Source organism: Cupriavidus sp. 01T418 (assembly GCF_056398885.1).
The window spans coordinates 1-57,388 of the sequence record NZ_JBFTQG010000039.1 but is presented as its reverse complement, the minus strand read 5'-3'; the positions used below and the strand labels follow the sequence as shown (position 1 = coordinate 57,388).

Here is a 57,388-nt window from a genome sequence, read left to right as displayed (position 1 = left end):
GAGCCCGACACCGTTTAGCGCGGCATCGACGACCGTGTCGGATTCGTTCGCACTCATTGAGCCAGGCACGTCGAGTTCGAGCGCCTGCGGGCCATGGCCGAGTTCCCACCGATACAGCGAGTTGTCGCCGATGCGCATCCGGATGCACGAGTGGCACATCAGGTCGTCTGGCTTGCCTGGCCGTCCGCGCCGCGCCAGGTATGCTGGAGATCCCACTACCACCCAGCGCAACGGTGGCGTCAGAGGCACTGCGATCATGTCACCTGCGACCGTGTCGCCGTAGCGGATGCCGGCATCGAAGCCGTCGGCAATGATGTCGATCAGGCGATCGTCGACCGTGATGTCGAGCTGGATGTCAGGATACGCATCGAGGAATGCTGGCAGGATCGGGCCGATCAGCAGACGTGAGCCATCGCGCGGCACATTGATTCGCAATCGGCCGACCGGCGATGTGCGGTAGCGTTCGAGATGATCGATTGCTGCTCCGATAGTCTCAAAGCCCTTTTCGAGCTGTTCTGCCAGTGCGCTGCCGGCCGCAGTCGGCAGCACCGAGCGACTGGTTCGGTTGAGCAGCTTCACGCCGAGCCTGGTTTCGAGTTTGCGCATCGTGTGGCTCAGCGCCGACGTCGACACACCCAATTCGACAGCCGATTGCCGGAAGCTGCGCCGGCGGCAGATGGTGAGGAAAACATTCAGATCCGCAAGTTCGGAACGCGTGAAAGCTGGCATGGGAGACCGGAGTGGGGAAGGGGCAAGAGGGAAGGGGGCGGGGCCGCTTATGTCAATGGAGCGTTGAATTCAACTCAACGAGATATGAGTTAGATTCTACGCGTGCAGGGCGGCGGGAGATGGCAGGCCGACGCCCCGGAGCCAACCACCGAATGGAGTGATTGAACATGAACGTCGAGACGACACATATTGAAGGCATCCCGATCCCGGTATCGCGCATCGGATTGGGCACCTGGGCGATAGGCGGCTGGATGTGGGGCGGAACTGACGACGATGCGTCCGTGGCGACGATCCGCAACGCGCTCGATCAGGGCATCAATTTGATCGACACCGCACCGGTCTATGGCTTCGGCCATTCCGAAGAGGTGGTTGGCAAGGCGCTGACCGGCATGCGCGAGCGTGCGGTGATCGCGACCAAGGTTGCGCTCGAATGGGGCGATGGCGGGGTGCGGCGCAACGCGACACCGGCGCGTATCCGACGGGAAATAGAGGATTCATTGCGCCGGTTGCGCACCGACTACATTGACCTGTATCAGGTGCACTGGCCGGACACACTGGTGCCATTCGCGGAAACCGCGGCCGAACTGGAAAAACTCCGCGCCGAAGGCAAGATACTCGCCATCGGCGTCAGCAACTATTCGCCCCGGCAGATGGACGCGTTTTCGGCGGCCACGCCGCTCGCGGCAGTCCAGCCTCCATACAACCTGTTCGAGCGCGCGATCGAAGCTGACGTACTGCCGTATGCGCGCGAGCATGGACTTGCCGTGCTGGCTTATGGTGCGCTTTGCCGTGGCCTGCTGTCCGGGCGAATGAACCCGTCCACAACGTTCGACGGCGATGACCTGCGCAAGGTGGACCCGAAGTTCCACCAGCCGCGTTTCGCGCAGTACCTGGCGGCCGTCGATGCGCTCGCAGTGCTGGCTCGCGAGCGCCATGGCAAATCGGTGCTGGCGTTGGCGATCCGCTGGATTCTCGACCAGGGACCGACCATTGCGCTGTGGGGTGCGCGTCGTCCGGACCAGTTGCGCGGCATCGACGACGCGTTTGGATGGGTATTGAGCGCGCAGGACAAGGCCGATATCGATGCGTTGCTCGCACAGCATGTGACGGATCCAGTCGGTCCGGATTTCATGGCACCGCCCGCACGGCGACTTGAAACCTGAAGTCAACCACCAAATCCATCGGGCAGCGGTCTGAGCGCTGCCTTGTCAGCCTGGTTCATCATTCGGAGTTTCATCATGCAGATTGGTTTCATAGGGCTTGGCTCAATGGGCGGCGCGATTGCCATGAACCTTGTCGAGGACGGGCACGAGGTGCACGTTTTCAACCGCAGCCTTGCACGTACCGAACCGCTTCGCAAGGCTGGTGCCACGGTCGCGGAAAGTCCCGCGCAGGCTGCGTATCTGGCAGACGTCGTGTTTTCAATGGTAGCCGACGATGCCGCATTCACCTCGGTTACGTTTGGCGAGAGGGGGATCCTCGCGGGCTTGAAACCGGGCGCGCTGCACATCTCGCTGAGCACGATTGGCGTGGCCACCGCACAGGATTTCACCGTGCTGCATCGGGAAGCCGGGTTGGGATTCGTTTCGGCGCCGGTGTTTGGCCGGCCCGACGCAGCGGCGGCGCGCAAACTCTTCATCATGGCCGCGGGCACGGACGAACATCTGAGCGTTGCGGTGCCACTACTTCAACAGTTGGGGCAGTCCGTCGGTATCGTTGGTGCCGATCCGTCGCAGGCGAACCTTGTGAAGCTGATCGGCAATTTCATGCTGTCCGTCATCATCGAGACGCTGGGCGAAGCATGCGCGGTGGCGGCCAAGGCCGGAATCGACCCGACGGGCTTCGTTGACCTGCTGACGAACTCAATCTTCAACGTGCCGCCGTACAAGATCTATGGGCCGATGATCGCGTCGCAGCGGTTCCAGCCGGCGGGCTTTGCACTCCCTCTCGGCCAGAAGGACAATCGCCTGATGCTGGCGGCCGCCGAAGCGCTTGGCGTTCCGCTGCCGCTCGCGAGCCTCGTTCACGATCGCTTCCTTGCTGTGCGCTCACAAGGCATTGGCGCCGAGCACGACTGGTCTGCACTTGCGCTTTGCGCATTGACCGAAGCAGGGCTGCGCAAGCAGGTTTAGCGTTCCATCGAAGCGTAGCTTCGTCAGGCGAGGTGCTGCCCGCTCGCGCAGCGCTTCATTGAGGAGGCACAACGATGCATCCGGTCGCTGCTCAGGCGCGCGCACGGCGGACAGCGCTGGCCGCGAGCAGCGCCGTCAGTCCCGCCGCGAACAGCGGTCCCTCCGCCTCGGCAGCGACAGCATGCATTGCTCCGATTTCCCACGCTGCCAGCACCCAGAGGACCACGCCGATCGCAAGCCAGCCGTCGTCCACGAAGAGTCCCACCAGTTCCCCGGCTACTTTCGCGAGTCGGCCTTGAGCGGGCGGACGAGCCGAGGCTGCCGCGCTTGGCAATGCAGGGGACGTGTTACGCAAATGCCTGCAGAGGCGAACCATGCCCAGCGCGCCGACGAGGAAGGCGCCGATAAGCGCCAGGATTGCCCAATCTTCGCCCGGCCACGACACGTTGATGCCCTCGCCCACCCAGAAGGTCCCGAAAGCGGCGAGCATGACCCCAACGCCAAACTTGAGGGCATTTTCCGGAACCTTGGCCAGCGGCCGATGCAGCCAGAACCCGAGCGCCACAACGAACAGCAAGGCAAGGCCAGCGCCAATCGACGCAGGCAGGATCATTCGCCCGCTCGCACCAATCGCAATGACGATGAAGACCACCTCGATCCCTTCCAGCATCACGATCTTGAATGCGGTCGCGAACGCCACCGCATCGATCGCCCTGCCGGATGGCCTGCCTTGCCGCCGCAAGGCTTCGGTTTCCCGGGCGAACGCCTGCGCTTCGTCGTGCAGCGGCAAGATGCCTGCTGCCCGCAGCACTGCCTTGCGTAGCCAGCGCAGACCGAAGAGCAGCAGCATGGTGCCGACGACCAGTTGGGCCACCGGCAGCGGAATCCTGGCGAGCGCGGGGCCTAGTGCTACGACCAATAGCGTCAGAGCGGCTAGCGAGGCTGCTGTTCCCAGCAGCGCCGAACGCCAGCCGCGGACGACGCCGATTGCCAGCACGATGGTGAGCGCCTCCACGAACTCGACCATGGAGGCCATGAACGCCGCGAGTATCGAAGGGCCTGCCGAAGTCCATTGCATCATGTTCCTCTCCTATCTTTCGGGGAACCACGGCAGTGGATTCTAGTGAGCGCAGGGCCCGGAAACGCTGTCAATTCAATTACGGATTTGTCATCCAAGGCAACCGTGGCCGGGACTATCATCCACGGCCTTCCCGGTTGTCAGCCGATCTGGCGCACCGTTCGCCCCGGAACGCCCATCCCGCCTTCAACGCACCGCAATCCGCTCACTCGTTCCGTCAAACATTAACAACTGTTAACCAATCCCCAACCCGGCTTTAACTCGCGCACGTGCAAAGTGCAACTGCCGCTCTTCACAAACTGAGGTTCGAGTCATGTCTCTTCGCAAAACACATCGGCGCTGCGCCTGTCTTGCTGCCACGCTGGCAGGGCTCTCGCTCGCGGGTTGCGGTCCCGCAAAGCGCGCGAGTTCGGTGCCACCGGCTCCGGAAGTCACCGTGGTCACCGTCAAGCGGACCAGCGTTCCGGTCTCGGTGGAACTCCCGGGCCGCACCTCCGCCTACCTCATTGCGCAGGTCCGTGCGCGCGTTGATGGCATCGTACAAAAGCGTAGCTTCCAGGAAGGCACTGACGTCAAGGCGAACCAACCGCTGTACCAGATCGATCCGGCACCGTATCGCGCGGCTTTGGATAGCGCGGAGGCGACGCTGCAAAAGGCGGAAGCGAATCTCGCCATGACGACGGCGCAGGCGGACCGTTACAAGGTCCTTATTGCCGGCAACGCCGTCAGCAAACAGGCTTACGACAATGCGGTCGCTGCCCAGAGCCAGGCCGCCGCCGATGTCGCGGGCGGCAAGGCGGCAGTTACGCTCGCAAAGCTCAACCTGGGATACACCGACGTCGTATCGCCGATTGCGGGTCGCAGTGGCATTTCGCAGGTCACCCAGGGCGCCTACGTGCAAGCAAGCGCGGCAACGTTGCTGACCACCGTGCAGCAGATCGATCCGATCTATGTCGACCTGAACCAGGCAAGCGTCGCCGGGTTGCAGCTTCGTCGCGACGTGAACAGTGGCCAGGTAAAGCTGAACGGCCTGGACCAGCCCAAGGTAACGCTCACGATGGAGGACGGCACGCAGTACCCGATCAGCGGTACGCTCCAGTTCAGCGGCATTACCGTCGACCCGGCCACCGGCTCGGTGACAGTACGCGCGCTCTTCCCGAATCCAAATCATGTCCTTCTGCCGGGCATGTTCGTGCGCGCCCGCGTCGAGCAGGGCGTGAATGATAACGCGCTTCTCGTCCCCGTTCCCGGCGTTGGCCACAACCCGCAGGGCCAGGCCACCACCCTTGTGGTCGGTCCCGACAGCAAGGTCGTGCAACGCACGATTCAGACGCAGACCATGCTGGGCGACAAGTGGGTAGTCACCGGCGGTTTGAACGAGGGCGATCGGATCATCGTGGCCGGCGGCCGGAACGCGCAGCCCGGGAAGCTGGTGCACGCGGTAGAGGCGCCGAGCCGCACGGCGCAGGCCGTTGCAGGTGCGGACACGGGTGGCGCTTCAGCGACGCCGCAAGCGCCTCGGCTTGCGCAAGCAAAATAAGGGCGGGCTTCGCAATGGCAAAATTCTTCATTGACCGGCCGATCTTCGCGATCGTCCTCTCCATCCTCATCATGCTGGCAGGCGCATTGGCGCTCCAGGCGCTGCCGATCGAGCAGTTTCCCCCGGTTGCGCCGCCTTCGGTACAGATCAGTACCACGTATCCGGGCGCCTCGGCGACGACAGTGCAGAACACCGTGGTCCAGGTGATCGAACAGCAGATGAGCGGGATCGACAACTTGCTTTACATGTCATCGACCAGCGACGATACCGGCCAGTCGACCACCACGCTCACGTTCGCCAGCGGAACAGACCCGAACATCGCACAGGTCCAGGTGCAGAACAAGCTGCAGCTGGCGGTGCCATTGCTGCCGGCTCAGGTCCAGCAGTCGGGGGTCCGCGTCACCAAGTCTACTAACGCGTTCCTGATGGTGATCGGCTTTGTGTCGGCCGACAATAGCATGAACAAGTTCGACATCGCGAACTATGTCGTCTCCAATGTGCAGGATCCGATCAGCCGAATCAATGGCGTCGGTAACATGAACGTCTTCGGCACGCAGTACGCGATGCGGATCTGGCTCGATCCGACCAAGCTCAATAGCTACTCGCTTACCCCGATCGACGTCACTACGGCGCTGCAAAGCCAGAACGTGCAGATCTCCGCCGGCCAGCTCGGCGGTACGCCGGCCGTGCAGAATCAGCAGTTGAGCGCAACGATTACGGAATCAACGCTGCTGAGCACGAGCGAGGATTTTGGCAACGTCCTGCTCAAGGTCCTGCCGGACGGTTCCCAGGTACGGTTGCGGGATGTCGCGCGCATCAATCTCGGCGCGGAGAGCTTTAACGTCGACAACAAGTACAGTGGCCAGCCGGCATCCGGCATTGGTATCCAGCTGGCGCCAGGGGGAAACGCGCTGGTCACGGCCGCCGCGATACGAGCACGCATCAAGGAACTGGAGCCGTATTTCCCGCACGGGCTGACGGTGGTCTACCCGAACGACGTCACGCCTTTTGTCAAGGTCTCCATCGATGATGTTGTCAAGACCCTGCTGGAAGGCATCGCCCTGGTCTTCCTGGTGATGTACTTGTTCCTGCAGAATATCCGCGCCACGTTGATTCCGTCGATCACCGTGCCGGTGGTGTTGCTGGGCACGTTTGGCGTGATGTCGGCACTTGGCTTCACGATCAATACGCTGTCGATGTTCGGCATGGTGCTTGCAATCGGCCTGTTGGTGGACGATGCCATCGTGGTGGTGGAAAACGTCGAGCGCGTGATGCACGAGGAAGGGCTGTCCCCCCTGGAGGCAACCCGCAAGGCGATGGGACAGATCAGCGGTGCGCTGATCGGCGTGGCCATGGTGCTGTGCGCGGTGTTCGTGCCGGTAGCGTTCTCCAGCGGCACGGTCGGCGGGATTTACCGCGAGTTCTCGCTCACCATCGTTTCATCGATGCTCCTGTCGGTGTTCGTCGCGCTTTCGCTCACGCCCGCATTGTGCGCAATGCTCCTGAAGCCGCCGCGCGAGGACCATGGCGAGAAGAAAGGATTCTTCGGGTGGTTCAACCGCACCTTCGACAAGGGGCGGGACCAGTATGTGCATGGTGTGCGCCATGTCGCCGCCCGGTCCGGACGTTGGCTGCTCATCTACGCGGCGGTGGTGGGGGCCGTGGGCGTGATGTTCGTCCGCCTGCCTACGTCGTTCCTGCCGAACGAGGATCAGGGCTTTATGTTCGTCCAGGTCCAGACGCCGCCAGGCGCCACGCAGGCGCGCACCGGTGCGGTACTCGACGAGGTGAGCAACTATCTGCTGAAGGACGAAGCGGCCATGGTCGAGGCTACGTTCATGGTGAACGGCTTCAACAACGCAGGACGCGGTCAGAGCCAAGGTCAGTTGTTCGTACGCTTCAAGGACTGGAGCCAGCGGACCAGTCCCGACCTGACCGCCAATGCGCTCTCCGAGCGCATCATCAAGCGTTACGCCTCGAACAAGGATGCCACCATCTTTCCCGTCAGCCCACCGCCGATCCGAGGCTTGGGCGTGGCTGCCGGCTTTGATTTTGAGCTGGAAGACCGCGGCGGCCTTGGTCACGCCGCGCTGGTCAAGGCCCGAGACCGGCTCCTTGCCCTGGCGAATCAGGATCCGGACCTCGCACAGGTACGCTTTAGCGGGCAAGATGACAATCCCACATTCAAGGTCAAAATCGATCGTGAGAAAGCCGCCGCCCTCGGCGTCAGCGTAAGCGACGTCGATCAGACCTTCTCGACGGCCTGGGGCTCGCGCTATGTCAACAACTTCCTCGATACCGACGGCCGCATCAAGAAGGTGTACGTGCAAGCCGACGCCCCTTATCGGATGAACCCGGACGACCTGAACCTGCTCTATGTGCGCAACAGCGGCGGTACCATGGTTCCGTTCTCCACTTTCGCCACGTCGGCATGGACATACGGCCCGCCTATCCTGCAGCGCTACAACGGCGTCGAAGCCATGGAGATCCAGGGCCAGGCAGCACCGGGAAAAAGCTCCGGGCAGGCAATGCTGGCCATGGAACGGCTGGCGAAGCAACTGCCCCCGGGCGTCGGCTTCGAGTGGACGGGTACCTCATTGCAGCAACAGCAGACAAGCTCGCAAGCGCCGCTTCTGTACGGCCTATCGATCCTCGTGGTGTTCCTGAGCCTCGCCGCCTTGTATGAAAGCTGGACGATTCCGGTCTCCGTCATCATGGTGGTGCCGTTCGGGATCCTGGGCGCGCTCGGTGCCACCTCATGGATGGGTTTGTCCAACGACGTGTACTTCCAGGTTGGCCTGCTCACCACAATCGGTTTGTCGGCAAAGAATGCGATCCTGGTCGTCGAGTTTGCGCGTGAGCGTCATGCGCAAGGGCTCACCGCGCTCCAGGCGGCAATCGAAGCGGCACACATGCGGATGAGGCCGATCGTGATGACCTCGATGGCCTTCGTGCTGGGCGTGCTGCCACTTGCGCTGGCGCACGGTGCAGGCTCGGCCAGCCAGAACGCGATCGGCACCGGCGTGATAGGCGGGATGTTGACCGCCACGTTCGTGGCGACGTTCATGATCCCGATGTTCTATGTCGTGATCAGCAACAAGCTGGCCAGGAAGAAGCAACCGTCCGCGCCGGCAGCGCCCTCGACGGCCACCCCCGACCCTACCGCGGGAGGACATTGAAATGAAGCTATACAGATGTGCCGCCGGTGCGGTACTCATGACCCTTGCGGCCGGCTGCTCGCTGCAGCCGGTATACCAGCGGCCGGCAGCCCCGGTGGCTACGGCGTTTCCCGCGGGCGCGGCCTACAAGGCCCCGTCGGTCGGTGCGGGCAGCACAACGCTGCCGGCCGCGGATATCGGCTGGCGCAATTTCCTCCCTGATCCTCGCCTGCAGCGGCTGGTCGAACTCGCACTGGTGAACAACCGCGACTTGCGCGTCGCGGTGCTGAACGTGGAAAAAGTCCAGGCGCAATACCGGATCGAGCGCGCGGCATTGTATCCACAGGTAAGCGCCGGCGCGAGCGCTTCGACCAGGAGCGCGTCAACAGGCGGCTCGACCGGCAATGCGAATGGCTCTGCCAACTATTCGGTGGGTCTCTCCGCCTCCTGGGAGATTGACTTCTTCGGCCGCCTTCGAAGCCTGACGGATGCGGCGCTCGAACAGTACCTGGCGAGCGCGCACGCGCGTCAGGCTGCGGAGATCCTGCTGGTGTCCCAGATCGCCGACCAGTACCTCACCACGCTGGCGTATGACGAGCAACTCGCGGTGACGCAGAGTACCTTGACGACCGCGCAGGCGGCATACAAGATCGTCAAACTGCAGTTCGACACAGGCACCGCCTCGGAGCTTGATTTACGCCTGTCGCAGACTACCGTGGAACAGGCGCAGGCCAACTACGCCGCCCAGATCCGGTTGCGCGCGCAGGCCGAGAATGCGCTGGTATTGCTGGTCGGCGAGCCGTTGCCGCCCGACCTGCCTCCTCCCGTAAGGCTGGACGTCCAGCCGATCCTCGCCGACATACCGGCCGGACTGCCTTCGGACCTGCTGGAGCGCCGTCCGGACATCCTGGAGGCCGAAGCCGTCCTGCGTTCAGAAAATGCGGACATCGGCGCTGCACGTGCGGCATTCTTTCCGCGCATCTCATTAACAGGGGCTCTCGGCACGGCGAGTGCGACACTCGGCGGCTTGTTCGCAGCGGGATCCAGTGCATGGTCCTTCATCCCGTCGCTGGTCATGCCGATCTTCACCGCTGGCGCGAATCAAGCCAACCTGGATGTCGCGACGCTGCAGAAGGACATCGGCATCGCGCAATACGAGAAGGCGGTCCAGACCGCCTTCCGCGAGGTTTCCGACGGGCTTGCGGCGCGCGGGACCTACAACGATCAGTTGGCAGCGCAACAGCGCTATACCGATGTCCAGCAGCGTCGGCTGGAACTGGCAAACATGCTGTATACGAGCGGGACCGACAGCTATCTGAGCGTACTGACCGCGCAGACCGACTTGTACAACGCACAGCTGGCGTTGGTCACGACACGCCTGAACCGCCTGACCAGTCTGGTCGACCTGTACCGCTCGCTCGGCGGCGGCTGGATCCAGCGCACCGGCGACGAGCCACGGCCGGCCGACACCGCGACGGCAAGCGCAACGGCGGGTTCACCGTCCCCGACTGTGCTTTGACATGGGCCACCATCGAAACGATGCGCAGCGCATCAGCGTCCGCGGCACGGCGAAAGTGCTGCTCTGTCCCCTCCTGGGCGACGATTTGCGTCTGGATGGCCGCGTGCTGGCAACGGAATGGCGCTGTGGCTAATATTTCCCCAGACAATGCGTGGATAGGGGATGCCGCGCGAGAGCGGCTTCTCGCAATCCAACTGTTGAGCCGGATTCATCATGAAACTATTGATTGTCGAGGACAACGAGCGTGTCGCCCAATATCTGAAGAAGGGACTGGGTGAAGCGGGGCATACGGTGGATCACGCCGACAACGGGCGCGACGGCATGTTCCTCGCTGCGAGCGAGCCTTACGATGCGATCATCATGGATCGCATGCTCCCCGGCGGTATCGACGGCCTCGGGATCATCGAGGCGTTGCGCAGGACCGGCAGCAAGGTACCGATCCTGATCCTCAGCGCCCTTTCCGATGTCGATGATCGCATTCGTGGTCTCAAGAGCGGCGGTGACGACTATCTTGTCAAGCCATTTGCCTTCGGCGAGCTCCTGGCACGGCTCGACGCGCTCCTGCGGCGTTCGCAGGACGGTCGCGCGGAGACAACGCTGACGCTGGATGACCTGTCCATGGATCTGCTGTCCCACAAGGTAACGCGCGCGGGCAAGACCGTCGCGCTGCAACCGCGCGAATTCAAGCTGCTCGAATACCTGATGCGCCATGCCAACCAGGTGGTGACGCGGACCATGCTGCTTGAGAACGTATGGGACTATCATTTCGACCCACAGACGAATGTCGTTGACGTCCACGTCAGCAAACTACGCCAGAAGATCGATGTCGGCAGCGCGCGGCAATTGCTGCGGACCATTCGCAATGCCGGCTACATGCTGACGGCCGATGAGTAAGCTTCTGCGTTTTTCAGCGCTCAATCTGGCGCTCGGCTATGTCGCGGTGAGCCTGGTTGCGCTCGCCCTGTTCGCCACACCGCTCTGGTATGCCTGGAGCAACACGATCGAGCAAAGCAGAACCGAGGCGCTGCAGGCGGAAGCGCGGAACATGATGGATCTTTTTGCCAGGGATGGCGCCGTTGCCCTTGCAGCAGCAATCGAAACACGGGTGGACGGGCAACTCGAAGACGTGGAGAACACGATCATCCTGTTCGCTGATCCGACATGGGCGAAGCGTGCCGGCAATCTACCCGCATGGCCGCGCGAGGTTTCCGCATCGACAGGGACGCAGGTAGCGTCAATTGATGTAGGAGGACATGTGGTCAGAACCGTGCTGTTGCATCAGGCCCTTCCCGGTGGCTATCACCTGTTGTTGGGGCGCGACGTCAGTCGGTTTGAGAAACTCGAAATGTTGTTCCTGTATGGACTGGTGGGCGCTGCCAGCATCGTTTTGCTGCTTGGCGTAGCAGGGGGAGCGCTGGTTCGTCGCACGATACTTTCCAAGGTCCACGCCATCAACCAGACGGCTTCCGCCATCATGCATGGAAATCTCACGCACCGTTTGCCGGCTTATGGCGGTGAGAACGAGCTCAACACGCTCGTGGAGACCGAAAACCGCATGCTGGATCAAATCGAGCACCTGTTCGAGGGCATCCGCAACGTGTCCAATGCTATCGCGCATGACCTGCGCACACCGTTGGCGGAGCTGCGTTACCGCCTGGAGGAACTGTCGGTGACCCGGCCTCGCCCGGAACAGACCTTCGCCGAGATCGAAGGCGCAATCGCGGACGTAGACCGCGTTATTGCCATCTTCAATGCCCTCCTGCGCCTGGCGGAGATCGACTCCGGCATGCGCCGCTCCGGCTTCATAGAAGTGGATGCAACGACGGTAGCAGGCGAAGCCGCCGAGTTCTACCAACCCGTGGCAGAACTGAAGGGGGTCGCGCTTTCTTTCGCGTCCTCCGGGCCACTGGCGCTGTCCGGCGATCCCCTGCTGCTGGCGCAGGCGGTCGGGAACCTGATCGACAACGCGCTGAAGTATGCTCAGGAAAATGGGACGGTCACCGTCGAGACGTCGCGCCGCCCGGACGGGGCAATCGTGATTGCCGTGTCGGACGACGGGCCCGGCATCCCCGACGAAGAGAAGCCGAAAGTCCTCGAACGCTTCTACCGCGGCGACGCAAGCCGCAGTACGCCGGGTGTGGGATTGGGGCTGAGTCTCGTGGCCGCCGTCGCCAGGCAGCACGGCGGCGCGCTCGAATTGACCGACAATCATCCTGGGTTGAGGGCGACGCTGATCCTGTTTTCGTAGGGCGGCCGGCCACTTGGTTGGCTCTGGCGTTTGGCAGCGCGTGGTCGATTCAAGACGGTTTTTCTCTCGTTTCGCACCTTTCCTGGCGCGCTTTGCGCGCTCAGGATGGTGCTGCCGCCTGCTGCAGCGCACGGGAAGCCGATCACCCGCGGCAGGGTGCGGCGCGCTCGCCGGGAGTATGCGCTTCAACGTCTCTCGATCAATCCCTCGTTCAACCCGAACAGCCGCAACTCCGAAAGCGCGTATGTTTCGTACACGCCCTGGGCGAGGTACGGGTCCTCTGATACCAGCGCCATCGCTTCGTCTTTCGACTGCGCCTGATAAATGAGCAGCGCGCCCGAGTCGTCTGCGAAAGGACCAGCCATGATTAGCGCGCCTTTCGCCCTGATTGACTGTGTATACGACCGGTGCGCCGGCCTCACCCGCAAGACGTGCGAGTGGTCGGAAACATATTTCGCGTAATTGACATAAATTCGCGCGGCGTGCGCGTCCGGTTCGACTGGCGTGGCGCCGGATGCACGCGGTGCTTTGGGCGGAGCACGCCGATCCGCCGGGACGAGCGAGGCAGCAAGCGACTTGACGTTGATGTTGCGGCTGAGCACGGCCCACTCCGTCAGGCGATAGTCCGCAATCGCACCTTGCCGAACAAACGGATCGCTTTGCACTAACGTCTCGGCTTCCTGTTTCGACTTAACCTGATAAATGAGCAGGACGCCGCGGACCCGCCCGTCGTCGTCGAGCAGCGGACCGCCCATCACTAGCCGGTCGTGGTCGCGAAGCGCATCCGCATAAGCAAAATGTTCGGCTCGGGACGCGTTCACTCTGTCCTGGTCCTTGACGTACATCGCATAGTTCACGATTTTTATTGAGCCAGGATCTCCTGAGAGGACTTCGGAAAGCGAAGGAAGCGTAGATGCCGGCCCTTGCACGGCAGCGTCTTTGGAGGGCGAGGACTCTGCCATGGCCGAGGGCATGTCGGCAAGCGCGAGGCTTGCGACGCCTGCGGCGGCGGATACGAGGAAGCGGCGGCGTGACTGATCTTGTGACACGTTGTGTTGTCCTTGAGTTGGCGTACGGGTATGGCTCCTGCTGTCTCTCCGTCGCTCATGCTGTTCTCACGAAACCGATTGAAGCGGTGTCAGTATAAAACCTATTGAACTGGTGTCAAGTCGCTGTCGCCTGGACGCGTCAGAAGCGGGGCGTGTCCTTGCCCGCCGAGAAATTGCGAGGTGTGGCACGCGGTCGATAAGCGTCGCAGCCATGACTTCATGGCCGAACACACGAACACATAGCCCCATGCGGCCGATGACGTCGATGACGCTTATGCGATCGTGAACGCGAACTCGCCAATGTTCTCGATCCACTGCTTGACGACATCGCCCGGCTTCAGGAAGTCCATGTTCGGCATGCCGACTCCGGCCGGCGTACCCGTCTGGACAACGTCGCCCGGCAGGAGCGTGACGCGCGAGGACAGATGGGAGAGCTGGTCGGCGATGTCGAACAGCATCTGCCTGGTGTTGGAATCCTGCTTGAGCCTGCCGTTGACCCACAGTTTCATGCTCAGGTTCATCGGGTCGTCGATGAATTGCGCAGGTGTGATGGCCGGGCCCATCGGGCAGGAGCCGTCGAATGACTTCTGGCCGATCCAGTCATAGCGGAAAGGCGAGGTCTCTGCCACTTCGGGGCGGAAGATGTGGTCGCGAGCGGACAGGTCGTTGGCGACGGTATAGCCAGCTACATGGTCAAGCGCTTTGTCCCGCGACACATCCTTTGCAGGCTTGCGGACCGCGTCGCCGACTTCCACGCACACAATGTGGAAGCGCATGCCCAGGCGAACCGACATCGACGGTTTGGCGTGACGGCGGCACTCCAGGCCGAGGAACTCCTCGCAGGCACATTCGCGGGAAGGAAGCGGAATTTGTCACGTTTGCGGGCGTTCCAGCGCCGGTGACGAGGGCGACGCACCCTTCGAGATTCCGACGTTGGTCTTGCAGGTTCATTACCGCACGGGTTGTAAGATTTCCATTGCCGCGGCTCGCTGCTTGCATAAGGCGCGCGCGGCGAGTGCGAAGAACAGCGCTGAGCTGATCGCAAGCACGTCGCTGGCGATCAGGACGTTGCCCAGGGGGGCGGCGACCCCCGTCGTGGAAAAGTAGTCGGCGGCCATACCCACGACCACATTGCCAATGGCGATTGCGAACACATTGATCGACAGCATCGTGAAGCCGGAGATCGTCGAACGCATCTTCTGCGGCGTCATGTTCGCGATAGCCGCATTGGCCGGTMCATACAGCGCCAGCGGCAGGAAGAATCCGGCGCACATGCCGATGTAGAACAACGGCGAATGCGGCGCCACCAACCGGTAAGCGATCATCGGCGGCGCGCAGACGGCAATGAGCAGGACCATCACGGTCGCGTGGCCGCCCGGCAGCCTGCCGGCAAGGCGATCGCCGATCACGCCGCCTGCTATCGAGCCAAGCGTGCCAAATACCAGTTGCAGCACGCCGATCCTGGTGGCGATGCCGGCCGCGTCCATGCCGCGCTCGTTGACGAGCCACAACTGGGTGAAGGCCAGGCTGGCGAAAACCAGGTGTGCCAGGACAAAGCCGACGATCGTGAAGCGCAGCGCGCGATTGCCCCCCACGATGCGCAGGACCGCAAGCACCTGCGGCAGGAAGGCGGCGCCGCGTTCCTGCGGTGCGAGCCGGCTGCGATCTTCCTTTAGCATCGCCAGCGGCAAGGCGATGGCGACGCCCACGGTGCCCAGTACATAGAACGTGGTCCGCCAGCTCTGCGTGGCGCCCAGGGTGCCGGCCAGCAGGAAGCTGCAGCCGATTCCCATCGGGATGCCCATGAAGAACAGCCCCATAGCCGTGCCCCGCCTCTTCTCGGAGAAGAGTTCAGCCAGCAGGGCCACCGCGGCAGGCACCAGCGCGGCCTCGCCGCTGGCGACGAAAAAGCGCGCGACGACCATCTGCTCGAAGCTCTGGGCGTGCCCGGAGGCCCAGGTGCAGAGACTCCAGATCAGTACGCCGGCCGCGACGACGCGGGTACGGCTGAAGCGGTCCGCCAGGGTTCCCATGAACAAGGCCATGAAGCCGAAGCTCAGGACCCAGACCGCGCCAACAAGGAATCCGTATTGCGCATTGCTGATCGCCAGATCCTTGATGATCTGCGGCGAGAATCCCATCAGCATGTTGCGGTCGACGTGCGCCAGCAGATGGATCACCAGCAGGGACGCCAGAACGGCGGAGGGGCTTTTTTTCCAGAACATCATCTGTCTCCAGGACTGGGGGGCTTGCGTCGCAAGCGAGACGGAATGCAGTACGCTGCCGCGTTCCGCCTCGTGACGCTCTATCAGGCAGCCTTACGTACCGCCGCGTCGCGCTGGACGGGCGTCCGGTTCGGCACCATGCCCAGGTGCTTCAGCGTCTCGTCGACCGAACCCCATTGGGTGCCGATCCGATAGATGCGGTGGGCATCTTCGCCGCTGGCGATATCGCGGTTGAGTTCGCGCGCAATGCGGACCATCTTCTCGATCTGTTGTTCCGAGGTCGCGCGTTCGCCGTCCGGGCCGAACAGCGTGTCCTCGATGCCGACGCGCACATGCATGCCCAGCGCGATGGCCATGGTGTTCATCGGGACCACGTTGCGGTTCAGTGTTTCCAGCGTGAGCACGGCGCCATCGGGCGTGCGGCGCGCGAACTCCAGCATGTCGGCCGGATGCAGGCCGGCCGCGCCGCCGCCGATCGCCACGTAGTTGAGGATCAGCGGGCCAGTGTAGACACCGCGGCGGATCAGGCGCTGGACCGTTTCCAGTTGCGTGAGGTTGCCCAGCATGAAGTGCGGCTGGATGCCGTTGGCGACCAGGCGCCTGATGTGCTCGACGTGCCACGAGGGGTTGGACGGCACGACCATGTCGCGGTAAGCAGCCTGCAGCGCCGGATTGGTCAGCGAGGTGCCGGCGATATCGGCTTCGGTGATCAACTCCATCACGTTCATCTGGTTGGTGTTGATCGCGACGGTCACCTGATCAGGCCGCGGATTCAGTTCGGCCAACATGTGGCGCATGTCGTCATTGAGCCACTTGGCGGCCTGGCCCTCGTCTTCCGGCGCGAATGAAATCGAGCCGCCGACCTGCAGAATCATCTTCGGCACGGCTTCGCGCAGAAGGGAAAGCATCTCGTTGAACTTGGACAGGCGCTTGCTGCCCTTGCCATCTTCCTCGCGGACATGCACGTGCAGTACGGTCGCGCCTGCGTTGTAGCAGTCGACGGCTTTCTGGATTTGCTCGTCCATCGTGACCGGGATATCGTCCGAATCGCCAGGGATCCATTGCGGCCCGTAGGGCGCGACCTGGATCACGAGTTTTTCCTGGTTTTCAGGCAGCAGGGAATCGTCTAGGAAATGCATTTTTGTCTTCCTCTTTGATGGAGTTGGTGGAGTTGGTGGCGGTGGGGCTGGGCTGGTTGATCACGCGACAGCCTGGGCGCCGGCCGTTTTCGCCCGCTCGATGGCCGCCAGTTCTTCAAGCAGGATCGGCGCGCCGAGGCTGCTTGAGTGAATGCCGAGGACGCTCACCGCTTGCAGGACCGCCGCAATTTCCTCCTTGGTAGCGCCCAGTTCGAGCGCCTTGCGGATGTGGCGGCGTGTGCCGGGCGCATACATGTGGGTGCAGGATGCATCGACCGCTATCGCGAGGAATTCCAGGGTCTTGGGCTCAAGCACACCCGACACCACGGGGTGCATGCCCATCACCATGAATTTCTCGGCCCAGGCGGGGTCGAGTGCGGCACAAGCGTCCCAGGCGGGATTCCAGTTCCCGCTAGCCCGCAACTGATCGCAGACAGGTGTAGCACTGCGCTCGATCTCGCTGCTCTTCTCACTACTCATGATTGGTCTCCTTCGAATCGTTGCGTCGCTTTACGCGCGTGGGCCATACCAATGCCACGCCTGAAGTATCGCGCGTTGGCTGGACGCTATTTGACCGAATACGACATACGATTTACTATTTACGACAGCAGGAGAAATGCCGATGCCCTATCTGTTGCGCAGCGCCAGCCTCACCAACTATGTCGAAGTCGCGCGCTTCGCGGGCCTGGATGCGCATCGGCAATTGCGTGCGGCCCGGATTAGCCAATCCGCATTGCTAGACCCCGACATCAGGATTCCCGCAGAGGCAGTCAGTCGCCTGCTGGAAGCATCGGCGCATGCGGCAGGTGTCGAAGATTTTGGTTTGCGAATGGCCGAGACGCGCCAGCTTTCCAACCTGGGGCCACTGGCATTGGCAATGCAACAGGAATCCACGTTGCGCTGCGCGCTCGAATCCATGGCACGCTACCTGCGTCTGCAGAACGAGGCGATTGCCATGCGTATCGAGGAAATGGACGGCTTCGTCTTGATCAGGCAGGAGGCACTGATCGGGCTTGCCGGATCACTGCGCCAATCGACCGAGCTCGTGGTTGGCGTCCTGTACCGTGTGCTGACACGCGTTCTCGGCCAGAGATGGAAGCCTCGCAGCATCTGCTTCACGCATGCCGCGCCGGCAAGCACGGCAACGCACCGGCGCGTATTTGGCATGCCGGTACTCTTCAACCAGGAGTTCGACGGCATTATCTGCCTGGCATCGGATCTGGAAGCCCCGTTGCCCTCCTACGATCCGGCCATGGCGCGGCAGGCGCGGCAATACCTCGACACGATGCTTGTCCAGTCAGACGCCACCATGCCCGACAAGGTAAGGAAGCTGGTCATCGCCCTCCTGCCATCGGGCACCTGCTCGATTGAGCGGGTAGCGCAACATCTGGGCATGGACGTCCGCACCGTGCAACGCCACCTCGCCCTGCACGATGAAGGCTACACCGGGATCGTCAACGCCGTGCGAGTCGACCTGGTGGGGCGGTATATCGAGAATCGTGAACGCCCGCTTTCGGAAGTTGCAACGCTGCTCGGTTTCGCGTCCCTGAGCGCCTTCTCGCGCTGGTTCTCTGGTCACTTTGGCTGCAGCGTTTCAAAGTGGAGAGCTGGCAAGGGAGCCCCCCATATCGCCGAATTCGCCGAAAGCCCAAAGAACAGGGTCTCCAAGGGAGCACTCCCCTGAGACTCGCCAAGTGACGAGGGGTATGGCAGCAAGTCGGCGTTCACGCGCATGCCGCGAACGTTCAACAGCTACCGCCACCAGGCGCCATTAGCTTCGCGTTTTCCCTAGCAGCCCCGAAATGTCAATTGAGCGCCCCGGATTATCAAAGCGCTCCACATCATTGCCGGATACTTATTGCATGCGAGCGCGTTTCCCTGGAGCCGTGGCTCCGCGGAGGAAGCCGCAAGACTTCCCGCAGGACTGCGTCCTGCACATACGCAAATCTTTGGCGCTGCGGCGTCCGGAGCGGCAGCACATCGCGGCTAGCCGTGGCCCGTCCCACAAGGCGCGCACGGCTTTGAAAGCTGGCGCGGATTCGCAAGGAGAAGACAATGGAATTGAAGGACAAGGTTGCAATCATTACCGGCGCCGGCCAAGGTGGCGGAGAAGGCATCGCACATGTGCTGGCGCGAGAAGGGGCGAAGGTCGCTGTGGTAGACCTGAACCTTGACGCTGCCAGGCGCGTCGCTGCCAGCATCGATCCGGAGGGCAGGCGTGCCATTGCCATCCGCGCCGACGTGGCCAGGAAAGCCGACACGGAAGCCATGGCCAGCCAGGTCCTGGAGGCGTTCGGCGCCATCGACATTCTGGTCAATAACGCCGGCGTCGGCGGGATGTCCGCACGCGTGCGGGACGTCACCGAGGAGAACTGGGACCGCGTCATGGGGGTGAACGCAAAGGGCATTCTCTTCTGCTGCCAGGCAGTTATCCCGGCGATGAACGCGCAGGGCAAAGGAAAGATCGTCAATATCGACTCGATCGCCGGCATACGCATGGCGTACTTCAGCAGCGTGGATTACACCGCGTCAAAGCACGCTGTCACGGGACTGACGCAGCATCTCGCATGGGAGCTGGCGGACCAGCGCATCAACGTCAATGCGGTGTGCCCCGGCGGCATCCTGACGCCCGCGATTGAAGCGTACGCATCACCCGAGAAGCGCGAGGCGTTGATCAAGCGCACGGTACCCCTGGGCAGGTTCTGCACGCCTGCGGAGATCGGTGAGGCGGTATCCTTCCTCGCCAGCGAGCGGGCGGACATGATCACCGGCCAGATGCTGGCGGTGGACGGAGGGACGCTCACCGGTTACGGCGAGGACCTGCGCGCGGTGCTGCGCCAGCGGCTCGAGGAGGAACGGGGCCGCTGAGTGCCGGGGCCCCGGGGCAATCTGCCACGGGGCCATCAGGACGCCGCTTGCGTCGCGGCCGTTGGACGCCAACTGCCGCAGTGCGACGCTGTTGGCGGCGGTTCACGGTGAGGTCAATAGTTGATGGAGCCGGGGATTCCCCCGCCGACCGGGATGGCATCCCCATTGATTGCCACGCTCAGCGGCGACGCGAGGAAGGTCACCACCCAGGCCACCTCCCTGGCATCGACAATGCGACCGAGGGTAGTCCTGGTAGCCGCCCACGCCTCGGTTGCCGCGTCGGTCTGCTCGGTGCGCGTCGCGCCGGGATGGACTGCCGTGACATTGATGCCCTTCGGGCCTAGTTCGTCAGCCAGGTTCTTGGTGATCGCCGCAACGCCCACGTTGCGTAGCGTGGCGACGGGCCGGCCCGTGCGGTAGATCGCCAGGCCGCCGATATTGATGATTCTGCCCCAGCCGTTTGCGACCAGATGCGGTGCCAGCGCCCGCGCGGTGCGAAGATAGCCGATGACCTTGATGTCGATGTCTTCCAGCGCTTGCGCATCCACGATCTGGTCCAGCTGCGTGGCTGGCGAGATGCCGCCTGGCAAGGCCGCGGCGTTGACCAGGATATCGATGCCACCCATCGCTTCAATGGCTTGCTCCACCATGGCGTCAACGGATGCCTTGCTGGCGGTATCGACCGTCAGCGGCACAATGCGGCGGCCGGTCAGTGCTACAAGTTCGGCGGCCGTCGCTTCCAATGCTTCCCGCCCGCGCGCTGCGAGCACCACGTCGACGCCCGCCTGTGCGAGTTGGAGCGCAATCGCCTTGCCGATGCCGCGGCTGCCGCCTGTCACGATCGCGCGCTTGCCCTTTAACCCCAGGTCCATGATTTCTCCGATTTCTTGCCATGCATCCGGGCGACCGTGCCGTGAAAACGGCGCCACGTGATTGTCTGTACTACGTCCTTGCGCGCGGGCGGTGATCTCACCCCCCGCGCGGCGGGCCGCAGGCATTATGGCACTAGTACAGTGGCTCCGCTGGTCTGCCTGGATTCCAGGGCGCGGTGCGCCTGCGCGGCCTCGGCAAGGGAGAAGGTCTGCTTCGGCTCGCTCGTGATCCTGCCGGCCAGTACCATGTCAAACAGTTCGCTGGCCATGGCGAGCATGTGCGAACGCGGGGTGGCGTAGTGCACCATTGCCGGACGCGTGACCCACAGCGACCCCTTGGCCGCGAGTGTGCGGCTGTCGATCTCCACCGGCCCGGAGGTGGTGCCGTTGCTGACGAGGGTGCCACGCACCTGCAGGCAGGACAGCGAGGCATCAAGCGTCGATTTGCCGACCGAGTCGAAGACGACCGGTACCTTCTTTCCGTCGGTGATCTCCATCACGCGCTCGACGATATTCTCGCGCGAAGTCACGATGGTGTGCGCGCAGCCGTTGGCCTTTGCGATTTCCGCCTTTTCGTCGGTGCTGACGGTGCCGATCATGGTCACGCCCAGGGCACGCGCCCACTGGCAGGCAATCAGGCCGACGCCACCGGCCGCGGCGTGATACAGGATGGTCTCTCCGCCCTTGAGCGGGTAGACCTGACGGAACAGGTATTGCGCGGTCATGCCCTTCATGATGAGCGTGGACGCGGTGCGGTCGGAAACGCCGTCGGGCAGGGGAATCAGTACCTCGGCAGGCATGACGCGCACGTCCGAGTATGCGCCCTGCGGGCCCAGCAGATAGCCGACGCGGTCACCGGCGCGGATGTCGGTCACGCCGGGGCCGACGGCCTCGACAATGCCCACGGCGTCGGAGCCCAGGCCGTTCGGCAGGGCCAGGGGATAGTGGCCGGTGCGGAAGTAAATATCGATGAAGTTGACGGCGATATAGGTGTGCCTGACGCGAGCCTGGCCGGGGCCGGGCTCGCCGACCTCCACCGACTCGAGCTTGAGGACATCGGCGTCGCCGGTCTCGTAGAAGCGAATTGCTTTTGCCATTGCGGTCTCCTGGCAGAAAATGCCATGCTTGGCTGGTGAAAGGATCACGGGCTACCGGCGAACTGCCCGGCTTGCCCCGCGGGGTCAATCATCTTGCCGCCAGGCCTTGTCTCGGTGCCTGGACTGCGCAAGTCATGGCTGAATGTGGTAGGCCTTGACGATGCCGGCATTGCGATCGAATTCGGTACGCAGAGCCTGACTGAGCTCAGGCAGAGTCTGGGCTGGCACCGGCTCCAGGCCGAGCGCCATGAACCGTTCCTGCACATGGGGTTTTGCGGCTGCCTTGTAAACCGCGGCCTGGATCTTCTGGCTCACGTCTGCCGGCACCTTGGAGGATACGAAGACACCGCCCCAGTTGCTGAAATCAATATCCGGGTAGCCCAGTTCGGCGAAGGTCGGAACCTGCGGCAGCAGCGGCGAACGCTGCCTGGCTGCCAGGGCATAGGGCCGCAGCTTGCCTGCCTTGATCATCGGCAGCGAGGTCACCATGCTGTCGTACATGACGGCAATCTGTCCGCCCATGACCTGGGTCAGGGCCGGCGGCGAGCCGGCAAACGGCACGTGCTGCAGATCCATGCCCGCCTTCTGGTTCATGATCATGCCGGCATAGTGGGCGACGGTGCCTGTACTGGGCGAAGCAAAGCTCAGTTTGCCGGGATTGGCCTTCACATAGCGGATCAGGCCAGGCAGATCCTTGGCCGGCAGGTCGGACGCGCCGACGAGCACCATGGTCACCTTGGTCACGGCGGCCACGGGCTTCACATCCTTGATCGGATCAAAGGAGACCTTCATCACATGGGGAATTTCCGTGAAGACATTGGTGAGGGTGACCAGGACGGTCTGGCCGTCAGGCGGGGCCGCCAGCAGGGTGTTGATTGCAATGCCACCACCGGCGCCCGGCTTGTTGTCGACCACCACGGGCTGGCCCAGGTCTGCCGTGAGCTGGTCGGCCAGCACGCGGGCGATGATGTCCATGGTGCCGCCAGCCGGGGCCGGCACCAGCATATGGATGGGCTTGTTGGTCCACGCCATGGCAGCGGGCATCGTTGCGGCCAGGATGACGGCAACCGCAACCTTGCGGATTTGGAAGAAGGCAGGGCGATGTGGCATATGTGACACCGATAAGAATGGGAAGCCGGCCGCCTGGCCACAGGCGGGTCGAGTCGCCATGGCCGGGCGGCCATGCGCATCAGGCTGCGCGCAGCGGCAGGTTCTTCTGTCCCCCCTGGCGGTTGGGTGCCATGCCGTGGGCGGCCAGCGTCTCGTCGGCACTGTCGTACCATGTGCCGACGCGGTAGATTTTCCGGGCTTCCTTGCACGAGGCGATCTCGCGGCCCAGTTCGCGCGCCACGCGCACGCACTGCTCGATCTGCTGGACCGAGGACATGCGGTTGCCGTGCTGGTCGATGATGGTGTCCTCGATGCCGCAGCGCGGATGCAGGCCCATGGCCATCGCCATCATGTTGAACGGCAGCACGTTCTTCATCAGCGATTCGGCGGTCAGGGTGCAGCCATCCGGGGTGCGGTGCACGAAGTTGAAGAAATTGAACGGGTTGGGGCCGTCGAAGCCGCCGCCGATGCCGATCCACGTCAGGTTCAGCGGGCCGGTGTAGATGCCGGCACGCACCATGCGCTCCAGGGTTTCAAGGGCATGGATGCCGGTCAGCTGGAAGTGCGGCTGGATGCGGGCGGCCTGCAGGCGGCGCAGATGCTCCTCGACCCATCCCGGGCCGGCCGGGACGGTCATCTCGCGATAGGCGGCCTGGTAGGCCGGCTGCGCCAGCGACGTACCCTTCAGGTATTCGGGGTACAGCAGCTCCATGATGTTCATCTGCGTGGTGTTGATCGCCACGGTCACCTGGTCCGGCTTCGGGTCCAGTTCGGCCAGCATGTGGCGGGTGTCGTCCGACAGCCACTTGGCCGCCTGGCCATCGTCTTCCGGTGCAAAGGAAATCGAGCCGCCGACCTGGATGATCATGTCGGGTACCGCGGCGCGCACGCCGGCGATCAGTTCGTTGAACTTGGACAGGCGCTTGGAGCCCTTGCCGTCCAGCTCGCGCACGTGCAGATGGAGCACGGTGGCGCCGGCGTTGTAGCAGTCCACGGCCTTCTGCACCTGCTCTTCCATGGTCACCGGAATGTCTTCCGGGAAGTCCTGCGGCATCCACTCCGGGCCATACGGGGCCACCGTGATCACCACCTTGTCCATGTTCTCCGGGTGCAGCGAATCGTCGAGAAATTGCATGATCTCCTCCTGGTTGTGAGTGGGCGCCTTGTATCGCGCCCGTTTGGAAACGGTCTTGTTCATCAGGCACATCGTCGATGCCCGCTGTGCCTTTCCGTCTTGCGGCGACAGAGCGGGCAGTCCATCACGACGTTCAACGCATGCCGCTTCGATGCGCATGGCAGCGCCTTCAGCATGTGCTGACGCAGCCCTGCACCTGCCTGCAAACGCGCGCCACACAGTCGGCATCCGGGAGATTGGCGACGTAGGCAAGCAGCGCATCGAATGGCCGATCCTGGTTCCCGCCACCGTGCGCGCTGGCTGCCTCGCAGTACGAGGCGTTGATGTCGTCCCAGTCTCCAGCATTCAGGTACCGTTGGGCCGCCGGGAGGATGACGCCTTGCTCGCGCCCCATGAGCGCCCAGGCAAACTGCGTGTAGTGGTCCACCGTGCGCGCCAACTCGGTCAACGGGCCGCCTGTCGCATACCGCTCGACGGTCTCGGCCAGTGCGCTGGCCCATTGCGAATCGCGCTGATGCTGACGCACCAGTTCGTCGAGTTCGGCGTCGACCTTGAAGGTTCGCCGGCGCAGCCGGCCGAACAGGAACGCCTGCTTGCGCGGATGATGTCGCGCGACCGGCAATGTCTCGATAAACCGGACCATGATCCGCATCAACCGCACGTCGGGCGCGACGCCGCTGTCTTTCGCGGCCACGAGCATGTCCAGCCAGGCGCGCAATATGGCACTGAGGGCGCGCTGTTCGTCGCGAATGATCCGGATTGCCGGCGCCGGCATCGCGGGCGCCGGATACGGCAGAACGAGCACCGGGATATCGGCTTGCGCAAGCACGGCCAGGACCAGGGAACCGGGCATCGTGCCAGGATTGCCACCGTGCCCGTGAAGACCGATGAGGATCAGGTCGCAGCCGGCCTCGCGCGCCGCCGTAAGGATGGCGGCATGCGGCGCCTGGCTTGCTGTGCCAGCCGATGCACAGGGCACCCCGTGTGCCCGTGCGATCGACTCGGCCTTGCCAAGCAGTTCGCGGCTGCGGCTCAGATGGCCATGTGGCGTGGCGGCGGACGAGACGCGGGTGTCGGAGTCGACCGTGACAGGTATGTGCGGCACATGCATGAACGTAATGCAGGCGCCCGCCATGCGCGCCAGCTCGATGGCCCCGACGACGGTCGTCGTCGCGTCGTCCGTCTCGTCGACGGGGACCAGCAGATGGCGGCACGTGATTGCGCCGGCAGCGGGCATGCGCTGGCTCATGCCGGTACCCCGGCGGGCGCACGCCCCTGGGTCACTTTCACTGGAAACGTTGCCACGGCAAGCGACGGCGCAGTGTCCTTGCCGCCTGCACGCACCGCGGGCGCCGCGCCCGGCCTGACCTGCTCCAGCGCGCATACGTCCATGAATTGCATCCCATGCCTCGCATCAAGTATCGACCTTGGGCACATGGTAGGGCGCCGCCGCACCGTGCGCCCCCTCCTCGAAGCAGGGGAGCCGGTTGCCAGGCAGGGCCGTCGTGTGCCTATAATGAGGCACCCAATTCCGGGCCAGGCACGCCACCCCGTCGGCAGGGCACAGCAACGGACCGTGCACTGCATCGCGCGCAGTCCTGCAAGCACGCCGGGGCGGCGCGGCATCCAGGCCAACCGGTACCCGCCAGATGACCTCCGTAATCCGCGGCGCGTGCGCCGCGTTTTCCGAACTTGCGCTCAAGACCATGCCGCCGCGCGCGCCGCGGCATCTGCTTGCGCGTGCGCGCCTCAATCTTGACAGCGAAGCGCTGCGCGACCGGCCAGCGATTGTCGTACAGGCGCCACCGGGTTTCGGCAAGACGCTGCTGCTCGCCCAATGGCGCCGAGAGTATCTGGCGCGCGGCGCCGCCGTCGCCTGGGTTTCCGCGGACACCCACGACGATCCCCTGCGTTTCCTGCATTGCCTTGTGCTTGCCGTGCGCGTGGGCTGCGCCCGGCCCGGCTTCGGCCGCACACTGCTCGAAGGCGCGGATGTGCTGCCGGGGGGCACCGAGGGCCTGACGGCCTGGCTCGCGGAGGTGGCACAGGCTTCGCTGGACCTCGTATTGATCGTCGACGAAGCCGAACGCCTCTCGCAGGCCGGGTTCTCGGCATTGCTCTATCTGCTGCACAACGCACCGCCCAATCTGCGCATCGTGGTAGCCGCGCGCAGCGGGTTCGACGCGGCAGTCTTCGACCTGACGGCATACGGCCAATGCGCCAGCATCGGATCCGAAGCCCTGCGGTTCCGCCTCGACGAAACGATGGCCCTGGTACGCAGCCGCTTTGGCGATCGGGTGGATGCCGATAGTTGCGCGCGCCTGCATGAACTCACCGACGGATGGCCGCTGGGCCTGCAACTCGTCCTGGCGGCAATGGAACGCGGGGCCGATCCGCGCAGCATCATACTCGGCATGTCGGCCCGCCCGGCTGACGAGGGCGAGCACCTGGTCGGCGGTCTGATCGCCAAGCTGACGCCCGACGACGTAGCCTTCCTGATCCGCATCGCTGTGGTGGATCATCTTCACCCCGACCTGTGCCGTGCGCTGACAGGGCGCGAGCAGGCGCCAGAACATCTGGCGAGGCTGGTTCGCGAGACGCCCGTTTTCGTGTCCGGCGACGACAGCGACTGGTGCCGGCTGCACACGCTGGCGCGCAGTGCCCTTCAGGCACGCCTGGCCGAGCTGCCGCGCGAGGAACAGGCCGAATTGCATGCCCGCGCGATGCGCTGGCTCGCCGCGCACGGCATGACCGAGGAAGCCGCGCGCCACGCGCACGCGGCGGGCCAGCATGCGCTGGCCTTCGAGCTGGCAGGCCGCTCGCTTTACGACGCCGTGATGCAAGGACGGCTCGGGACCGTGCTCGAATGGCTGGAGCGTCTTCCCGATGCGGAACTGGACCGCCATCCCGGCCTGCGCCTGGCTGCTGCATGGGCGCTCGCGCTAGGCGAACGGCATGCCGAAGCCGAGTCGCTGGTGGCGCGCATGCTCGAAACGCCGGACGCCGACGTTGCCCTGCGCTACGAATGCGCGCTGATCCTGAGCGTTGCGGCCTACTACGCGGACCAGCCCGACCGTTGCCTCACGCTGATGGAACCGTGGCTCCAGCCACCTGGCTCCCAGGACCCGCGTCTGATCCAGATGCATGCAAACCGCCTCGCGATGGCGGCGATCCTGCAGGGGCAGCCGGCCAACGCGCGGCGCCAGCTGCAACTCGCGCCGCGCGGCGACTTCGGCAAGGAGCATTGCTACGCGGCGCGCTGGGGCGAGTTCGCGACCGGGCTAAGCTATCTGCGCGAAGGGCAGGTGGTGCTCAGCGAGGATGTCCTGCGGCCGGCCCTGACCAGCGCGGAAGCGGACCTCGGCCGCCGCCATCCGCTCGCCTGCATGTTGGCGTCCCTGCTGGCAGCGGCTGTCTACGAGCGCGATCGGGTCGACGAAGCCAGTGCGCTGCTCGCCAACCGGCTCGACGTGCTGGAGCGCTCCGGCGCGTCGGAAACGTCGTTGCTGGCTTACCTGAGCGCCGCGCGCGTGGCTGCCGCGCAGGGCGTGGAGCGCCGCGCGCTCGACCTGCTCGAAGCCATGTACGCAGCCGGCATCGCGCGACGGATGCCGCGGCTTTGCATCGCAAGCCTCGCGGACCAGGTGCGCATGCATGCCGGGCGCTTCCGTGCCGAGACGTGCCGTGCCCTGGTCGCTCGCCTTGACGAGCTCGCCGCACAGGCCGAAGCGAGCCACGGTCCGTTATGGCGCCGCGACGTGGCGCTGTTGCAGGCCATGGCGCACGCCAACGCTGCGATCGCCGCTCACGACTGGCCGTGCGCCCTCGACGCCCTGCACCGCGCGGCGCCTCTGGCGGAAGCCATGAAGCTGGGGCGCCAGCGCATCGAGATCATGGCGCTGCAAGCGTTCGCGCGCCAACGCAACGGCGAAGATGGCCGCCGGCTGATAAGGGAAGCGATGAATCTGGCGCAGACCTACGGACTTGCCCGCACCTTCGTCGACGCGCACCCGGCGCTGGCCGACTGGGCCAGGCGCGTAGCAGAGGAGGGCGCCGTGGGACCGGACGCCGGCCAGACGGTGCCGGTCGCGCGCGTACCGCGCTCCGCGGAACGTCCGGCGGCGGAGCCGCGCGCCGTTGCAAGCATGGTGCTGACCCCCAAGGAACGCGAAGTCCTCGAACTGCTCGCGCGCAATCTTTCCAACAAGGAGATCGCGCAGGCTATTGGCGTGGGCGAGGTCACGGTCAAGTGGCATGTGAAGAATCTGTTCGGCAAGCTCAGCGCCGGCACACGCAAGCATGCAGTCCGACGCGCCCAGATGCTGGGGCTGCTCGAAGGTCTCGAGTAACGCCGTCGTGTTGCGCACGTCGCGCCCCCTGCTCCGCGCAGGGGGCGCGCTTGCCCCCTTCCGCGGATAATCGGAAACATCCAGCGGCGACGATGCCGGCCCCGCAGCGTGCATGCGGGCGGCGGCGGACCTGCGCGTTGGGCATCGCCACCTTGCCGCTCGCGCGCCAACGACACGGAACCGGTCCACATGACAATGAAACGCAGGGTCTATCGCGGCCACGACGTGCGGCGCGCCCAGAACATTGCCGAACTGCGCGCGATGGCAGCCGCGCGCCTGCCCAATTTCTGCCTCGAATACCTGGAGGGCGGCGCGGACGACGAACTGACCTTGCGCCACAACCGCGCCAGCTATGACGCGATCGCCTTCGCGCCGCGCACGCTGGTCGACGTTTCGGCGCGCGATCCCGGCTGCACGCTGTTCGGCGAGCGTATCGCCATGCCTGCGGTCATTGCCCCGACCGGCTTCAACGGGCTGCTCGCGCACGAGGGCGACCTGGCGCTGGCGCAGGCCGCGCGTGATGCCGGCATCCCGATGTGCCAGAGCATGGTGTCGACGGTCTCGCTCGAACGCGTTGCCGCGACTGGCGTGCGGCACTGGATGCAGATTTACCCGTTCAAGGACCGTGCGAACCTCGCCGGCGTCGTCAGGCGTGCCGAGGCGGCGGGCTCCGAGGCCATCGTGGTGACCACGGACGTCCCCGTGCTCGGCAACCGGGAATGGGACCGGCGCAACTATCGCGCGCCGATGCAGCTTAGCCTTGCCAACCTGGTCGACGTCGCCATGCATCCCCGCTGGCTTGGGGACGTGCTGGTGCCGCACGGCATGCCGCGCTTCCGGAATCTCGGCGACATGCTTCCACCGGGCCAGGACGACGCCCGCAACGCGGCAACCTTCCTGTCGAAGCAGATGGATCCCTCGCTGAACTGGCAGGACGTGCAGTGGCTGCGCGACCTGTGGCCGCGCAAGCTCATCATCAAGGGCATCGTGCGGCCCGACGACGCGCTGCGGGCCAGGGCGCTGGGCGTCGACGCCCTGGTCATTACCAACCACGGTGGCCGCCAGCTCGACAGCTGCGTTGCGCCGATCGAGGTGCTTCGCGCGATCCGTGCCGCGATCGGCCCCGAGATGACGCTGATCGTCGATAGCGGCCTGCGACGCGGCAGCGATTTCGTCAAGGCACGCGCATTGGGGGCCGACGCTGCGATGTCGGGCCGCGCCACGCTGTATGGCCTTGCCGCCGGCGGCACGACGGGGGTCGCGCATGCGTTGGCGATTCTGCGTGCCGAGATCGACCGCACGCTCGGTCTGTTGGGCTGCCCGGCGCTGACGGACCTGGGCCCGGACTGCGTCAGCATGCCCCGGCCATAACGCGGTTCTCCTTGCCGGGCCTAGCGCGAACTTTTCGGAGCCGATTGCTGGCGGCGCCATGTCGATACACTGCAGCCGAAGCGTGTGGAGAACCACCTGGAGAAGGCACTGAGCGAAGAGAAGCCCAGCAAGATCGCTACGTCCGACAACGGCCGCTCGTTATTCCTTGCATATCTCGACACGAGGTCGACCCTGACTTCATCGACGATGGACAGATAGTTCTGCCCATAGCCAGCCAGATGGCGATACATCGTCTTCCGGTCGATCCCAAGCTTGCGGGCGACCTGCTCGGCCCCGCACCCGCCCGTTGGCAACAATGCGAATACCAGCTTCCGCACTTTGTCCGGCATGGTGGAATCGGACTGTGCCAGCTTGGTATCCAGGTATTTGCGCGCCTGGCGGGCCAGCGCCGCATCGTAGACCGGACCCGCCACGTCGAGATCTGCCGCTGACAGCAGGATGCCGTCGAAATCCTGGCGAAACCGGACCGGTACACCGAACAGGCGCCGATGCGTGGCGACGCTGGCCGGTGCGCTGTGGGTGAAATAGACGCTGCGTGGCCTCCATGCCGTCCCCGAAAGCAGTTTGAGCAGCCGGAAGCAGAGGCAAATGACGAATTCCGTCGATTGCCGCATGGATCCCGGCACACGCACCAGAAACTCAAGCCTGACGACCGCGATGTCCCCGTCTTCCTCGATGCGCAAGTCCAGCGCTTCGTTCAGCAAATGAAGATAACGCGCCATCGCTTCCATGGCGTTGCGCAGGGTGGCGCCATCGCGCATCACCATCCATAGTGGTCCGATGCTGGCCAGTTGACGTGCTTCCGCCACGCGAAGTCCAAGGTCCTCCACGTCGGCAAGCTGCGCCGAATCCTCCAGCAATTGCATGACCGACTTCGCCGGAACCCGGATATCCGGGTCCACCAGGACCGTCGGACTGATACCCGCCTGCTGCAGTTGCCGGTAGGGATCGAGGCCGATCTGGCGAGCGACATCAACAAAGTCTGTCAGGTTTGCCTGTTGCAACAGCGTCGACATGGGAGTTCCCCTAGGGTGCCCCAAAACGTAAAGTGTCTGCCCCAGAATGTCAACTGATCGCGCGCCATTTCTTCAATACTTTGCTTGCACGCCGCAACCGTTTCCGGCCTTGACGGATTCCACGGCAGGCGGCCGTCATTCGCGGGCGCACGGCGGGCCAGACTTGCGAAGATCCGGTGGCGCGCAACATCACCGTCGCTTCGACCTTTACCATTTGACGGAGTCGCCATGCGGGTTGAGCAACTTAGCTGTTCCATTGGCGCCGAACTGGTCGGCGTCAGCCTCGTCGATGCCATTCATGATGACGGCGTATTCGCCGGGATCCGTGAGGCATTGCTCAGGCACCGCGTCCTGTTCCTGCGCGGCCAGGACATCACAGCCGGCGAGCACGTGGCCTTTGCACGTCGCTTTGGCGAACTCGAGGATCATCCGGTAGCGGGCAGCGATCCCGAGCATCCGGGGCTGGTGCGCATCTACAAAAGTCCCGACCAACCCACCCCGCGTTACGAGAATGTCTGGCACACGGATGCCACCTGGCGTGAGGCGCCGCCGTTTGCAAGCATTCTGCGTTGCAGGGAATGTCCGCCTGTCGGTGGCGACACCATGTGGGCCAACATGGTGCTCGCCTACGAGAACTTGCCGCAACATGTCAAGGACCAGCTCTCCGAGCTGCGGGCACGCCACAGCATCGAGGCAAGTTTCGGCGCAGCCATGCCAATCGACAAGCGCCTTGCGCTGAAGGCTCAGTTTCCGGATGCCGAGCATCCGGTCGTGCGGACCCATCCCGAGACAGGCGAGAAAGTACTGTTTGTGAACGGCTTTACCACCCACTTTACTAATTTCCATATCCCTGAGCGCGTGCGCTTTGGGCAGGATTTCAACCAGGGGGCCTCCGACCTGCTGCGCTACCTGATCAGCCAGGCCTACATTCCCGAGCATCAGGTGCGCTGGCGCTGGACCAAGAACAGTGTGGCGATCTGGGACAATCGTTCGACCCAGCACTACGCGGTCATGGATTACCCGCCGTGCCATCGCAGGATGGACCGTGCCACGGTCGTCGGGGATCGACCATTCTGAGCAAAAGGCCGCGGCGCGGTTCCTGGCCACGACAACCCATTGCAACGTAAAAGAGAAAGAGAGAGAGAGACCGACAATGACCCATATTGATCCCGACCTGCTCAAGGACAAGGTTGCCGTCATCACGGGCGCGGGCCGTGGCATCGGGCGCACCATCGCGCTTGCCTACGCCAGCGCCGGAGCCGCGGTGATATGCAGCGCCCGCAGCGAAGCCGACATTGCAGAGACGGCCGCGCTGATCCGGGATGCGGGTGGACGAGCCATCGCCCATGCCGCCGACGTAGCAGACTACGCGGCGGTCAAGGCCCTGTTCCAGCGCGCCAGCGATGAGTTCGGCGGTGTCGATATCGTGGTCGCCAACGCCGGTGTCGCGCTCGAGCAGCGCAGGATCGCGGATGGCGATCCTGCGCTCTGGCGCAAGACCATCGATATCAACCTGACGGGTGCCTACCACACGGCCCATGCCGCCATTGCCCACCTGCGCCGGCGCGGGGCCGGCAAGATCATCATGATTGGCTCCGGCCAGCGCATGCGGCCCACCCCGGGCTTTTCGGCCTACTCGTGCTCCAAGATCGGCCTGTGGATGCTCACCCAGTCCCTCGCGACGGAACTGCAGGAGGACAACATCAGCGTCAACGAGCTGATTCCGGGGCCGGTCAAGACGGACATGACGCGCGATGTCGCAGTGCCGCCTGGCGAGTGGTTCAAGGAACCCAAGGACGTCGTCCCGCTCGCCTTGTTCTTGGCCAGCATGCCCGATCCTGGCCCCAGCGCCCAGAGCTACAGCCTGATGCGCCGCGCCTGAAGCCAGGCCTGGCAGAGACAGGACGCCAGCGGCAGCCGACGGCTGCCATGGCGTGGCAGCCGCTGCCCGCGCAAGGAGGCCTGTGAGCCGCTTGGTCCGCAGCGCGTGACCTTCAGCGGCATCCTCGCTGAGGTCCGCGCCATGCTACATGCCGGGGGTGCGTTCCAGCGCATCGAGAATGCGCGCGAATCGCTTTTCCAGGCGCGGCCGCATGCGCGTCGGTGTGAAGATGTAGAACTCGGCCGCGCGGATCGCCTCCAGCGTCCGGCTGGCCACCAGCTCCGGGGCCGTGCCTGCGGCAACGCTGGCCTTGAGCTGCTCGCTTGCCTGGCCTGAGCGCTCGGCGATGGGAGTCTTGACCGGGCCCGGGCAAAGCACCGAAACACCAATGCCGGTGCCGCGGAGTTCCTGTTCGAGGGCCTCGGACAGCGCCACCACGCTGTATTTCGTGGCCGCGTAGGCGCCCATCGGAAAGTCGCCGTTCACCCAGAAGCCGGCGCCTGAAGCCGTGTTGACGATATGGGCCGATTCGCCGTGCCGGCGCAGCAGCGGAAGGAAATGACGGATGCCGTGAATCACGCCGAACACGTTGATGCCGAAGGCGCGCTTCCAGTCTTGCTCGGCGAGCGACGCCAGTTCGCCGCTCATATCGATGCCGGCATTGTTGAAGACGAGATGGACGCCGCCCAATTCTTCCTCGAATTCCGCTGCCGCATCACGCACGTCCGCATCCGACGAAACATCAAGTACGCGTGTGCAGATGCGCCTGCCGGTCGATGCGAGCCGCGCGCGAGCGGCGTCGAGCCCGCGCGCGTCGATGTCGGCAAGCGCAAGGTCGGCACCGCGCGCGGCCAGTGCCTCGGCCAGTGCCAGGCCGATGCCGGACGCGGCGCCGGTGATGATGGCCGCCTTACCCTGAAAGTCGTGAAAGCGGGGCCGGTCGCCGGGATCGGCCTTGCCGGTTGTCTGCCGCGCGTCGTTGCTGGCGATGTCTGGGTGGATCATGGGCGTTGGCGTTGGTGTTGGTGTAAGGGCTGCGGCGCTCAGCCGATTGCGGGTTCCGGCGACAGGCGCACGAGCTGCTTGCCGACGTTCTTGCCGGTGAACAGGCGGTTCAGGGCGGCAGGCGCCTGCTCAATGCCGTCGACTATGTCGACCCGGTACTTGAGCTGGCCGTCATTGACCCATTTCGCCATGACCTCCACGGCTTCCGGAAATCTCGAACGGTAGTCGGAAACGAGGAAGCCCTCGATCCGGGCGCGTTTCATGATGACATTGCGGAACAGCTTCGGGCTCCACCAGTCGCCACTTGCGTTGTAGGTCGAGATCATGCCGCAAAGCGCGATGCGGGCGCCCGGGTTGATGAGCGCCAGCACAGCATCCATGGTGTCCCCGCCGACGTTCTCGAAATCGACGTCGATGCCGTTCGGGCAGGCTGCGCGAAGATCGGCAAGCAGGTTGCCTTCCTTGTAGTCGACACAGGCGTCCAGACCGAACTCCTCCCTGACGACCCGGCACTTGCTCTCTCCGCCCGCAACGCCGACAACCCGGCACCCGAGTATCTTGCCGATCTGGCCGGCGAGCGAGCCGACGCCACCCGCGGCAGCCGACACGACAATCGTGTCGCCGGCCTTCGGCCTGGCAATGTCGAGCATGCCGAAATAGGCGGTCATGCCGGAGCTGCCCAGTGCGCTCGCGAATGCGTGCAGAGGCAGGCCGTACGCCACCGGGACGTGCCTGGCATGCTTCGTCACCGAGTACTCCTCCCAGGCCATGCCACCTTCGACGATGTCGCCAGGCTTGAAGTCCGGATGGTTGGACTCGACGACCACGCCCATGGTGACGCCGCGCATGACCTCGCCAAGTGCCACAGGTGCCATGTACTGGTCGATCTCGCTCATCCAGACGCGATTGGTCGGCGCCACCATGAGGTAGATGTTGCGCACCAGGATCTCGCCGTTTTCCGGCTCCGCCAGCGGTGATTCAACGAGTTGCAGGTCATGGTCGCCGATGTCGCCGACGGGGCGCTGCCTGAGGATCCAGCGCCGGTTCATTGTCTTCATACGTGTTTCTCCAAGATTTGCGCCTGCTCAGTCTTCCAGTGCGCCGTATACAGCGTTGCGCAGGAATGCCCGGTACCACACGCGCGTCGCCAGGTCGTTTTCCTGCAGCATCAGGATGGCGACCAGTTGCTCCTGCGGGTCTGCCCAGAAATAGGTCCCGAGTGCGCCGCCCCAGTAAAAGTCGCCGACTGAACCTGGCACCGGGCTCAGGCCCCGCTCGGTGCGCACGCCAACGGCCAGGCCGTGGCCCTGGCCCAGTTCAGGCAATGGTGCGTTGATGCCAAGCCCTTTCGTCGAACCGCCGAAGTGCGCGGCCGGCGGCAAATGGTTGCCAAGCATCAGGCCGACGCTGTTTCGCGAGAGCAGGCGCACGCCATCGAGCACGCCGCCGTTCAGCAGCATCTGACAGAATCGCGCGTAGTCGCCGGCCGTGGACAGCAGGCCGGCACCACCGGAATGCCATTGAGGTGGATTGTCGTCGTCATAGGCGAACAGGGCGCTGGACGTGCCGGAATCCCGGAACGGCAACGCCAGGCCTGCACCGTCCCGCCTGGCCAGCCGGAAGCCGGTCGCATGCATGCCCAGCGGTTGCGTCACGCGCTCGGCGACGAAGCGGTCGAGGTCCATGCCGGAGACAATTTCGATGATGCGGCCAAGCACGTCGGTGGACATGCCATACTCGAACACCGCACCCGGCTGGCATTGCAGTGGGATGGCCGCCAGCTTGGCGACCATCGTGGCGTTGGTCTGCCTGGGATCCATCAGGCCGTTTTCGCGATACAGGCGCTGCACCAGCGAATCGCCGAATTGCCCATAGGTCAGGCCGGATGTGTGCCGGAACAGGTCGTGAACGGTCATGGCGCGGCGCACTGGCTCGAGTGCAAGGCGGCGCTCGCCGGTATTCGCGTCGGCTGATTCGACACCAACCTGCAGGCGCGCGAACGCCGGGATGAAATGTTCGACCGGGTCGTTCAGGGTCAGCCGGCCTTCTTCCATCAACATCAGCGCCGCCACGCCGACGACTGGCCGGGTCATCGCAGCAATGCGGAAGGCCGAATGGCGTTGCATTGGACGAGACGGTGCATCCGCATGTTCGAAGCCAATGGCTTCGAACCAGGCAATCCGGCCTCTTCGCGCCACCAGCACGACAGCCCCCGGGATCTTCCGCCGATCGACATCGGCATTGAGCACCTCTGCGATGGCCTGCAGCCGCCGCCCCGAAAGTCCTGCCTGCTCGGGGGTATCGGCCTGTTCCAGGGGGCAGGTTGTGAACGGCAATGTAAGCTCCATGGGGGGCGTTGCGCGCACGCTGCGGGAAATGGCCCGGCACCAGCGGGCCCGGGCATGGTCAGGCGCTGTGCCGACGAGGGCATGCGCTTGGAAGGACCACGGCTACCGGCGAACTCCCCGGCTTGCCCCGCAGGGCCAATCGTCTTGCCGCCAGGCCTTGTCTCGGTGCCTGGACTGCGCAAGTCATGGCTGAATGTGGTAGGCCTTGACGATGCCGGCATTGCGATCGAATTCGGTATGCAGAGCCTGACTGAGCGCCGGCAGAGTCTGGGCTGGCACCGTCTCGAAGCCGAGTGCGACGATCCGTTCCTGCACCCTGGGTGTCAAGGCCGCCTTGTAGACTGCCGCCTGGATCTTCTGGATCAGCTCTGCCGGCACCTGGGCCGAAACGAAGACGCCCGCCCAGTTGTGGAAGTCGACGTCCGGGTAGCCCATCTCGGCAAAGGTCGGAACCTGCGGCAGCAGTGGCGAGCGCTGTTTCGCGGCCAGCGCATAGGCCTGAAGCTTGCCGCCCTTGATCATCGGCAGCGAGGTCACCATGCCGTCGTACATGACGGTAATCTGTCCGCCCATGACCTGGGTCAGGGCGGGCGGCGAGCCGGCAAAAGGCACGTGCTGCAGATCCATGCCGGCCTTCTGGTTCATGATCAGGCCGGCATAGTGGGCGACCGTGCCGGCGCTGTAGGAAGCAAAGCTCAGTTGGCCCGGATGGGTCTTCACATAGCCGATCAGGCTCGGCAGATCCTTGGCCGGCAGGTTCGTCGACCCGACCAGCACCAGGGTCGACCTGGCTACGGCGGCCACGGGCTTCACATCCTTCATCGGATCAAAGGAGACCTTCATCACATGCGGGATCTCCGTGAGCACATTGGTGGTCGAGACCAGGATGGTCCGGCCGTCGGGCGGCGCCGCCAGCATGGTGTTGATTGCGATGGCGCCTCCGGCTCCCGGCTTGTTGTCGACCACCACGGGCTGGCCCAGGTCTGCCGTGAGCTGGTCGGCCAGCACGCGGGCCAACACGTCCATGGTGCCGCCGGCAGGCGCGGGAATCAGCACCCGGACTGGCTTGTTGGTCCATGCCATGGCCGCGGGCATGGCCAGGGCCAGCACAGCGCAGACGGCGACGCAACGCACGCGGAAGAGAGCAGGGCGGATTGGCATGTGTGTTTCCCGGTGACAGGTGAGGGATGGGAAAAGCCCGTGCCAGCCGTCTTGTCGGGGCGGAACGGGATGGTGCCGGAGAAAAAAGGGTGGGGATGCAATGCGGTGCCGGCGGCAGCGTTCAGCCGGCAGCCATGGTTGCGCGCTGCTTCGCGCGCGCCAGCGCCTGCCGCATGCCCGCCACCAGCGTGTCGGGCGGCCGCGCGCCCGACACGCTGTGGGTGCCGTTGAAGATAAAGTGGGGCACGCCAAGTCCGCTCCGCAATGGCGGGTCTTCAGCGTCGCGCAGCGCAGGCAGCCAGTCCAGGTCGTGCTGCACCGGGTCGCCGGCGGGGCCGGGCGTCGCAATGCCGCACTCTTCCAGGGCTTGGCGCAGCACATGCGGGTCACCGATATCCTGGGCGCGGAGGAAGTAGCGCGAAAACAGGTTGCCGATCAATGCCGATGCAGCCTGGGTCCCCGCCTGCTGCCGGGCGAAGCGCACCAGGCGATGAGCCAGCACGGTGCTCGGGAAGGTCTCGATGCGTTCCAGCGCCAGCGTCAGGCCCGCTTCCTGCGCGGCGGCACAAATCTGCGCCTGCCGGACCTTCACGGCCTCGGGACTGCCCAGGCGCGCCAGGTAGAACTCGCGGTAAGGCATGCCTGCGGACGGCGTGGCGGGGATGAGCGGGTAGGACCGCCATTCCACGTTCACGGCAATGTCCGGGCGCTCGCGCGCAAGTTGGCCGATGGCGGTTTCGAGGTGCTGCTTGCCGATCAGGCACCACGGGCAGATCAGGTCGAAGTAGGCCTCGACCGAGAGCGTCAGGAAGGCATTCATGGCATCAGTTTGATAAGGCGAGCGGATGTGTGCAGCGCGGGGCCGGATCTGGATTTGCGCTCGGGTGGCAGGTGGCGCGCATCCGTTGCATCTGTTGTGCCAGCTTCCGGGCCTTGCGTGCTGGTGAAAAGAGTATCGGCCAATGGGTGCGGAGCGCATTTACATTCGGGGTCATTTATTTGACATTTCGGGACAGTTAGGGAAAGCACGATGGGCGTCGTTGCCGCGGCAAGGCCTGCCACCAGCGACCGGGCTGCGGCTGCATGATCAGGACGGATTGGTCTTGCGGAAATGATCGCGCAGGCCGGAACCATCAGGGCAGCCTTGATGCGTGGACGACACGGCCAGAGGCGATCTTCTGACCGGCAACCTGCGGCAACCGCCTGGGACTCAGCCAGCGAAGGCGGCGCAGCTTGCGGCGCCTTGTGGAGAAGGCCGTCGAACGGTGCGCTCGACGATAGTCCCGCTCCAGTCGTCGGGAAGCGCCAGCGATGGCCCGGCGCAGGTGATGGATATGCGCGCGAGATCGTCGGCGTGGTTTTGCCGACGCCGCAGCGAGCGTTATCGAACGGTCACCATTCCAGGCAGGCGAGAAATATGCGGATGGCACCCTGATCCCGCCTGCCTGGAGCGGTGGACTTGACCTTGCGGGATGCTACTGGGTCAGCACCCAGCTTGCCAGGGTCTTCAGTTCGGCCTCGCTCAGCTGCGGGAAGCCGGGCATGGGAACGGCGCCCCATTTCCCGCTGCCGCCGGCACGGATGCTCTGCATCAATTGCGTGGTCGCATCCGCTTTTCCAGCGTACTTTGCCGCGACATCGTGCAGCGCTGGCCCGACCAGTTTCTTGTCGACAGCGTGGCAAGCGGTGCAGTTGTTGGCACTTAGCAGGCTCCTGGCATCCTGCGGCGCCGTGGATGCTTGCACGGCGGGATGCGCGGCTGCGGTTCCCGCGCTGTCCTTGCCCCGTTCCGCGCCGTAGGTCTTGACCAGGTAATCGATCATGGCCGGCATGTCTTCGTCCTTCAGCGGTGCGCCAAAGGGCTTCTTCATCTTCTTTACCGTGGCTTCCCAATAGGCGCGCGTAGACGAAGGCGGCTGGCTTTGCACGTATTGAGCGGAGTGGCAGGTCATGCAGTTCTGCTGCACCAGGCGGTATCCGGGGAGTTCGCTGGGCCGATAGCTGGCGGTTTCCGCAGGGAGCGTGACTTCCAGTGCGAAGGCAGCGGGAATACCGCTCAGGACTGCCATTGCGGCGGCGAGGCTGGCGCGTACCAGTCTGGGATTCATCATGGTGTACCTCATACTGCGCTGACGCGGGTGGCTTCCACCACATTGCGCATATAGCCCGCCGGATTCCAGAGCGCATTGAGCGGCTGGCTTTGCCCGATTCGATTGGTGGCGCGTACGCGCAGATCGTAGCTGCCCTTGCGCGCGGGGCGGAAGGCCACGCTCCACTCCCGGAAAGAGTAGCGGCCGAGATCCTTGCCCAGACGCGCTGCGTTCCAGGTCTGCCCGCCATCGGCGGAGAATGCAACGTCGGAAACACCGTACCCGCCGTCAAATGCGATGCCGCGCACGACCGTCTCATGGCCGGCGGATACCTTGCTGCCGGTCTGCAGGCTGGTGATGAACGAGCGAACGTTGAAGCGGCCGATCGGCGTTGTACGCGCGGGCGCCGTGCCCGGCTCCACGCACGCGCAGCCATTGTCGGGCGTGCGATATGCGGTGCTCATCCAGAAACCATCGAAGACGCTGTCAAGTACCTGGATCTTCGAAAGGTGCTTCACCCAATAGGTGCCGTAGTGGCCCGGCACTACCAGCCGAAGCGGATAACCGTTGAGGAGGGGAAGATCCGCGCCGTTCATGCCCCACGCCAGCATCACCTCGCCATCCAGTGCGTGATCGATATGCAGCGCTTTCACAAAGTCCGGACCGGTGTCCAGCGGCGGGTGATCCAGTCCGTCAAAGCTGACCTGCACGGCGCCGGCTTGCACGCCAGCCTTTTCCAGGACCTTCTTCAGCGGAATCCCCATCCATCTGGCATTGCCCATGGCACCGTTTGCGAGCTGGCCGCCGTTGACGCGCGGGGTGAAAAAGCCGCGGCTGTTCCCGGAGCACTGATTGACCGCTACCAGTTCGACCGGGTCGGCCATCTGCTTCAGGTCGGCAAGCGACAACGTCAACGGGTTGGCAACCTTGCCGCCCACTTGCAGGCGGTAGCTGTCTGCATCGATGGACGTAGGAATGCCACTCCAGTGGTATCGCACGAAGAACGCATCGTTGGGCGTGATGGCGCCTTCATTGAAGACGCTGAAGGGTGTCTCCAGTTGCGGGGGGCGGCTGGTCAGCAGGATCAAGGGGCGCTTCTGGGGGAATGCCACCAGCTCGCGCGTGCCGTTATCGAAAGGCAAGTCCACCGTGCCTGCGCTTGCGGCTGCCATCGCGTCGAGCGCGTAGCCGCCAATCGCAGCGTGTGCGCCAATGGCAGCCGCACCCCGCAGGAAGGTGCGCCTCGCAGGCAATATCCGATCAGGCTTCTTATGGTTCTCCACTGCTTCTCCTCTGGGGTTGGATTTTTTATCTGCTGCCGCTCAGGCGGCGAACCAGCACAAGGCCGCACCGCCTGCGATCAGGAACACGAACAGCATGCCCGCCAGGATCATCGGCGCCCGGCCGGTGCGGACCAGGTCGATCAAGCGTGTTTGCAGGCCGATCGCGAGCATCGCAGTGGCAAGCAGCCAGTTGTCCAGTGCGTTCAATCCGGGCTTCCAGGCATGCGGCACCATGCCGGCGGAGTTGATGGCCATCACGGCAACAAAGCCAAGGGCAAACCACGGTACCGAGCGCAGGAGGCCGGCCCAGCCGGCGCTCCCGGTATCGAGGCCTTGCTTGCGGTCGCTTGCGCGGGTCCACAGTGCCATGATCAGCAGCAGGGGGCCGAGCGCCAGCACGCGCACCATCTTGGCAACGACGGCGGCATCGGCGGTCGCATCGCTGACCATCTTGCCGGACGCAATGACCTGCGCTACCTCATGCAGGGTGGCGCCGGTGAAGATGCCAAAATTGCGTTCGCTGACCGCCATGTGCATGGGACCCACGGCGAGGTCGAACAGGTAGGGGTAGAGCACCATGCCCACCGTCCCGAACAGCACGACCGTGGCCACGGCGACGGCAGTCTGGCGATTGTCCGTCTTCACCACGGAGGCCATGGCAATGGCGGCAGCGGCGCCGCATATGGCGCTGCCCGCGCTGACCACAAGCGCGTCGCGCCGCTCGAGCCCCAGCAGCTTGACGCCGACCCAGGTGCCCAACAGCAAGGTCGAGGCCAGCATGGCAAGGGGAATCAGGACGCCGGCCAGGCCCAGTGCAACGATCGCGTCGAATGTCAGGCGCAGGCCGTACAACGCCACACCCCAGCGCAGCATGTGATGCCGCGCGACCTGCATGCCTGGCGCCAGCGGCGTGAGCCAGCCGCGCGGCAACGTGTTCCCGGCGAACATGCCTGCGAACATGGCCAGTGTCAGGGCGCTCAGGCCCGTCTTGGCGAGGGCTGGGTGCTCTGACAGCTTCAGCGCCAGCCAAGCGATGAATCCAAGCGGCAAAAGCGTAAGCAGCCGGTTCCGCCAGATCAGGGCGGAGGAGAGGGGGGGGCTGCTGGCTTGAGCGATCGAAGACATGGCGGGGACCTTCCTGTGTGGATACGCGAGCGTAGAGCGCTTGGCCTATTCGGTAAAGCGGGAAATTTTGGTATCCCTTACCGGTTATATCGATAGATAGCGGGGATGCCGCATCGCCGTTCAATAGTTCGCATGCCTTGAATCGACCGGGCGCGTTCCGGCCACCGATAACAAGAGCGAAAAAAACGCTCGCATTGGAAGCCCCCGATGCGAGCCTGAATGCCAGGATCCCGGCGCCGAGTCTAGCTTCCGCATGGTCGATGCATGCCCCCCGCTGCGGGGGGTTAATGCGCCAATGCCCCTGACCGCGCTGCCCCGTAGCGGGTCGCATACTCCCACCCCAGTTCCGCAAGCGGTTTTGCCTTGCGGCCGGTTTCCAGCGCGTCCGCTGCTGCCGCATTGCCGGCTTGCGCGCGCCGCGCGATACCGTTCATGATGGCGGCCAACCTGAAGAAGTTATAGGCGAGGTAAAAGTCCCAGTGTTCCATCTCCTGCATGCCATTGGCGTTGCCATACCACTGGATGTAGGTGGCCTCGTCCGGAACGCCCAGTTCATGCAGGTCCAGCCCGCCGATGCCGCGCCACAGCGACGCCGGGATGTGCCAGCCCATGCACTGGTAGGCAAGATCCGCCACCGGGTGGCCCAGCGTTGACAATTCCCAGTCCAGGACCCCGAGTACGCGCGGCTCGGTCGGATGAAAGAGCAGGTTGTCCAGGCGGAAGTCGCCGTGCACAAGGCTGGTCCGGTGTTCCGGCGGAAGATGGCGCGGAAGCCAGTCCGCCAGGGCTGCCAGCGCGGTATTGCCGTCCGTACCGGTTTCTTCGCACTGCCGCGACCAGCGGCTCACTTGCCGTGCGATGTAGTTTCCGCTTTTGCCAAAGTCGGCGAGGCCTGCCTTCTGATAGTCCACCCGATGCAATGCAGCGATCACCCGGTTCATTTCCCGGTAGATCGCCGTGCGTTCCCCACGCGCCAGGCCGGGCAGCGACTGGTCGAACATCACTCTGCCTTGCAGGAACTCCATGACGTAGAAGGGGCTGCCCAGGATCGACGTATCCTCGCTGTAGAGGAAGAGCCGCGGGACGGGTACTTCGCTCCCCTGCAGGGCACGCATCACGCGATATTCGCGGTCGATGGCATGGGCGGACGATAGCAGCTTGCCCGGCGGTTTGGTGCGCAGTACATATTGCTGCCCTTCGCACCAGATCCGATAGGTGGGATTGGACTGGCCGCCGGCCAGCCGTTCCGCCATCAGCGAGGGCCGCTCGATCAGGCCCTGCGCGTGCAGCAAGGCTGCCAGCCTGGTGCAATCCAGATCCAGCATTTGTTCATCCGCCGAAGCGGTCTCGCTTTGTGCGGTGGCATGCGTCATCGTGTCTGTCTCCTTGTCCCCCGATCCGGTGCGAGGTCTCTTTTCGGTTGGCAGTGTCGTGCGTTCGTGCTAAAGCGTGCTGACCATGTGACCGCCATCGACCGGCAGTACGGCGCCGGTGATGTAATCCGAAGCGTTCGACGCCAGCAGGAGCAGCGCGCCATCGAGTTGCTCCGGCTGCCCGAGCCGGCGTTGCGGGATCCGCTTGACCAGCGCCTGGCCGCTATCGGACTCGAAAAAGCGCCGATTGATGTCGGTCTCAAAATACCCCGGCGCCAGCGCATTGACGCGGATGCCATACCGCGCCCATTCCAGCGCGAGCGAGCGTGTCAGGTGAATCAGTCCCGCCTTTGCCGCGGTATAGGCGGGCACCTGCTGGGCGACGCGCAGGCCAAGGATCGAGGCGATGTTGACGATGCTGCCGCCTTTGTCGCCATCGCGCATCGTCTGCGCCGCCTGCCGTGCCACCCGCCACGCGCCGCTCAGATTGGTGTCGATCACGCTTTGCCATTCGTCCTCCGCAACCTCGAGAGCAGGGCGGGTGACGGCAATGCCTGCGCTGTTCACCACGATGTCTACCGTGCCCAACGTACTGGCCGCGGCAGCGAAGGCCGACGCCACCGAGGCCGGATCCCTGACGTCGAGCGAAACCACGCAGCCTTCAGCACCTTCGTCGCGCAGTGCGGCAAGCAACGCCTCGCCTTCGCCGACGCGCCGTCCGGCCAGTGCAACCCGGCATCCCGCACGCGCCAGGGTCAGGGCGAAGTGCCGGCCCAGGCCGCCGAATGCGCCGGTCACCAGTGCGACCTTGCCCTCCAGGTCGGCAAACGGGTTAGGGGCGGGATGCGCTTTCATGCAAGATCTCCTTTGATTGCCAGAATGGATGCCCGCTTCTTGTCAGCAGGGGACTTCGCCTTCCAGCGTTACCCGGTTCAGGATGCGCTCGGCCTCGCCGTAGTCGTGCACGGCATAGTGCATGGTGCAACGGTTGTCCCACATCACGACATCGCCCTGCTGCCACATATGGCGGTAGATGTTATCGGGGCTGGTCGAGTGTTCGTAGAGAAAGTCGAGCAGCGGCCGGCTTTCGGCGGGCGTCATGCCTTCGATGGAGTGAGCCGTGTCGGGATGCCCCACATAGAGCGCCTTGCGGTGTGTCTCCGGATGGGTGCGAACAAGGGGGTGGACCGCCGAGGGCACCGCATCCGACCCCGTCATCCGGGCGAGCCGCAGTCCCGTGAAGCGTACGCGCAGGCCCTCGAGCATGCGTTGCATGGCGGGCGACAGGCGCGCGTAGGCCAGATATTGATTGCACCACATCGTGTCTCCGCCGCGCGGGACCACCACCGCSGAGAGAATGGAGATCTTGGGCGGCACCTCGGTATAGATGGAGTCGGAGTGCCAGGCCTCGGTGGAGGCCGTCTCCTTGGGAATCTTGGTGACCTGGGCGAGTTCAGGGAAGTCCGACAGCCCCCGCAGCAGCGGATTGTTTTGCACCGGCTTGCCCCAGCGCCTGGCAAATGCGATCTGGGCCTCAGGCTGGAGCCTTTGGCCGCGGTAGACCAGCACGCCGTATTCAAGGAATGCCCGATGCAACTCTTCGAAGGCCGCGTCGGCAATCGGTTCGTTCAAATCGATGCCTTCCACCGACGCGCCAACCGAGCCGGTGAGCGGTGTGACCTGGATACCCATGAATGTCTCCTGTTCGTTATTGAAAACTCAAAAACTCAAAAGGATGAATCAGTCCGCGACGAGCACGATCTTGCCGACATGCTGGTCAAGCTGCATATAGGCGTGCGCTTCGCCAATGGCATCCATCGGAAAGGTGCGGTCGATCGGCAGACGGATCCGCCCAGCCGCCAGGAAGGGCAGCATGTCGCGCGCGCAAGCCTGGATGCATTCCAGCCGCTCCTGCTCCGAGCGGGTGCGGAATGTCACGCCGACCAGCGTCAGCCGCTTGAGYCAGAGCAGGCTCAGGTCGATCTGCGCCGTGTTCGAACCCAGCCGGGCAATATTGACCAGCCGTCCCTTGACCGCGAGGCTCTGCATATTTGCCTCGAAGACCGGGCCGCCCACGGTGTCGATGATGAGATCGACGCCACGCTTGTCCGTGGCAGCCATGACGGCATCGACCTGCGATTCGCTCGATGCGTTGATGCCCACATCGACGCCGAACTGGCTCAGGCGATCGAGCTTGGCTGCCGAGCGCGAAGTGGCGATCACCGGCTTGGCGCCAAGCAGCGACGCGATCTGGATCGCGGCCATGGCCACGCCGCCCGACGCGCCATTGATCAATATCGACTCGCCGGTGCGCAGCCGGCCATTGGTCACCACCGCGTCGTGGGCCGTGATGAAGACATTGGGGAACGCCGCGGCATCGATCCAGGAAAGACCACCGGGTACCGGCATCAGTGCCAGCGGATCGGCGATCACGTATTCGGCCTGGCAGCCGCGGCCGTGGCCCATGACGCGATCCCCCTCGCTCCAGCCGCGCACGCCGTCGCCGACCGCTGCCACCTCCCCGGCAAATTCGACGCCTGTGGTGATCGTATTGCCCGTGCGCAATTCACGCGCCTGGTTGATCTCGCCCCGGTTGAGACCGGCGGCTCGCACCCTGACCAGAACCTGGCCGGCGCCGGCGACCGGAACGGGGATGTCCTGTATTTCCACCTTGCCGCCAGTAGGGCTCGGTATGACACGTACTGCTCTCACTGCTGTCTCCTTTTCATATGGTCCTGCAGTAGATCGATCACTCGCCGGCGAGGGCCTTGGTACGGATCAGCGCCAGCAGTTCAAGGGCGCGCTCGGCGGCGCGCTCGCCGCCCGCCAGGTTGCCGCGGACAAAGGGCGGCCGGATATCCTCGATCTCGGCCAGCATCTGCATCAACTCGCCGTCCGCGATGCTGAGCCGTCGGAACTCGTTGATGGTCAGCAGGTAAGTGTGAAAGACGTCGCTATCCGGCTGGTTCGCACGCAGGCGATGCAGCGCGGCGTTCAACCAGTGCGTGCCCGCCAGCATGGCGGCCTCGATCCTGATTTCGTAGTCGGCTGGGCCGCACTTCTGCAGCGAGCGCTCGATCCGGCGCGCGATGGCGATATGGGCGTCAACGTGCATCTTTGTCTCCCTGCATCCGGCTGGCCAATAGCTGCAGGCAACGGGCAAGGGCAGCATCGCATTCCCCGGCAATGTCCGCCGTCGGCACCAGCCCCTCGCGCAGGCAGGGATCCCGATGGCGTTCGACGATCTCCATTTCATGCATCATCGCCGCCACATCCTCCGGGACCGGGGCGTCGATCTTCGGCCTGCCCACGTGCAGCACATCGCCGAGCGGGCGGAATGCCGGACGCAGCGAGCCGTCCGGCTGTGGCACCAGGTAGGCGCCTGGCTGCGTCGGGAACACATCGTCGTCCAGCGTGACGGCGGCATGATGGAGTGCTGCGTTGACGGCGTGCGTGCCAGCCGTCATGCCGGTCCAGAACCACAGTTCAAAGTCCTGGAGAGGATCGAGGCGTTCGCGCAATGCCTCCAGCTTTGCAATCTTCTCCATGTGGGAAACCACCTTCATGCCTTGTCTCCTGAATTCGCGGCAGTGCCGCCCTTGTTGTGAAGATAGGCACAGCGCGCCTTGCTGTCAAGAACTTCTATATAGGACTGCTATTCTTTGAGTAGTGGATTTCCCCAGTAAACCTTGACACTATGGCCTTCCGCTAACTACAGTACATCAAACACCTATATAGGAATCCAGCAAATGCCACGTGCCATCGTACTCAACCAGGCGGACAACGTCGCCACGCTGCTCGATGCCGGCCGTGCCGGCGAGCCCTGCATCCTTCAAGGAGAGTCATCGGGCCAGATGACCCTGCTCCAGGATGTGCCGTTTGGCCACAAGGTCTGCATCGCGGATACCCCGCAGAGCGCCGATGTCCTGAAGTACGGCCAGGTCATCGGGCGGGCCAGCCGGAACCTGAAGGTTGGCGAACACATGCACGTGCACAACATCGAGTCGACCCGCGCCCGCGGCGATCTGGAAAAGAGGTAAGCAAATGGCAATGACATTCCTTGGCTACCGCCGCGAGAACGACGCAGTTGGCGTACGCAACTGGGTAGCGGTGATTTCCGTGATGGACAACTGCAACCCGGTCACGCGCACCATCGCGCAGACTGTCAGCGGCTGTATCCCCGTTACCACCTTGTTCGTGCGCGGGCAGTTCGGCGCCGACCTGGATTTCGCCTATGAGTCGCTGGCGGGACTGGGACGCAATCCCAATGTCGCCGCAGTCCTGCTGGTGGGACTCGAAGCTTCGTCGACGGAAGAGGTGGCGCGCCGTATCAGGACGACGGGGAAGCCCGTGGAAACGGTGCATCTGCAACCGAATGGCACGATCGACTGCATTGCCGCCGGCACCCGCAAGGCCTTGAAGCTCTCGCTGGCGGCCTCGCGTGCAAGGCGCGAACGCTGCCCGGTGTCGTCGCTGGTCCTGGGCGTCGAATGCGGCGGTTCGGATACCACGTCCGGCCTGAGCTGCAATCCGACGATCGGCCGCCTGGCCGACCGGGTGATCGAAGAGGGGGGCACCGTCATTATTTCCGAGACGTCCGAGTTCATTGGCGCGGAGCACCTGTTTGCCGCGCGTGCCGTCGACGCATCAGTCAGGGAAGCCTTCGTCAAGGCGGTCCGCGACATGGAGAATCTCGCGATTATCCGTGGCGTGGATATGCGCGAATCCCAGCCCTCGCCCGACAACAAGCGGGGCGGGCTGACCACGGTCGAGGAGAAAGCCCTGGGCGCGATGGCCAAGGCTGGCTCGAGCCCACTGGTTGGCGTGCTGCGCTATGGCGAAGCTCCGGGAAAAAAAGGCCTGCATTTCATGGACGCTCCGGCGGCGGCAGTGGAAAATCTCAGTGCACTTGCCGCCGGCGGTTGCCAGCTCACCTTTTTTGGCACGGGGGTCGGCAATCCGATCGGCAGCATGGTCGCTCCGACGGTCAAGGTTTGCGGCAACGTCAATACGCTGGAGACCATGGCCGATAACATTGATTTCGACGCAAGCGGGATCCTCGAGAAGGGACAAAAAATCTCCGATGTGGGCGATCGGCTGTATGCCTACGCCATGGAGGTGGCATCCGGCACCCGTCTCAGCAGCGAGCTACTGGACATCAGGGAAACCGCAATCAGTCGATTTGCACTTAGCCTCTGAGTCAACATGACAAAGCTGATCAGCGTCTCCGACGCCATTATCCGTTCCATTGAATCCGGCGCGCTGCGCGAGGGTGACAGGTTGCCTTCCGAGGGCGAGCTTGCCACGGCGCACGGCGTCAGCGTGGGCACGATTCAGAAGGCGCTGGCGCGTCTGTCGCACTCCGGACTGATCACCCGCGAGCAGGGACGCGGCACCTTCGTCTCGGGCGCCAGGGTCGCGCCTGCCGATGTGCGCTATCTGCGCTTTCGCGATGCCGACGGAAACGAGCTGCCTTCCTACGTCCATGCGCGCTCGGTCAAGCGGCTCAAGCGCAAGGGGCCGTGGTCGGAGTTCCTCGATGGCGAAGCCTTCGTTCGCATTGAACGCATCATCAATGTGGGCGGGCGCTTCGATCTGTACAGCGAGTTCTGGCTGCGCGAGGAGGACTTCGCGCAACTGGGCGGCGTTGAGCGCGGCGAACTCGAGAAGAATCTGCGGGAACTGCTCGGGCAGCGCCTGGCGCTCCCAACGTTGCGCGTGGACCAGTGGATGCGATTCGACGAAATCCCGTCGGTAGCGGCCCGCGAGCTTGGCCTCGAAGCCGGGCAGCCGGGCTTCGTCATGGAACTGCGCGGCTATACGCTGCGTGACCGCCCCCTGTACTACCAGACGGTCTATTCCGGCCCGTTTTCGGAGCGCCTCATGGTGGTGCGGGAGAAGAGCGCATGAGCACGCATTGGAACGTTCAGGCGCTTGAGCACTGGACGACCCGGGTATTCGCAGGCTGCGGCGTGCCGCCGGAGCAGGCGGCCGAAGCCGCCGCCATCCTGGTGCGCAGCGAGTTGCGGGGCTATAAGACGCACGGCATGACTCGCCTGGCGTCCTATGTGGAGCGGCTGCGGGCGAACGAGTTCAATCCCAGGCCGGAGATGGCAGTTCGATCCTTCCCCGGCGGCATCGTGCTGCAGGCCGATGCCGCCATGGGGCAGATCGCCGGCCCTTATGCCGTACGCCTGGGACTGGAAGCCCTGGAGACCAGCGCTTCCGTACTGATCGTGCTGCAATCGTGCGGCCATCTGGGGGCGCTAGGCATCCACGCCTTGCTGGCCGCGGAGGCGGGCGCCTTCTCCATGATCGGGCAACGCACGCCGCCGGCACTCGCGATGGAGGGATTCCCGCGCCCGGCGATCGGACACAACCCGATTGCGTTCGGTTGCCCAATGCCGGGGCAGCCTCCGATCATATTCGACGTGGCTTGCAGCGTGGCCGCGCGTGGCCACATCCTGCTCGCCGCCCGTGAGGGAAAGCCGATCCCGCAAGGGTGGGCGCTGGATGCGGACGGCCGGCCCACCACCGACGCCAGGCGCGCGCTGGGCGGGTCACTGCTGCCGATGGGCGGGCACAAGGGCATCGGCATCGCCATGATGGTGGAGTGCCTGGCCGGTGCCCTCGCGGCCACGGCCGCTTCGCACGCACCGGAGCCGGGCAATGCCCCGCATGGCCGTGCCGCCGCCATGCAGGATGGGTTCCTCTGGATGGTCAAGCCTGAATCCTTCGCCGGGCAGGCACCCTTTGGCGCGTATATGCGCCAATGGACCGAGACCTACCTTTGCGCAGGCGGCGATGAAGCGCGGCTGCCCGGCAATCGTGGCGACGCATTGGAGCGCGAGGCACGCGCGCACGGCATCGTGCTGCCCGCTGCGATCGCGCAGGAGTTAAGCGCGCTTGGCGAACAGCTCGGCGTGCGATTTCCGACATAAGCATTAGCACAAGCACAAGCACAAGCACAAGCACCGAAGCGCCACACGTACCGGATCCTTGCGAGCCCGGCGGGTGCCGGTCGCCCTCCCCACAACATGATTGGTGAGTACCTGCCCTATGAATGCCCCTCTCTCAGACGCTTCACGCAAGGCCATGGAAATCGTCACGCTCGACGACAAGTACGCACTGGATACGGGGCGTGCCTTCATGAGCGGCGTCCAGGCACTGGTGCGCCTGCCGCTGCTGCAGCGCAAACGCGATGCACTGGCCGGCCACAATACCGCCGCATTTATTTCCGGCTACCGGGGCTCTCCGCTCGGCGGATACGACCAGGCGCTGTGGCAGGCCAAGAAGCACCTCGCGGACAATCACGTCGTCTTCAAGCCCGGCGTCAACGAGGAACTCGGCGTGACCGCGGTGTGGGGCTCGCAGCAACTCGAGTTCGATGCCGAGAGCAAGAAGTACGACGGCGTGTTTGGCATCTGGTACGGCAAGGGCCCGGGAGTGGACCGCAGCGGCGATGCGCTCAAGCACGCCAATCTGGCAGGCACCGCGCCGCTGGGTGGTGTGATCGCACTGGCAGGGGATGACCACGTGTCCAAGAGCAGCACGCTCGCGCACCAGAGCGACCCTACGTTGATCGCCTGCGGGCTGCCGGTGTTCTTTCCCGCCAGCGTGCAGGACATTCTGGATCTGGGCGTGCATGCCTTTGCCATGAGCCGCTTCAGTGGCTTGTGGGCCGGCATGAAGACCGTGCAGGAGGTGGTGGAGGCGGGCGCGTCGGTGGTCACCGATGCCGACCGGGTGCGCATCCTGCTGCCCGAGGATTTCGCCATGCCGCAGGGCGGCTTGCATATCCGCTGGCCCGACGATCCGCTGGCGGCGGAAGCGCGGATGATGGAGATCAAGTGGCCGGCGGCGCTGGCCTATATCCGCGCAAACCGGCTCAACCGCAACGTGATTGAAGGGCAGAATGACCGCCTGGGCATCATCGCCAGCGGCAAGGCCTACAGCGACACCCGGCAGGCGCTGGCCGACCTTGGCCTGGACGACGCCTTGTGCCGCGCGATTGGCGTGCGGCTGCATAAGGTGAGCGTGGTGTGGCCGCTGGAGCCGACGAGCGTGCGCGAGTTCGCGCACGGCCTGCGTGAAATCCTCGTGGTCGAGGAGAAGCGCCCGATCATCGAGCAGCAGTTGAAGGATGAGCTGTACCACTATCGCGCCGACGCACGGCCTGCCGTGATCGGCAAGTACGAGCCGGCCGACGGTGAAGGCGCCGGCGGTGAATGGAGCCACCGCAAGCCGGCGGAAAGCTGGCTGCTGCGCGCCAAGGCCGACCTGAGCCCCGCGCTGATCGCCAAGGCCATCGCTGGCCGCCTGAAGAAGCTGGGCGTGCCCCCGGATGTCGCCGCGCGGATGGACGTGCGCCTGGCGCAAATCGAGGCCAAGGATCGCCAGTTCCCCCAGGGCGACAGCCGCGGCGTCGACCGTCTCCCGTGGTTCTGTCCAGGTTGTCCGCACAACACCAGCACCCGTGTGCCGGACGGATCGATTGCCATGGCCGGGATCGGATGCCACGGCATGGTGGTCTGGATGGACCGTTCGACCACGTCGTGGACACAGATGGGCGGCGAGGGCGTGCCCTGGATGGGGCAGGCGCCGTTCAGCAAGCGCGCGCACATGTTCGCCAATCTGGGCGACGGCACGTACAACCACTCCGGCTCGCTGGCGGTGCGGCAATCGATCAATGCCGGCGTCAATATCACCTACAAGATCCTCTACAACAGCGCCGTTGCCATGACGGGCGGGCAACCGGTCGACGGGCAACTGGACGTACCGGGCATGACGCGCGAACTGGCGTCGGAGGGGGCCAAGCGCATTGTCGTGGTGACCGACGAGCCGCAGAAGTATGCTGTCGTCAAGGACCTGGCGCCTGGCGTCACCATACGCCACCGCGATGAACTCGATGCCGTGCAGCGCGAGCTGCGGGTGGTCGAGGGTGCCACCGTGATCATCTACGACCAGGCGTGCGCCACCAAGAAGCGGCGGGAGCGCAAGCGCGGCACCATGGTCGATCCGGACAAGCGCGTCATCATCAACGAACTGGTTTGCGAAGGCTGCGGGGATTGTTCGGTCGAGAGCAACTGCGTAGCGGTACAGCCGCTCGAAACCGAGTTCGGCCGCAAGCGTGAGATCAACCAGAACACCTGCAACAAGGACTTTTCCTGCGTCAAGGGCTTCTGCCCGAGTTTCGTCACGGTGGAGGGCGGCAAGCTCAAGAAGCCGGAGGCGGCGCGCAAGACGAAGCTCGCCGATATGCCGGCGCTTCCCGAACCGAAGCTGCCGGATGCCGCCAAGGCCCAGCGCATCGTGGTGGCAGGCGTCGGCGGGACGGGGATCGTCACCATCGGCCAGGTACTCGGCATGGCAGCCCACCTGGAAGGCAAGAGCGTGATCACGCAGGATGCCACCGGCATGGCGCAGATGGGTGGCGCCACCTGGAGCCACATCCAGATTGCCAGCGAGGCCGATGCCCTGCACGCAACGCGAGTCGATGTCGCCATGGCGGACCTGGTGATCGCCTCCGATACGGTGGTCGGTGCCAGCAAGGCAACGCTGGCGACCATGTTGCACGGCCGTACCTTTGTCGTGCTCAACAGCCACGTGACGCCGACTTCGGCCTTTGTCCGCGACCCGGACTGGCAGTCTCACAGCGACCAGGCGATTGCGGCGATCGCACAAGGCGTCGAGGCCGGCCAGATCGGCATCTTCGATGCCGAACAGGTGGCGACGCAATTGCTTGGCCAGTCGATCTACTCCAACCTGATGCTGCTCGGCTACGCCTGGCAGAAGGGCAGGGTGCCGCTCTCGCGCGAAGCGCTGATGCGTGCCATTGAACTCAACGCCGTGCAGGTCGACAACAACAAGGCGGCCTTTGAGTGGGGCCGGCACTGCGCGCACGATCTGGCCAGGGTGCCCGTGCGGTCCGCCGATGCCCAGGTGGTCCAGTTTGTCAGGAAGCCTTCGATCGGCGATTTCATCGGCAAGCGCGCCGAGTTCCTCGCCAGCTACCAGAACCGCGCCTATGCCGCGCAGTATGAGGATTTTGTCGCCAGGGTGCAGGCGGTGGAGTCGCGCTTTGGCAGCAGCAAGGTGACCGAGGCGGTCGCACGCTACCTGTTCAAGCTGATGGCCTACAAGGACGAGTACGAGGTGGCGCGGCTGCATACCGACCCGGCCTTCATCGGCAAGGTCGCCGCGATGTTCGAGGGCGATTTCAAGCTGGTCCACCATCTGGCGCCGCCGTTGATGGCCAGGAAGAACGAGAAGGGCGAACTCGTCAAGCGGCCATTCGGCCCGTGGATGCGCACGGCGTTCCGGATCATGGCCAGGCTCAAAGGCCTGCGTGGCACCCCCTTCGATGCGTTCGGCTACACCGAGGAACGCAAGGTGGAGAGGGCGCTGATCGGGGAGTACCGCAAGAGTATCGAAGAGCTCCTGCAAACGCTGTCGCAACAGAATCTCGACCTGGCACTGGATATCGCGCGCCTGCCGGAAGACATCCGTGGCTACGGCCACGTCAAGGCGCGAAATCTGGCCGCAGTCCGGGCCAGGTGGGAACGCTTGATGGCGCAGTGGCGTGACGCCCCTGGTGGACGGAGCAAGGCCGAGCCGAAGCGCAAAGCCATTGCCTGAGTCAAAGGCTGCGTACCCGGCGTACCAAGCGTACGCAGCCTACCAACAAGCAAGTTTGTATGTAGAGCATCATCAAAACACGATAAAGTCTGGAGACCGTGATGAACTTCGTACTGCGCCATGCAGGCCTGTTTCTGTCTGCCATTGCACTGGCTGCTACCGTCCCCTGCGCGTGGGCGCAGGGTGGGTACCCAAACAAGCCGATCCGCATCATCGTACCGTGGCCGGCCGGGGGCGGCGTCGACTCCGTCACCCGTACCGTGGCGGAGAAGCTCTCCATCAGTCTTGGCCAGCCGGTCCTGGTGGACAACCGGCCCGGCGCCACAGGCAATATCGGTGCGGCCATGGGCGCGAAGGCAGCACCGGATGGCTATACGCTGCTGGTGGCAGGCGCACCGATGACGATCAACGCAAGCCTCTACAGCAACCTGCCCTTCGACGCGAGCAAGGATTTTGCGCCGCTCGGCCTGCTGGCCAGTTCACCCTATGTGCTGGTGGTCAATCCGACGGTGGCGAAATCGGTGAAGGAACTGGTGGCCAGTGCCAGATCGGAGCCGGGCCGGATGAGCTATGCGTCGCCAGGACCCGGAACGCAACAGCACCTGGTTGGAGAGTCGTTCAAGGACGCAGCCCACATCAACGTCATCCATGTCCCTTACAAGGGCGGGCCGCAGGCACTGACCGACATGGTCGGCGGCCATATCGCGATGATGTTCCACGGCCTTCCCGCCGTGCTGCCGTTCGTGAAATCCGGCCAGGTCAGAGCCATCGCGGTTGCCAGCAAGCAGCGCCTGAGCATGCTGCAGGATGTGCCGACCATGGCGGAAGCGGGATTCCCTGGTATCGAGGGGAGCGAATGGTATGGCCTGGTGGCGCCTGCCGGAACGCCGAAGGAAATCGTGGCGCGCCTCGGCAGCGAGATCGCGAAAGCCCTGAACATGCCGAGTGTCCGCGATCAGTTGATCGGCAGAGGCTATGAACCGGCCAGCGGCACCCCCGAGCAGTTCGGCACGTTCATCGCCGCCGAGCAGAAGAAGTGGGCCATCGTGGTCAAGCAATCGGGGGTGCGCGTGGACTAGTGGATACCAGTACGGATGCGCGTGACCAAGCGGAAAACTGGCGCAAACGCGAGTGACGGCGGGCCGCCGGCAGCACAGCAACGACTACCGTCAGCGAGCAATGTACTCGCTGATCCACCGCCGCAAGGCAGGAGACACCAATGCCCTCTGATCCGACTGCGATGGGAGCCACATCCCCACGCGCCATGCCGAACACTACAGCGCCCAAGAAGCTATCCAAGGTTTCGGCCGTTTCCGCCATTACCATCGGTGGCGCACTGGAACTGTATGACTCGGGTGTCTACAACTTCTTCGCCCTCCTGATCGTTCCCCTGTATTTTCCAGTCGGCAATCCTCTCGGCCAGTTGCTGCTGTCCTTCGGCACCTTTGGGGCAGGCTATCTGATGCGGCCTTTGGGCGGCCTGGTCATCGGTATGTATGCCGACCGCGTAGGCCGCAAGCCGGCGGTGGTGCTCTCGATGTGGCTGATGGCCGCCAGTGCGTTGATTTTGGTGGTGACGCCACCCTATGCGCAACTTGGCGTCCTTGCCCCCGTGCTGATGATTCTTGCCCGCCTGATCCAGGGCTTCGCCATCGGCGGCGAGATGGGCTCTGCCAGCGCGATGCTGCTCGAGTATGCGGATGAGCGATCGCGGGGCTACTACACCAGTTGGCAGGCATCCAGCCAGGGCGTTGCCGCTGTCTTCGCTGCCTTGGTTGCACTGGTGCTCAGTCATGCGCTGCCGCCTTCCGCGCTTGAGTCATGGGGGTGGCGCGTCGCCTTTCTGATTGGCATCCTGGTGATTCCGATCGGCCAGATCATCCGGCGCCGCCTGGAGGAGACGCTGGTGCCGGAGCCGAAGAAGGCGTCGAAGAAAGGTGCCGGCCGCGCGTTGCTGAAGGCGCATTGGCGCGAATTGCTGGCGAGCGTCCTGCTGATGATCGGCCTCGCGGCCTCGATCCACGTGATCGCCTTCTACCTGGCCAACTACGCAACCTTCCAGTTGCATATCGCGCGCGCGGATGCCATCTGGGCAGGCTTCGTCGCCGCGCTGGTACTGGCGGTGTTCGCACCGCTGTCCGGTTGGCTCTGCGATCGCGTCGGCCGCCGCAAGGTAGTCTGGTGGTCCCGGATTGCGCTGTTAGTCACGATCTATCCCGCCTTCTCGCTCCTGAACCGCTTTCCATCCCTGACGTGCTTGCTGGTCGTGGTAGGGCTGCTGGCCGTACCGATGGCGATGACTTCTCCCGCCACGATGGTGCTGGTCAGCGAGGTGCTGCCGCAGCGGCTGCGCGCAACCGGCATGTCGGTCACGTATTACGTGGCGATCGCGGTGTTCGGCGGCTTCGCGCAGTTGTTCTCGACGATGCTGATGGAGGTCACGGGAAACCCTAACGCGCCGGCTCTCTATGTCATGGGCTGCGGCGTTGTCTCGCTGATCGGGCTAGCCATGGTGCCGGAGACGTTGGGGCGGCGCTTGTCGTGAGCAGGAGGATTCTGCGACCCGATTAAAACGCGTCGGCGGGAGCATGGCAGGCGAGGCTGGGACAGCAGGCGGTGTCCCGCTTCGCCATCACCCGGCAGTCTGGCGGCACCCAAACCGAGCCGCGGCAACACATGCCCGTAGTTGCACAGTGATCTGTGCCGGCTGCGATAGCGATAGTGCCAAGAAAAATGCCGCCGAGGCGGCATGAAGAGCATGAGGGGCTGGATGCACGCGAGCGTATCCGCTCGCTGCCCGCACCACTGCGCAAATAGGACTTTGTCACATGCCGTTGGACCGCCCTTAGAACTTGTGGCGAATACCCAGGGCGACACCGAGCATATTGCTTTGGCCGCTGGCAAGCGCGTAGCTATTGCCAAGGGACAGGCTGTTGGCATAGCCGATCGTCGGGGAATCCAGTCCCAGACCCGCATTCTTTGCATATGCCGTGGTCAGGTAGATATCCGTCCGCTTGGAAAACGAGTAGTCGGCAATGAAGGCAATCTGCCATGGATTCGCCACCGAGGTGCTGCCCAGGAAGTTCTTGACGTTGGCGTAGTCGTACTCGAGCGTCAGGCCAAGCGCCGCCGTCACCTGGTAGTTGGCGCCGATCCAGTAGAAGTCGTCGCGCTCGATCACGCTGCCGTTCTGGTTCTTGTTCTGGCCCCAGCGGTAGCCGCCCATGACCTTTGCCGGGCCGATCGAATAGCTGGCCGCGACCGTCGCCTTCTTGAAGGTGCCGGTGCCGAGGACAGCGGCGGTCGAGGGGTTGGAAATGGTCGGGTTGAACTGGTCGTAAGCAACGGCCACACCGAACGGGCCGGCAATGTAGGTCACACCCGCGCCATAGGCAGTGTCGCGGCGGAACTGGCCCGGCACTTCGCCGTTGCCACCGAGCGCCGGGCCGTTGAACACCGTCGTCGGCAATGCCAGGCCGGTGCCGAATGACCAGTGTGCCAGTGCGGTCACCGGACCGAACCGGCCCGTGTACTTGACGGTGTTGTCCTCGCGGAAGTTCGCGCCGGTCAGCATCACGATCGGTTCATACTGCGTGGCAAAGGCAGCCGGCACAAAGTTGGCGATGCTCTCGAACATCGAAGTGTACTGACGGCCGAAGGTCACTTGGCCAAACTGCTCGCTCTGGATGCCCACATAGGCCTGGCGACCGAACAGGCGGCCGCCTTGCTGCGATGTGCCGGTGTCCAGGTTAAAGCCGCTTTCCAGAACGAAAACGGATTTCAGGCCGCTGCCGAGATCTTCCACGCCGCGCAAGCCCCAACGCGAG

Annotated in this window: 49 protein-coding genes (1 of these 49 cut by a window edge); 20 read left to right on the top strand and 29 right to left on the bottom strand. The window is 64.2% G+C overall.

Going from position 1 to position 57,388, the window contains the following annotated elements; genetic code table 11:
• Positions 1-729, bottom strand: the 5' portion of a protein-coding gene (locus AC1DQ3_RS27760) for a LysR family transcriptional regulator (RefSeq protein WP_477123365.1). Its footprint begins 174 nt before the window's first position; only the first 729 of its 903 coding nucleotides appear in the window; its start codon is at positions 727-729; its stop codon lies beyond the left edge, outside the window.
• A 167-nt stretch (positions 730-896) separates the two neighbouring features.
• On the opposite strand from AC1DQ3_RS27760, the gene AC1DQ3_RS27755 reads away from it, so the two are divergent.
• The gene (locus AC1DQ3_RS27755) at positions 897-1,892 is read left to right on the top strand and encodes an aldo/keto reductase (RefSeq protein ID WP_477123364.1); all 996 of its coding nucleotides are present in this window, start codon (positions 897-899) and stop codon (positions 1,890-1,892) included.
• Positions 1,893-1,967: 75 nt separating this feature from the next.
• Positions 1,968-2,861 carry an NAD(P)-dependent oxidoreductase gene (locus AC1DQ3_RS27750; protein ID WP_477123363.1) on the top strand — a complete coding sequence of 298 codons (894 nt, stop codon included), beginning with the start codon at positions 1,968-1,970 and terminating at the stop codon, positions 2,859-2,861.
• Positions 2,862-2,952: 91 nt separating this feature from the next.
• Here AC1DQ3_RS27750 and AC1DQ3_RS27745 read toward each other — a convergent pair whose 3' ends face one another.
• A complete protein-coding gene (locus AC1DQ3_RS27745; protein ID WP_477123362.1) occupies positions 2,953-3,897 on the bottom strand; it encodes a COG4280 domain-containing protein in 945 nt (314 codons plus the stop codon).
• A gap of 355 nt (positions 3,898-4,252) precedes the next feature.
• Between AC1DQ3_RS27745 and AC1DQ3_RS27740 the strand changes: the two genes are divergently transcribed.
• The 5 genes from AC1DQ3_RS27740 (at position 4,253) to AC1DQ3_RS27720 (ending at position 12,404) form a co-directional block, all read left to right on the top strand.
• The gene (locus tag AC1DQ3_RS27740; protein ID WP_477123361.1) at positions 4,253-5,479 is read left to right on the top strand and encodes an efflux RND transporter periplasmic adaptor subunit; all 1,227 of its coding nucleotides are present in this window, start codon (positions 4,253-4,255) and stop codon (positions 5,477-5,479) included.
• Positions 5,480-5,493: 14 nt separating this feature from the next.
• Positions 5,494-8,658, top strand: coding sequence for an efflux RND transporter permease subunit (locus AC1DQ3_RS27735; protein WP_477123360.1), 3,165 nt, complete (start codon positions 5,494-5,496; stop codon positions 8,656-8,658).
• Position 8,659: 1 nt separating this feature from the next.
• A complete protein-coding gene (locus tag AC1DQ3_RS27730; RefSeq protein WP_477123359.1) occupies positions 8,660-10,156 on the top strand; it encodes an efflux transporter outer membrane subunit in 1,497 nt (498 codons plus the stop codon).
• Between the two features lie 213 nt (positions 10,157-10,369).
• Positions 10,370-11,050, top strand: a complete 681-nt coding sequence (locus tag AC1DQ3_RS27725; RefSeq protein WP_477123358.1) for a winged helix-turn-helix domain-containing protein — start codon at positions 10,370-10,372, stop codon at positions 11,048-11,050.
• On the top strand, positions 11,043-12,404 hold the full coding sequence (locus AC1DQ3_RS27720) for a sensor histidine kinase (RefSeq protein WP_477123357.1): 1,362 nt from the start codon (positions 11,043-11,045) through the stop codon (positions 12,402-12,404). The genes AC1DQ3_RS27725 and AC1DQ3_RS27720 overlap by 8 nt, the downstream gene beginning before the upstream one ends.
• A gap of 185 nt (positions 12,405-12,589) precedes the next feature.
• Here AC1DQ3_RS27720 and AC1DQ3_RS27715 read toward each other — a convergent pair whose 3' ends face one another.
• From AC1DQ3_RS27715 to AC1DQ3_RS27695, 5 genes are all read right to left on the bottom strand, one after another.
• A complete protein-coding gene (locus tag AC1DQ3_RS27715; protein WP_477123356.1) occupies positions 12,590-13,453 on the bottom strand; it encodes a YciI family protein in 864 nt (287 codons plus the stop codon).
• A 272-nt stretch (positions 13,454-13,725) separates the two neighbouring features.
• Entirely contained in the window at positions 13,726-14,247 is a 522-nt protein-coding gene (locus tag AC1DQ3_RS27710; protein ID WP_477123355.1) for a fumarylacetoacetate hydrolase family protein, read from the bottom strand.
• Between the two features lie 156 nt (positions 14,248-14,403).
• Entirely contained in the window at positions 14,404-15,681 is a 1,278-nt protein-coding gene (locus AC1DQ3_RS27705; protein ID WP_477123354.1) for an MFS transporter, read from the bottom strand.
• A gap of 80 nt (positions 15,682-15,761) precedes the next feature.
• Positions 15,762-16,817 (bottom strand): beta-keto acid cleavage family enzyme, encoded by a 1,056-nt coding sequence (locus tag AC1DQ3_RS27700; RefSeq protein ID WP_477123353.1) that lies wholly within the window; start codon positions 16,815-16,817, stop codon positions 15,762-15,764.
• Between the two features lie 60 nt (positions 16,818-16,877).
• The gene (locus AC1DQ3_RS27695) at positions 16,878-17,297 is read right to left on the bottom strand and encodes a carboxymuconolactone decarboxylase family protein (protein ID WP_477123352.1); all 420 of its coding nucleotides are present in this window, start codon (positions 17,295-17,297) and stop codon (positions 16,878-16,880) included.
• 142 nt (positions 17,298-17,439) lie between these two features.
• Here AC1DQ3_RS27695 and AC1DQ3_RS27690 point away from each other — a divergent pair, with 142 nt between their 5' ends.
• Together AC1DQ3_RS27690 and AC1DQ3_RS27685 are read left to right on the top strand one after the other, a co-directional pair.
• The gene (locus AC1DQ3_RS27690) at positions 17,440-18,501 is read left to right on the top strand and encodes an AraC family transcriptional regulator (protein WP_477123351.1); all 1,062 of its coding nucleotides are present in this window, start codon (positions 17,440-17,442) and stop codon (positions 18,499-18,501) included.
• Between the two features lie 371 nt (positions 18,502-18,872).
• Complete coding sequence (locus tag AC1DQ3_RS27685) at positions 18,873-19,685, top strand: SDR family NAD(P)-dependent oxidoreductase (protein WP_477123350.1); 813 nt, start codon at positions 18,873-18,875, stop codon at positions 19,683-19,685.
• A gap of 113 nt (positions 19,686-19,798) precedes the next feature.
• Here the strand turns inward: AC1DQ3_RS27685 and AC1DQ3_RS27680 are convergent, their stop codons facing one another.
• From AC1DQ3_RS27680 to AC1DQ3_RS27655, 6 genes are all read right to left on the bottom strand, one after another.
• On the bottom strand, positions 19,799-20,557 hold the full coding sequence (locus AC1DQ3_RS27680) for an SDR family NAD(P)-dependent oxidoreductase (protein ID WP_477123349.1): 759 nt from the start codon (positions 20,555-20,557) through the stop codon (positions 19,799-19,801).
• A gap of 125 nt (positions 20,558-20,682) precedes the next feature.
• Positions 20,683-21,654, bottom strand: coding sequence for a quinone oxidoreductase family protein (locus AC1DQ3_RS27675; RefSeq protein ID WP_477123348.1), 972 nt, complete (start codon positions 21,652-21,654; stop codon positions 20,683-20,685).
• 132 nt (positions 21,655-21,786) lie between these two features.
• Entirely contained in the window at positions 21,787-22,764 is a 978-nt protein-coding gene (locus AC1DQ3_RS27670) for a Bug family tripartite tricarboxylate transporter substrate binding protein (protein ID WP_477123347.1), read from the bottom strand.
• A gap of 79 nt (positions 22,765-22,843) precedes the next feature.
• A complete protein-coding gene (locus AC1DQ3_RS27665; protein WP_477123346.1) occupies positions 22,844-23,899 on the bottom strand; it encodes a beta-keto acid cleavage family enzyme in 1,056 nt (351 codons plus the stop codon).
• A gap of 169 nt (positions 23,900-24,068) precedes the next feature.
• On the bottom strand, positions 24,069-25,148 hold the full coding sequence (locus AC1DQ3_RS27660; protein WP_477123345.1) for a universal stress protein: 1,080 nt from the start codon (positions 25,146-25,148) through the stop codon (positions 24,069-24,071).
• A complete protein-coding gene (locus AC1DQ3_RS27655; RefSeq protein WP_477123344.1) occupies positions 25,145-25,300 on the bottom strand; it encodes a hypothetical protein in 156 nt (51 codons plus the stop codon). The genes AC1DQ3_RS27660 and AC1DQ3_RS27655 overlap by 4 nt, the downstream gene beginning before the upstream one ends.
• A gap of 248 nt (positions 25,301-25,548) precedes the next feature.
• Between AC1DQ3_RS27655 and AC1DQ3_RS27650 the strand changes: the two genes are divergently transcribed.
• Complete coding sequence (locus AC1DQ3_RS27650) at positions 25,549-28,248, top strand: winged helix-turn-helix domain-containing protein (protein WP_477123343.1); 2,700 nt, start codon at positions 25,549-25,551, stop codon at positions 28,246-28,248.
• Between the two features lie 189 nt (positions 28,249-28,437).
• Complete coding sequence (locus AC1DQ3_RS27645; RefSeq protein WP_477123342.1) at positions 28,438-29,619, top strand: alpha-hydroxy acid oxidase; 1,182 nt, start codon at positions 28,438-28,440, stop codon at positions 29,617-29,619.
• 20 nt (positions 29,620-29,639) lie between these two features.
• On the opposite strand, the gene AC1DQ3_RS27640 is transcribed toward AC1DQ3_RS27645, so the two are convergent.
• Entirely contained in the window at positions 29,640-30,656 is a 1,017-nt protein-coding gene (locus tag AC1DQ3_RS27640) for an AraC family transcriptional regulator (protein WP_477123341.1), read from the bottom strand.
• 228 nt (positions 30,657-30,884) lie between these two features.
• Here AC1DQ3_RS27640 and AC1DQ3_RS27635 point away from each other — a divergent pair, with 228 nt between their 5' ends.
• On the top strand, positions 30,885-31,733 hold the full coding sequence (locus AC1DQ3_RS27635; protein ID WP_477123372.1) for a TauD/TfdA dioxygenase family protein: 849 nt from the start codon (positions 30,885-30,887) through the stop codon (positions 31,731-31,733).
• Positions 31,734-31,809: 76 nt separating this feature from the next.
• Positions 31,810-32,538 (top strand): SDR family NAD(P)-dependent oxidoreductase, encoded by a 729-nt coding sequence (locus AC1DQ3_RS27630; protein WP_477123340.1) that lies wholly within the window; start codon positions 31,810-31,812, stop codon positions 32,536-32,538.
• Positions 32,539-32,682: 144 nt separating this feature from the next.
• Here AC1DQ3_RS27630 and AC1DQ3_RS27625 read toward each other — a convergent pair whose 3' ends face one another.
• The 14 genes from AC1DQ3_RS27625 to AC1DQ3_RS27560 form a co-directional block, all read right to left on the bottom strand.
• Entirely contained in the window at positions 32,683-33,543 is an 861-nt protein-coding gene (locus AC1DQ3_RS27625; protein ID WP_477123339.1) for an SDR family NAD(P)-dependent oxidoreductase, read from the bottom strand.
• Between the two features lie 38 nt (positions 33,544-33,581).
• Complete coding sequence (locus AC1DQ3_RS27620) at positions 33,582-34,601, bottom strand: NADP-dependent oxidoreductase (RefSeq protein ID WP_477123338.1); 1,020 nt, start codon at positions 34,599-34,601, stop codon at positions 33,582-33,584.
• 27 nt (positions 34,602-34,628) lie between these two features.
• The gene (locus AC1DQ3_RS27615; RefSeq protein ID WP_477123337.1) at positions 34,629-35,879 is read right to left on the bottom strand and encodes a serine hydrolase domain-containing protein; all 1,251 of its coding nucleotides are present in this window, start codon (positions 35,877-35,879) and stop codon (positions 34,629-34,631) included.
• 195 nt (positions 35,880-36,074) lie between these two features.
• Entirely contained in the window at positions 36,075-37,052 is a 978-nt protein-coding gene (locus AC1DQ3_RS27610) for a tripartite tricarboxylate transporter substrate binding protein (RefSeq protein WP_477123336.1), read from the bottom strand.
• A 121-nt stretch (positions 37,053-37,173) separates the two neighbouring features.
• Positions 37,174-37,872 carry a DsbA family oxidoreductase gene (locus AC1DQ3_RS27605; RefSeq protein ID WP_477123335.1) on the bottom strand — a complete coding sequence of 233 codons (699 nt, stop codon included), beginning with the start codon at positions 37,870-37,872 and terminating at the stop codon, positions 37,174-37,176.
• A 655-nt stretch (positions 37,873-38,527) separates the two neighbouring features.
• Positions 38,528-39,163, bottom strand: a complete 636-nt coding sequence (gene sorB, locus AC1DQ3_RS27600; RefSeq protein WP_477123334.1) for a SorB family sulfite dehydrogenase c-type cytochrome subunit — start codon at positions 39,161-39,163, stop codon at positions 38,528-38,530.
• A gap of 8 nt (positions 39,164-39,171) precedes the next feature.
• Positions 39,172-40,395, bottom strand: coding sequence for a SorA family sulfite dehydrogenase catalytic subunit (gene sorA / locus AC1DQ3_RS27595; protein WP_477123371.1), 1,224 nt, complete (start codon positions 40,393-40,395; stop codon positions 39,172-39,174).
• A gap of 69 nt (positions 40,396-40,464) precedes the next feature.
• Positions 40,465-41,550: a YeiH family protein gene (locus AC1DQ3_RS27590; protein WP_477123333.1), complete on the bottom strand. Its 1,086-nt coding sequence runs from the start codon at positions 41,548-41,550 to the stop codon at positions 40,465-40,467.
• Positions 41,551-41,834: 284 nt separating this feature from the next.
• Complete coding sequence (locus AC1DQ3_RS27585; protein WP_477123332.1) at positions 41,835-42,923, bottom strand: phosphotransferase family protein; 1,089 nt, start codon at positions 42,921-42,923, stop codon at positions 41,835-41,837.
• Between the two features lie 69 nt (positions 42,924-42,992).
• Complete coding sequence (locus tag AC1DQ3_RS27580; RefSeq protein ID WP_477123331.1) at positions 42,993-43,778, bottom strand: SDR family NAD(P)-dependent oxidoreductase; 786 nt, start codon at positions 43,776-43,778, stop codon at positions 42,993-42,995.
• A 42-nt stretch (positions 43,779-43,820) separates the two neighbouring features.
• Entirely contained in the window at positions 43,821-44,615 is a 795-nt protein-coding gene (locus AC1DQ3_RS27575; protein WP_477123330.1) for a TauD/TfdA dioxygenase family protein, read from the bottom strand.
• A gap of 48 nt (positions 44,616-44,663) precedes the next feature.
• Positions 44,664-45,635, bottom strand: a complete 972-nt coding sequence (locus AC1DQ3_RS27570; RefSeq protein ID WP_477123329.1) for a zinc-binding dehydrogenase — start codon at positions 45,633-45,635, stop codon at positions 44,664-44,666.
• A 37-nt stretch (positions 45,636-45,672) separates the two neighbouring features.
• The gene (locus tag AC1DQ3_RS27565) at positions 45,673-46,038 is read right to left on the bottom strand and encodes a hypothetical protein (RefSeq protein ID WP_477123328.1); all 366 of its coding nucleotides are present in this window, start codon (positions 46,036-46,038) and stop codon (positions 45,673-45,675) included.
• A complete protein-coding gene (locus AC1DQ3_RS27560; RefSeq protein ID WP_477123327.1) occupies positions 46,028-46,489 on the bottom strand; it encodes a hypothetical protein in 462 nt (153 codons plus the stop codon). The genes AC1DQ3_RS27565 and AC1DQ3_RS27560 overlap by 11 nt, the downstream gene beginning before the upstream one ends.
• Before the next feature lie 183 nt (positions 46,490-46,672).
• On the opposite strand from AC1DQ3_RS27560, the gene AC1DQ3_RS27555 reads away from it, so the two are divergent.
• The 7 genes from AC1DQ3_RS27555 (at position 46,673) to AC1DQ3_RS27525 (ending at position 56,106) form a co-directional block, all read left to right on the top strand.
• Positions 46,673-46,963 (top strand): UxaA family hydrolase, encoded by a 291-nt coding sequence (locus AC1DQ3_RS27555; RefSeq protein WP_477123326.1) that lies wholly within the window; start codon positions 46,673-46,675, stop codon positions 46,961-46,963.
• Positions 46,964-46,967: 4 nt separating this feature from the next.
• Complete coding sequence (locus AC1DQ3_RS27550) at positions 46,968-48,122, top strand: UxaA family hydrolase (RefSeq protein WP_477123325.1); 1,155 nt, start codon at positions 46,968-46,970, stop codon at positions 48,120-48,122.
• Positions 48,123-48,128: 6 nt separating this feature from the next.
• Positions 48,129-48,833, top strand: coding sequence for a GntR family transcriptional regulator (locus AC1DQ3_RS27545; protein WP_477123324.1), 705 nt, complete (start codon positions 48,129-48,131; stop codon positions 48,831-48,833).
• Complete coding sequence (locus AC1DQ3_RS27540) at positions 48,830-49,864, top strand: Ldh family oxidoreductase (protein WP_477123323.1); 1,035 nt, start codon at positions 48,830-48,832, stop codon at positions 49,862-49,864. Before AC1DQ3_RS27545 ends, AC1DQ3_RS27540 begins: the two co-directional genes overlap by 4 nt.
• A 118-nt stretch (positions 49,865-49,982) precedes the next feature.
• Complete coding sequence (locus AC1DQ3_RS27535) at positions 49,983-53,561, top strand: indolepyruvate ferredoxin oxidoreductase family protein (RefSeq protein ID WP_477123322.1); 3,579 nt, start codon at positions 49,983-49,985, stop codon at positions 53,559-53,561.
• Positions 53,562-53,662: 101 nt separating this feature from the next.
• Positions 53,663-54,640: a tripartite tricarboxylate transporter substrate binding protein gene (locus tag AC1DQ3_RS27530; protein WP_477123321.1), complete on the top strand. Its 978-nt coding sequence runs from the start codon at positions 53,663-53,665 to the stop codon at positions 54,638-54,640.
• A 140-nt stretch (positions 54,641-54,780) separates the two neighbouring features.
• Positions 54,781-56,106, top strand: a complete 1,326-nt coding sequence (locus AC1DQ3_RS27525; RefSeq protein ID WP_477123320.1) for an MFS transporter — start codon at positions 54,781-54,783, stop codon at positions 56,104-56,106.
• Positions 56,107-56,406: 300 nt separating this feature from the next.
• Here AC1DQ3_RS27525 and AC1DQ3_RS27520 read toward each other — a convergent pair.
• Positions 56,407-57,388, bottom strand: a 982-nt coding sequence (locus tag AC1DQ3_RS27520) for a porin (RefSeq protein ID WP_477123319.1), incomplete at its 5' end; no start/stop codon positions are given.

What these genes read in the sequence shown, in the direction of transcription:
- AC1DQ3_RS27755 (WP_477123364.1), top strand. Translation starts at nt 897, where the DNA reads ATGAACGTCGAGACGACACATATTGAAGGCATCCCGATCCCGGTATCG.
- AC1DQ3_RS27750 (WP_477123363.1), top strand. Translation starts at nt 1,968, where the DNA reads ATGCAGATTGGTTTCATAGGGCTTGGCTCAATGGGCGGCGCGATTGCC.
- AC1DQ3_RS27745 (WP_477123362.1), bottom strand. Translation starts at nt 3,897, where the DNA reads ATGGCCTCCATGGTCGAGTTCGTGGAGGCGCTCACCATCGTGCTGGCA.
- AC1DQ3_RS27740 (WP_477123361.1), top strand. Translation starts at nt 4,253, where the DNA reads ATGTCTCTTCGCAAAACACATCGGCGCTGCGCCTGTCTTGCTGCCACG.
- AC1DQ3_RS27735 (WP_477123360.1), top strand. Translation starts at nt 5,494, where the DNA reads ATGGCAAAATTCTTCATTGACCGGCCGATCTTCGCGATCGTCCTCTCC.
- AC1DQ3_RS27730 (WP_477123359.1), top strand. Translation starts at nt 8,660, where the DNA reads ATGAAGCTATACAGATGTGCCGCCGGTGCGGTACTCATGACCCTTGCG.
- AC1DQ3_RS27725 (WP_477123358.1), top strand. Translation starts at nt 10,370, where the DNA reads ATGAAACTATTGATTGTCGAGGACAACGAGCGTGTCGCCCAATATCTG.
- AC1DQ3_RS27720 (WP_477123357.1), top strand. Translation starts at nt 11,043, where the DNA reads ATGAGTAAGCTTCTGCGTTTTTCAGCGCTCAATCTGGCGCTCGGCTAT.
- AC1DQ3_RS27710 (WP_477123355.1), bottom strand. Translation starts at nt 14,247, where the DNA reads ATGTCGGTTCGCCTGGGCATGCGCTTCCACATTGTGTGCGTGGAAGTC.
- AC1DQ3_RS27700 (WP_477123353.1), bottom strand. Translation starts at nt 16,817, where the DNA reads ATGCATTTCCTAGACGATTCCCTGCTGCCTGAAAACCAGGAAAAACTC.
- AC1DQ3_RS27695 (WP_477123352.1), bottom strand. Translation starts at nt 17,297, where the DNA reads ATGAGTAGTGAGAAGAGCAGCGAGATCGAGCGCAGTGCTACACCTGTC.
- AC1DQ3_RS27690 (WP_477123351.1), top strand. Translation starts at nt 17,440, where the DNA reads ATGCCCTATCTGTTGCGCAGCGCCAGCCTCACCAACTATGTCGAAGTC.
- AC1DQ3_RS27685 (WP_477123350.1), top strand. Translation starts at nt 18,873, where the DNA reads ATGGAATTGAAGGACAAGGTTGCAATCATTACCGGCGCCGGCCAAGGT.
- AC1DQ3_RS27680 (WP_477123349.1), bottom strand. Translation starts at nt 20,557, where the DNA reads ATGGACCTGGGGTTAAAGGGCAAGCGCGCGATCGTGACAGGCGGCAGC.
- AC1DQ3_RS27675 (WP_477123348.1), bottom strand. Translation starts at nt 21,654, where the DNA reads ATGGCAAAAGCAATTCGCTTCTACGAGACCGGCGACGCCGATGTCCTC.
- AC1DQ3_RS27670 (WP_477123347.1), bottom strand. Translation starts at nt 22,764, where the DNA reads ATGCCACATCGCCCTGCCTTCTTCCAAATCCGCAAGGTTGCGGTTGCC.
- AC1DQ3_RS27665 (WP_477123346.1), bottom strand. Translation starts at nt 23,899, where the DNA reads ATGCAATTTCTCGACGATTCGCTGCACCCGGAGAACATGGACAAGGTG.
- AC1DQ3_RS27660 (WP_477123345.1), bottom strand. Translation starts at nt 25,148, where the DNA reads ATGAGCCAGCGCATGCCCGCTGCCGGCGCAATCACGTGCCGCCATCTG.
- AC1DQ3_RS27655 (WP_477123344.1), bottom strand. Translation starts at nt 25,300, where the DNA reads ATGCAATTCATGGACGTATGCGCGCTGGAGCAGGTCAGGCCGGGCGCG.
- AC1DQ3_RS27650 (WP_477123343.1), top strand. Translation starts at nt 25,549, where the DNA reads ATGACCTCCGTAATCCGCGGCGCGTGCGCCGCGTTTTCCGAACTTGCG.
- AC1DQ3_RS27645 (WP_477123342.1), top strand. Translation starts at nt 28,438, where the DNA reads ATGACAATGAAACGCAGGGTCTATCGCGGCCACGACGTGCGGCGCGCC.
- AC1DQ3_RS27640 (WP_477123341.1), bottom strand. Translation starts at nt 30,656, where the DNA reads ATGTCGACGCTGTTGCAACAGGCAAACCTGACAGACTTTGTTGATGTC.
- AC1DQ3_RS27635 (WP_477123372.1), top strand. Translation starts at nt 30,885, where the DNA reads ATGCGGGTTGAGCAACTTAGCTGTTCCATTGGCGCCGAACTGGTCGGC.
- AC1DQ3_RS27630 (WP_477123340.1), top strand. Translation starts at nt 31,810, where the DNA reads ATGACCCATATTGATCCCGACCTGCTCAAGGACAAGGTTGCCGTCATC.
- AC1DQ3_RS27625 (WP_477123339.1), bottom strand. Translation starts at nt 33,543, where the DNA reads ATGATCCACCCAGACATCGCCAGCAACGACGCGCGGCAGACAACCGGC.
- AC1DQ3_RS27620 (WP_477123338.1), bottom strand. Translation starts at nt 34,601, where the DNA reads ATGAAGACAATGAACCGGCGCTGGATCCTCAGGCAGCGCCCCGTCGGC.
- AC1DQ3_RS27610 (WP_477123336.1), bottom strand. Translation starts at nt 37,052, where the DNA reads ATGCCAATCCGCCCTGCTCTCTTCCGCGTGCGTTGCGTCGCCGTCTGC.
- AC1DQ3_RS27605 (WP_477123335.1), bottom strand. Translation starts at nt 37,872, where the DNA reads ATGAATGCCTTCCTGACGCTCTCGGTCGAGGCCTACTTCGACCTGATC.
- sorB (WP_477123334.1), bottom strand. Translation starts at nt 39,163, where the DNA reads ATGATGAATCCCAGACTGGTACGCGCCAGCCTCGCCGCCGCAATGGCA.
- AC1DQ3_RS27590 (WP_477123333.1), bottom strand. Translation starts at nt 41,550, where the DNA reads ATGTCTTCGATCGCTCAAGCCAGCAGCCCCCCCCTCTCCTCCGCCCTG.
- AC1DQ3_RS27585 (WP_477123332.1), bottom strand. Translation starts at nt 42,923, where the DNA reads ATGACGCATGCCACCGCACAAAGCGAGACCGCTTCGGCGGATGAACAA.
- AC1DQ3_RS27580 (WP_477123331.1), bottom strand. Translation starts at nt 43,778, where the DNA reads ATGAAAGCGCATCCCGCCCCTAACCCGTTTGCCGACCTGGAGGGCAAG.
- AC1DQ3_RS27565 (WP_477123328.1), bottom strand. Translation starts at nt 46,038, where the DNA reads ATGCACGTTGACGCCCATATCGCCATCGCGCGCCGGATCGAGCGCTCG.
- AC1DQ3_RS27560 (WP_477123327.1), bottom strand. Translation starts at nt 46,489, where the DNA reads ATGAAGGTGGTTTCCCACATGGAGAAGATTGCAAAGCTGGAGGCATTG.
- AC1DQ3_RS27555 (WP_477123326.1), top strand. Translation starts at nt 46,673, where the DNA reads ATGCCACGTGCCATCGTACTCAACCAGGCGGACAACGTCGCCACGCTG.
- AC1DQ3_RS27550 (WP_477123325.1), top strand. Translation starts at nt 46,968, where the DNA reads ATGGCAATGACATTCCTTGGCTACCGCCGCGAGAACGACGCAGTTGGC.
- AC1DQ3_RS27545 (WP_477123324.1), top strand. Translation starts at nt 48,129, where the DNA reads ATGACAAAGCTGATCAGCGTCTCCGACGCCATTATCCGTTCCATTGAA.
- AC1DQ3_RS27540 (WP_477123323.1), top strand. Translation starts at nt 48,830, where the DNA reads ATGAGCACGCATTGGAACGTTCAGGCGCTTGAGCACTGGACGACCCGG.
- AC1DQ3_RS27535 (WP_477123322.1), top strand. Translation starts at nt 49,983, where the DNA reads ATGAATGCCCCTCTCTCAGACGCTTCACGCAAGGCCATGGAAATCGTC.
- AC1DQ3_RS27530 (WP_477123321.1), top strand. Translation starts at nt 53,663, where the DNA reads ATGAACTTCGTACTGCGCCATGCAGGCCTGTTTCTGTCTGCCATTGCA.
- AC1DQ3_RS27525 (WP_477123320.1), top strand. Translation starts at nt 54,781, where the DNA reads ATGCCCTCTGATCCGACTGCGATGGGAGCCACATCCCCACGCGCCATG.